This is a genomic window from Pseudomonas sp. G3-39, from assembly GCF_054790485.1.
The window spans coordinates 2927925-2985030 of the sequence record NZ_CP186497.1 but is presented as its reverse complement, the minus strand read 5'-3'; the positions used below and the strand labels follow the sequence as shown (position 1 = coordinate 2985030).

Annotated in this window: 52 protein-coding genes (2 of these 52 only partly in view); 32 read left to right on the top strand and 20 right to left on the bottom strand. The window is 59.5% G+C overall.

Annotated features, from left to right (window positions below):
- Window positions 1-364 carry the beginning of an alkene reductase gene (locus ACOYXG_RS13195; RefSeq protein WP_460358274.1) on the bottom strand. The gene continues 761 nt to the left of window position 1, outside the view, so 364 of the gene's 1125 nt are visible here — the first part of the coding sequence; its start codon is at window positions 362-364; its stop codon lies beyond the left edge, outside the window.
- Between the two features lie 94 nt (window positions 365-458).
- Window positions 459-1136 (bottom strand): type 1 glutamine amidotransferase domain-containing protein, encoded by a 678-nt coding sequence (locus ACOYXG_RS13190; RefSeq protein WP_460358272.1) that lies wholly within the window; start codon window positions 1134-1136, stop codon window positions 459-461.
- A gap of 196 nt (window positions 1137-1332) precedes the next feature.
- Between ACOYXG_RS13190 and ACOYXG_RS13185 the strand changes: the two genes are divergently transcribed.
- The 4 genes from ACOYXG_RS13185 (at window position 1333) to ACOYXG_RS13170 (ending at window position 4832) form a co-directional block, all read left to right on the top strand.
- The gene (locus ACOYXG_RS13185; protein WP_097089858.1) at window positions 1333-1917 is read left to right on the top strand and encodes a TetR/AcrR family transcriptional regulator; all 585 of its coding nucleotides are present in this window, start codon (window positions 1333-1335) and stop codon (window positions 1915-1917) included.
- 67 nt (window positions 1918-1984) lie between these two features.
- The gene (locus ACOYXG_RS13180; RefSeq protein WP_027611791.1) at window positions 1985-2644 is read left to right on the top strand and encodes a carbonic anhydrase; all 660 of its coding nucleotides are present in this window, start codon (window positions 1985-1987) and stop codon (window positions 2642-2644) included.
- A gap of 92 nt (window positions 2645-2736) precedes the next feature.
- The gene (locus ACOYXG_RS13175; protein ID WP_096796019.1) at window positions 2737-3363 is read left to right on the top strand and encodes a TetR/AcrR family transcriptional regulator; all 627 of its coding nucleotides are present in this window, start codon (window positions 2737-2739) and stop codon (window positions 3361-3363) included.
- 197 nt (window positions 3364-3560) lie between these two features.
- Window positions 3561-4832 carry an OmpP1/FadL family transporter gene (locus tag ACOYXG_RS13170; protein ID WP_460358268.1) on the top strand — a complete coding sequence of 424 codons (1272 nt, stop codon included), beginning with the start codon at window positions 3561-3563 and terminating at the stop codon, window positions 4830-4832.
- Between the two features lie 239 nt (window positions 4833-5071).
- Here the strand turns inward: ACOYXG_RS13170 and ACOYXG_RS13165 are convergent, their stop codons facing one another.
- On the bottom strand, window positions 5072-6532 hold the full coding sequence (locus ACOYXG_RS13165; RefSeq protein WP_460358265.1) for an efflux transporter outer membrane subunit: 1461 nt from the start codon (window positions 6530-6532) through the stop codon (window positions 5072-5074).
- A 170-nt stretch (window positions 6533-6702) separates the two neighbouring features.
- Here ACOYXG_RS13165 and ACOYXG_RS13160 point away from each other — a divergent pair, with 170 nt between their 5' ends.
- Together ACOYXG_RS13160 and ACOYXG_RS13155 are read left to right on the top strand one after the other, a co-directional pair.
- Complete coding sequence (locus ACOYXG_RS13160; protein ID WP_460358263.1) at window positions 6703-7812, top strand: efflux RND transporter periplasmic adaptor subunit; 1110 nt, start codon at window positions 6703-6705, stop codon at window positions 7810-7812.
- The gene (locus ACOYXG_RS13155; RefSeq protein WP_460358260.1) at window positions 7809-10865 is read left to right on the top strand and encodes an efflux RND transporter permease subunit; all 3057 of its coding nucleotides are present in this window, start codon (window positions 7809-7811) and stop codon (window positions 10863-10865) included. The genes ACOYXG_RS13160 and ACOYXG_RS13155 overlap by 4 nt, the downstream gene beginning before the upstream one ends.
- Window positions 10866-10988: 123 nt before the next feature.
- Here ACOYXG_RS13155 and ACOYXG_RS13150 read toward each other — a convergent pair whose 3' ends face one another.
- The 8 genes from ACOYXG_RS13150 to oxdA form a co-directional block, all read right to left on the bottom strand.
- Window positions 10989-11666 (bottom strand): energy-coupling factor ABC transporter permease, encoded by a 678-nt coding sequence (locus tag ACOYXG_RS13150; protein WP_103367102.1) that lies wholly within the window; start codon window positions 11664-11666, stop codon window positions 10989-10991.
- A 58-nt stretch (window positions 11667-11724) separates the two neighbouring features.
- Window positions 11725-12165: a nitrile hydratase accessory protein gene (locus ACOYXG_RS13145; protein WP_097089786.1), complete on the bottom strand. Its 441-nt coding sequence runs from the start codon at window positions 12163-12165 to the stop codon at window positions 11725-11727.
- Window positions 12162-12815 carry a nitrile hydratase subunit beta gene (gene nthB / locus ACOYXG_RS13140; RefSeq protein ID WP_096796026.1) on the bottom strand — a complete coding sequence of 218 codons (654 nt, stop codon included), beginning with the start codon at window positions 12813-12815 and terminating at the stop codon, window positions 12162-12164. The genes ACOYXG_RS13145 and nthB overlap by 4 nt, the downstream gene beginning before the upstream one ends.
- Window positions 12816-12834: 19 nt before the next feature.
- Window positions 12835-13467, bottom strand: coding sequence for a nitrile hydratase subunit alpha (gene nthA / locus ACOYXG_RS13135; RefSeq protein WP_027611799.1), 633 nt, complete (start codon window positions 13465-13467; stop codon window positions 12835-12837).
- A 49-nt stretch (window positions 13468-13516) separates the two neighbouring features.
- A complete protein-coding gene (locus ACOYXG_RS13130) occupies window positions 13517-15031 on the bottom strand; it encodes an amidase (protein WP_027611800.1) in 1515 nt (504 codons plus the stop codon).
- A gap of 215 nt (window positions 15032-15246) precedes the next feature.
- Window positions 15247-15771 carry a group I truncated hemoglobin gene (locus ACOYXG_RS13125; protein ID WP_027611801.1) on the bottom strand — a complete coding sequence of 175 codons (525 nt, stop codon included), beginning with the start codon at window positions 15769-15771 and terminating at the stop codon, window positions 15247-15249.
- An 80-nt stretch (window positions 15772-15851) separates the two neighbouring features.
- Complete coding sequence (locus tag ACOYXG_RS13120; RefSeq protein ID WP_460358254.1) at window positions 15852-16718, bottom strand: transporter; 867 nt, start codon at window positions 16716-16718, stop codon at window positions 15852-15854.
- 87 nt (window positions 16719-16805) lie between these two features.
- Window positions 16806-17861, bottom strand: a complete 1056-nt coding sequence (oxdA, locus tag ACOYXG_RS13115; RefSeq protein ID WP_097089776.1) for an aliphatic aldoxime dehydratase — start codon at window positions 17859-17861, stop codon at window positions 16806-16808.
- A 565-nt stretch (window positions 17862-18426) separates the two neighbouring features.
- Between oxdA and ACOYXG_RS13110 the strand changes: the two genes are divergently transcribed.
- Window positions 18427-19362: an AraC-like ligand-binding domain-containing protein gene (locus tag ACOYXG_RS13110; RefSeq protein ID WP_027611804.1), complete on the top strand. Its 936-nt coding sequence runs from the start codon at window positions 18427-18429 to the stop codon at window positions 19360-19362.
- A 37-nt stretch (window positions 19363-19399) separates the two neighbouring features.
- Here the strand turns inward: ACOYXG_RS13110 and ACOYXG_RS13105 are convergent, their stop codons facing one another.
- Window positions 19400-19825: a winged helix-turn-helix transcriptional regulator gene (locus ACOYXG_RS13105; RefSeq protein WP_285374175.1), complete on the bottom strand. Its 426-nt coding sequence runs from the start codon at window positions 19823-19825 to the stop codon at window positions 19400-19402.
- Window positions 19826-19924: 99 nt separating this feature from the next.
- Here ACOYXG_RS13105 and ACOYXG_RS13100 point away from each other — a divergent pair, with 99 nt between their 5' ends.
- The gene (locus ACOYXG_RS13100; protein ID WP_285374174.1) at window positions 19925-20776 is read left to right on the top strand and encodes an SDR family oxidoreductase; all 852 of its coding nucleotides are present in this window, start codon (window positions 19925-19927) and stop codon (window positions 20774-20776) included.
- A 182-nt stretch (window positions 20777-20958) separates the two neighbouring features.
- On the opposite strand, the gene ACOYXG_RS13095 is transcribed toward ACOYXG_RS13100, so the two are convergent.
- Window positions 20959-21837: a LysR family transcriptional regulator gene (locus ACOYXG_RS13095; RefSeq protein WP_139053987.1), complete on the bottom strand. Its 879-nt coding sequence runs from the start codon at window positions 21835-21837 to the stop codon at window positions 20959-20961.
- 154 nt (window positions 21838-21991) lie between these two features.
- Between ACOYXG_RS13095 and ACOYXG_RS13090 the strand changes: the two genes are divergently transcribed.
- The 8 genes from ACOYXG_RS13090 (at window position 21992) to ACOYXG_RS13055 (ending at window position 27985) form a co-directional block, all read left to right on the top strand.
- Window positions 21992-22417, top strand: a complete 426-nt coding sequence (locus ACOYXG_RS13090; protein WP_039762906.1) for a VOC family protein — start codon at window positions 21992-21994, stop codon at window positions 22415-22417.
- Between the two features lie 113 nt (window positions 22418-22530).
- Entirely contained in the window at window positions 22531-23814 is a 1284-nt protein-coding gene (locus ACOYXG_RS13085) for a cation:dicarboxylate symporter family transporter (protein WP_097089773.1), read from the top strand.
- A gap of 119 nt (window positions 23815-23933) precedes the next feature.
- Complete coding sequence (locus tag ACOYXG_RS13080) at window positions 23934-25037, top strand: alkene reductase (protein WP_027611807.1); 1104 nt, start codon at window positions 23934-23936, stop codon at window positions 25035-25037.
- 32 nt (window positions 25038-25069) lie between these two features.
- A complete protein-coding gene (locus tag ACOYXG_RS13075; RefSeq protein ID WP_027611808.1) occupies window positions 25070-25813 on the top strand; it encodes an SDR family oxidoreductase in 744 nt (247 codons plus the stop codon).
- Between the two features lie 69 nt (window positions 25814-25882).
- Complete coding sequence (locus ACOYXG_RS13070; RefSeq protein ID WP_460358246.1) at window positions 25883-26263, top strand: nuclear transport factor 2 family protein; 381 nt, start codon at window positions 25883-25885, stop codon at window positions 26261-26263.
- A gap of 59 nt (window positions 26264-26322) precedes the next feature.
- Entirely contained in the window at window positions 26323-26709 is a 387-nt protein-coding gene (locus tag ACOYXG_RS13065; RefSeq protein WP_460358243.1) for a nuclear transport factor 2 family protein, read from the top strand.
- Window positions 26710-26811: 102 nt separating this feature from the next.
- Window positions 26812-27249 (top strand): SRPBCC family protein, encoded by a 438-nt coding sequence (locus tag ACOYXG_RS13060; RefSeq protein WP_333989838.1) that lies wholly within the window; start codon window positions 26812-26814, stop codon window positions 27247-27249.
- 124 nt (window positions 27250-27373) lie between these two features.
- Window positions 27374-27985, top strand: a complete 612-nt coding sequence (locus ACOYXG_RS13055) for a dTMP kinase (RefSeq protein ID WP_460358240.1) — start codon at window positions 27374-27376, stop codon at window positions 27983-27985.
- 183 nt (window positions 27986-28168) lie between these two features.
- Here the strand turns inward: ACOYXG_RS13055 and ACOYXG_RS13050 are convergent, their stop codons facing one another.
- The 5 genes from ACOYXG_RS13050 to ACOYXG_RS13030 form a co-directional block, all read right to left on the bottom strand.
- Window positions 28169-28684: a cupin domain-containing protein gene (locus ACOYXG_RS13050; protein ID WP_027611930.1), complete on the bottom strand. Its 516-nt coding sequence runs from the start codon at window positions 28682-28684 to the stop codon at window positions 28169-28171.
- 133 nt (window positions 28685-28817) lie between these two features.
- Window positions 28818-31220 (bottom strand): TonB-dependent siderophore receptor, encoded by a 2403-nt coding sequence (locus tag ACOYXG_RS13045; protein ID WP_460358236.1) that lies wholly within the window; start codon window positions 31218-31220, stop codon window positions 28818-28820.
- A gap of 67 nt (window positions 31221-31287) precedes the next feature.
- Window positions 31288-32250 (bottom strand): FecR domain-containing protein, encoded by a 963-nt coding sequence (locus ACOYXG_RS13040; protein ID WP_460358233.1) that lies wholly within the window; start codon window positions 32248-32250, stop codon window positions 31288-31290.
- Complete coding sequence (locus ACOYXG_RS13035; protein ID WP_095135832.1) at window positions 32250-32759, bottom strand: sigma-70 family RNA polymerase sigma factor; 510 nt, start codon at window positions 32757-32759, stop codon at window positions 32250-32252. Before ACOYXG_RS13035 ends, ACOYXG_RS13040 begins: the two co-directional genes overlap by 1 nt.
- A 95-nt stretch (window positions 32760-32854) precedes the next feature.
- Entirely contained in the window at window positions 32855-33751 is an 897-nt protein-coding gene (locus tag ACOYXG_RS13030; protein WP_027611934.1) for a helix-turn-helix domain-containing protein, read from the bottom strand.
- A 161-nt stretch (window positions 33752-33912) separates the two neighbouring features.
- Here ACOYXG_RS13030 and ACOYXG_RS13025 point away from each other — a divergent pair, with 161 nt between their 5' ends.
- The 5 genes from ACOYXG_RS13025 to ACOYXG_RS13005 all read left to right on the top strand — a co-directional run bounded on the left by ACOYXG_RS13025 (window position 33913) and on the right by ACOYXG_RS13005 (window position 40180).
- On the top strand, window positions 33913-35271 hold the full coding sequence (locus ACOYXG_RS13025) for a glutamine synthetase family protein (protein WP_095135836.1): 1359 nt from the start codon (window positions 33913-33915) through the stop codon (window positions 35269-35271).
- Between the two features lie 181 nt (window positions 35272-35452).
- A complete protein-coding gene (locus ACOYXG_RS13020; protein ID WP_041063835.1) occupies window positions 35453-36541 on the top strand; it encodes a polyamine ABC transporter substrate-binding protein in 1089 nt (362 codons plus the stop codon).
- Window positions 36538-37839, top strand: coding sequence for an NAD(P)/FAD-dependent oxidoreductase (locus tag ACOYXG_RS13015; protein WP_460358226.1), 1302 nt, complete (start codon window positions 36538-36540; stop codon window positions 37837-37839). Before ACOYXG_RS13020 ends, ACOYXG_RS13015 begins: the two co-directional genes overlap by 4 nt.
- Window positions 37840-37956: 117 nt before the next feature.
- Window positions 37957-39612 (top strand): PqiB family protein, encoded by a 1656-nt coding sequence (locus ACOYXG_RS13010; protein WP_460358223.1) that lies wholly within the window; start codon window positions 37957-37959, stop codon window positions 39610-39612.
- Window positions 39613-39628: 16 nt separating this feature from the next.
- Complete coding sequence (locus ACOYXG_RS13005) at window positions 39629-40180, top strand: PqiC family protein (protein ID WP_460358220.1); 552 nt, start codon at window positions 39629-39631, stop codon at window positions 40178-40180.
- Here the strand turns inward: ACOYXG_RS13005 and ACOYXG_RS13000 are convergent.
- Entirely contained in the window at window positions 40138-41448 is a 1311-nt protein-coding gene (locus ACOYXG_RS13000; RefSeq protein WP_115989806.1) for a sensor histidine kinase, read from the bottom strand. The two genes, ACOYXG_RS13005 and ACOYXG_RS13000, sit on opposite strands and share 43 nt — an antisense overlap.
- 451 nt (window positions 41449-41899) lie before the next feature.
- Between ACOYXG_RS13000 and pmrG the strand changes: the two genes are divergently transcribed.
- The 6 genes from pmrG to ACOYXG_RS12970 all read left to right on the top strand — a co-directional run bounded on the left by pmrG (window position 41900) and on the right by ACOYXG_RS12970 (window position 49826).
- Window positions 41900-42442, top strand: a complete 543-nt coding sequence (gene pmrG / locus ACOYXG_RS12995) for a lipopolysaccharide core heptose(II)-phosphate phosphatase PmrG (RefSeq protein ID WP_256578471.1) — start codon at window positions 41900-41902, stop codon at window positions 42440-42442.
- Window positions 42443-42736: 294 nt separating this feature from the next.
- Window positions 42737-44458 (top strand): lipid IV(A) 4-amino-4-deoxy-L-arabinosyltransferase, encoded by a 1722-nt coding sequence (gene arnT / locus ACOYXG_RS12990; protein WP_460358216.1) that lies wholly within the window; start codon window positions 42737-42739, stop codon window positions 44456-44458.
- The gene (locus tag ACOYXG_RS12985; RefSeq protein WP_460358213.1) at window positions 44455-45996 is read left to right on the top strand and encodes an ArnT family glycosyltransferase; all 1542 of its coding nucleotides are present in this window, start codon (window positions 44455-44457) and stop codon (window positions 45994-45996) included. The genes arnT (ACOYXG_RS12990) and ACOYXG_RS12985 overlap by 4 nt, the downstream gene beginning before the upstream one ends.
- A 162-nt stretch (window positions 45997-46158) precedes the next feature.
- A complete protein-coding gene (locus ACOYXG_RS12980) occupies window positions 46159-47172 on the top strand; it encodes an iron ABC transporter substrate-binding protein (protein WP_098963999.1) in 1014 nt (337 codons plus the stop codon).
- Between the two features lie 3 nt (window positions 47173-47175).
- Window positions 47176-48771 (top strand): ABC transporter permease, encoded by a 1596-nt coding sequence (locus ACOYXG_RS12975; RefSeq protein ID WP_460358209.1) that lies wholly within the window; start codon window positions 47176-47178, stop codon window positions 48769-48771.
- Window positions 48768-49826 (top strand): ABC transporter ATP-binding protein, encoded by a 1059-nt coding sequence (locus ACOYXG_RS12970; protein WP_460358206.1) that lies wholly within the window; start codon window positions 48768-48770, stop codon window positions 49824-49826. The genes ACOYXG_RS12975 and ACOYXG_RS12970 overlap by 4 nt, the downstream gene beginning before the upstream one ends.
- Here ACOYXG_RS12970 and ACOYXG_RS12965 read toward each other — a convergent pair whose 3' ends face one another.
- The gene (locus tag ACOYXG_RS12965) at window positions 49827-50717 is read right to left on the bottom strand and encodes a site-specific integrase (protein ID WP_027611947.1); all 891 of its coding nucleotides are present in this window, start codon (window positions 50715-50717) and stop codon (window positions 49827-49829) included. It lies immediately after the preceding gene.
- A 439-nt stretch (window positions 50718-51156) separates the two neighbouring features.
- Here ACOYXG_RS12965 and arnB point away from each other — a divergent pair, with 439 nt between their 5' ends.
- The 5 genes in view from arnB to arnT (ACOYXG_RS12940) are tightly spaced (each overlapping or abutting the next) and all read left to right on the top strand, a layout consistent with a single transcriptional unit that may run on beyond the window.
- Window positions 51157-52305, top strand: a complete 1149-nt coding sequence (gene arnB, locus ACOYXG_RS12960) for a UDP-4-amino-4-deoxy-L-arabinose aminotransferase (protein ID WP_027611948.1) — start codon at window positions 51157-51159, stop codon at window positions 52303-52305.
- Window positions 52302-53333, top strand: a complete 1032-nt coding sequence (arnC, locus tag ACOYXG_RS12955) for an undecaprenyl-phosphate 4-deoxy-4-formamido-L-arabinose transferase (RefSeq protein WP_096796053.1) — start codon at window positions 52302-52304, stop codon at window positions 53331-53333. The genes arnB and arnC overlap by 4 nt, the downstream gene beginning before the upstream one ends.
- Complete coding sequence (gene arnA, locus ACOYXG_RS12950) at window positions 53330-55321, top strand: bifunctional UDP-4-amino-4-deoxy-L-arabinose formyltransferase/UDP-glucuronic acid oxidase ArnA (protein ID WP_096796054.1); 1992 nt, start codon at window positions 53330-53332, stop codon at window positions 55319-55321. Before arnC ends, arnA begins: the two co-directional genes overlap by 4 nt.
- The gene (arnD, locus tag ACOYXG_RS12945; protein ID WP_096796055.1) at window positions 55321-56205 is read left to right on the top strand and encodes a 4-deoxy-4-formamido-L-arabinose-phosphoundecaprenol deformylase; all 885 of its coding nucleotides are present in this window, start codon (window positions 55321-55323) and stop codon (window positions 56203-56205) included. The genes arnA and arnD overlap by 1 nt, the downstream gene beginning before the upstream one ends.
- Window positions 56202-57106 carry the 5' portion of a lipid IV(A) 4-amino-4-deoxy-L-arabinosyltransferase gene (gene arnT, locus ACOYXG_RS12940; protein WP_460358200.1) on the top strand. 745 nt of this gene lie beyond the right edge of the window, so 905 of the gene's 1650 nt are visible here — the first part of the coding sequence; its start codon is at window positions 56202-56204; the stop codon falls past the right edge of the window. Before arnD ends, arnT (ACOYXG_RS12940) begins: the two co-directional genes overlap by 4 nt.

Sequence of the window (57106 nt, the reverse complement as noted above, 5' to 3'; positions counted from 1 at the left end):
AAACCGGGGCCGCCCCATCGGGTTGCAGCGCGGTGTGGGACACACGTCCGACGTGCCAGAGTTGGGCGAATATCACGCCGCCCTTTGCATGCACCGCTTCGGTGACTGTGCGCCATCCGGCAATTTGCTCAGGGGTGTGAATGCCGGGAGTCCAGGCGTATCCCTGACCGCGAGGCTCGATCTGCGTGCCTTCGGTAACCAGCAGACCGGCGCCGGCGCGTTGCTGGTAATACTCGGCCATCAATGCGTTGGCGACATTGCCCGGTTGTGTGCTGCGCTGGCGGGTGAGGGGCGGCAGGACGATGCGGTTCTTCAGGGTGTGCAGGCCCAGTTTGACGGGGGTGAAGTAAGGGCTGTTTTTCATGTGATTCCTGTTTTGGCCTTATTAGACCAGTCGACTAGTAATGCGGTAAAAAAACACCGTGCGGGATGCGCACGGTGTCTGGACGCTGGAGGGCTCAGGCCAACAGTTTCAGCAGTTTTTCGGCGACGGCTGCCGAGCTGGCAGGGTTTTGACCCGTCACCAGTTGGCCATCGGTCACCACGTGAACCTGCCAGTCAGCGACCTTGGAGTAGCGACCGCCGAGACGCTGGAATTCGTCTTCGATCAAGAACGGCACGACATCGGTCAGGCCTACAGCGGCTTCTTCAGCGTTGGTGAAACCGGTGACGTCCCGGCCTTGAATCAACGGTTTGCCATCGGCAGCCACCACGTGACGCAGAACGCCCGGCGCATGGCAGACGAAACCGTGAGGTTTGTGGCTGCGGTCGAAGGCTTCGATCAAGGCGATCGAGTGCTTGTCTTCGGCCAAATCCCACAGCGGGCCGTGGCCACCCGGGTAGAACACGGCATCGAAATCCTCAGCGCTGACATCCGCCAGGCGCCCGGTATTGGCCAGTGCCAGCTGAGCAGCAGGGTCCTTGCGGAAGCGGTCGGTTTCAGCGGTTTGCGCATCGGGCTCATCGCTTTTCGGATCGAGCGGTGGCTGGCCGCCGGCTGGCGATACCAGAGTGATCTGCGCGCCAGCATCCTTGAAGGCGTAGTAGGGGGCCGCGAACTCTTCGAGCCAGAAGCCGGTTTTCTTGCCGGTGTTGCCAAGCTGATCGTGGGAAGTCAGAACCATCAAGATTTTCATAGAGCGCCCTGTATTGGTCTGGTGTCCTCGACGGGTTCGTCTGCGACACCTCGGAAGGAGTGACGGGCACAGAATAGATTCATATTAGACCGGTCGTCTAGTAAATTTTTACGCCCGTGTTTCCAAGTCATCACTGTGGCAAACTCCTGCTCATCAGAAATATACGACTGGTCTAATGTTTGGTATTTTGCGCCCCATGAAACCGACCTACGACGATACCCGCCAACACCTGCTCGACACCGGCCACCGCATGATGGCCGAAAAGGGCTTCACCAGCGTTGGCCTGAGCGAGATCCTGCAGACCGCCGGTGTGCCCAAGGGCTCGTTCTATCACTACTTCAAATCCAAGGAACTCTACGGCCAGGCGCTGCTGGAGGATTACTTTGTCGGCTACCTGGCAGATATGGAGCGGCGCCTGACCCTGCCTGGCCTCAGTGCCTATGAACGGCTGATGGATTACTGGCAGGGCTGGCAGAACCGCTGCACCCTGGAAGGCCATGGCGATGAATGCCTGGTGGTGAAGTTGAGCGCGGAAGTCGCCGACCTGTCCGAGTCGATGCGCCTGACCTTGCGCGACGGCGCCGAGCGCATCGTTGCGCGCATCACGACGTGCCTGGAAGAAGGGCAGCTGGATAAAAGTTTGCCGCAGACTGACGCTCGGCAACTGGCAGAAACCCTGTACCAACTCTGGTTGGGGGCGAGTCTGTTGAACAAACTGCAGCGCACGGGGCAGTCGTTGCAGACGTCGATGGTGATGACGAAGCGGCTATTGCAGCGCTGAAAACACCCACGACCCTTTCATATCGAGTACTTTTGCAAGCATCCGGCATCAGGATTTGGAGAACTTCATGCGTGACATTATCGACGGCTTTCTGCGCTTTCAGCGTGAGGTGTATCCGCAACGTGTCGAGCTGTTCAAGCAACTCGCGACCTCACAAAATCCGAAGGCGTTATTCGTTACTTGCTCGGACAGTCGTGTGGTGCCTGAGCTTCTTACACAGCGCGAACCCGGTGAACTATTCGTGATCCGCAACGCCGGCAACATTGTGCCGTCGTACGGTCCCGAACCCGGTGGCGTGTCGGCTACCGTCGAATATGCAGTCGCCGTGCTCGGCGTACAGGACATTGTGATCTGCGGGCACTCGGACTGCGGAGCGATGGGCGCGATATCGCGCTGCACCTGTCTGGATCATCTTCCTGCGGTCGCCAATTGGCTGCGTCACGCGGACGCTGCGAAAGCGATCAACGCGGCGCATGAATTCGACACACCGCGCGCGAAGCTCGATGGTCTGGTTCGGGAAAATGTGATCGCGCAACTGGCGAACCTGCGCACGCACCCCTCCGTGGCCCTCGCGCTCGAGCAAGGGCGCATGAATCTGCACGGATGGGTCTACGACATCGAGGCGGGGTGCATCGATGCGCTGGATGGTTCAACCCGACGCTTTGTTCCCCTGGCTGATTCGCCGACTACCGTGGCGATCACTGCGCGTAACGGCAAGCAGATGTAACGGCTGGCCTCATCTGAAATCGCCAGACTTGTGACCTTATTCCTGTGTGGTCACAAGTTGTCAGCCCGCCATAGGATGAGTAAGCTGCTGTCATGAATCAGCTATCAATATCTGCCTCCTCGCCAAACACTCGTGGCCCGGCCGAGCACGACATTCGTGACCAGATTGTCGCCGCGGCCAATGAGCACTTCAGCCAGTATGGCTATGCGAAAACCACGGTTTCCGACCTGGCCAAGGCCATCGGTTTTTCCAAGGCGTACATCTATAAGTTTTTTGACTCGAAACAGGCGATTGGCGAGGCCATTTGCGCCAATTGTCTGGGGCAAATCGTTGCAGCGGTTGAGCAGGCCGTTAACGAAGAATCTCTTTCGGCGACCGAGCGTTTGCGCAGATTGGTAAAAACCGTCATTGCCACGGGTGTGAACCTGTTCTTCAACGACCGCAAGCTTTATGACATCGCGGCGTTTTCCGCTTCGGAGCGTTGGCACAGTGCCCAGGTGTATGAAGCACTGATCAAAGACTTTATTGTCGACATCGTGCGGCAAGGACGAGAAGCGGGGGAGTTCGAGCGCAAGACTCCACTGGACGAGACTGTCGAGGCGATCGATCTGGCGCTGCGACCTTTCGTCAACCCCTTGCTGTTGCAGCACAATCTGGATTTCATCGAGCAAGCGCCCACGCTGACCTCCAACCTCATCCTGCGCAGCCTCATGCCCTGACTGTCGCTGGTCAAATCTGTCAGTCGATTCGAGTCAAAACCACATCCCCCACATGACGTTTTCCGTTCCCGGCCAATGAGTGCCGGGAGGGCGCAACATTTTGCTCTTCGTGACCATTGACTGAATTGGTCACATGGATAATATGGCTTCGCTGTAGTTCGATGTTCTATTCCAGTGATCTCCATAGAGTCCCAACAATGAAAAGAATAATGCTCAAGAGCCCCGTGGGCCTGGCCGTCGTGCTTGCGTCTTCGAATGTGCTGGCCGGTGGCTTTGCACTCAACGAACAAAGCATCAGCGGGATGGGGTCCGGGTTTGCCGGGCGATCTTCATCGGCCGAAGACGCCAGTACGATCTACGGCAACCCGGCGGGCATGGCGCGACTTAAACAAGAGCAGGTCAGCGTGGGGGCGGCGACATTGTTCGCCAAGTCCGATATCAGCCGGACTCGCAGTACGTTCGCTGGCAACGAAGACGGCGACATGGTGCCCACGACCACCGTACCGATGGGCTATTACGTCAAACCCATCGATGAGCACTGGGCATTCGGCGTCGGATTTTATGTACCTTTCGGGTTGATCACCGACTACGGCAGTGGGTTTGCCGGACGCTATTACGCCAACAAGAGCGAAGTCACCACGCTGACTTTCCAACCGACCATCAGCTACGCCTTTAACGAAAAAGTCTCGATCGGTTTCGGTCCGACCATCAACCGTATCGGTGGAGAGATATCGGGCATGGTGCCCAATCCATTAACCCCGGGGCGCAATGACGGCAAGCTCAAAAGCACGGGTGATGACACCGCGCTGGGCTTCAACGCCGGTGTGCTGGTGCAGGCGACAGATCAGACCCGCCTGGGGCTGACTTATCACTCCAAAGTCAGTTACCACCTGGATGCGAAAACCAAGGTCACCGATGGCATCTTCAGCGTGCTGGGCGTCAGCGGCCGCAGTTATGACGCATCGCTGGATGTGGATACGCCGGAGTCGGTGGATTTTTCGGCCACGCATCAATTCAATAACGACTGGACGCTCTATGTCGGTAGCACCTGGACGCGCTGGAGTCGCTTCAAGGAGCTGACGATCGAAAACAGCGGCCTGCCGCCGTTGCTGAGCGGTCAATTGGGGACGATCAGCGAAGAGCAGAACTGGCATGACACGTGGGCACACGCCATCGGTACCGCTTATCAATTGAATAGCCAGTGGGTGTTGCGTAGCGGGTTTTCGGTAGATCAATCACCCGCCAACAATACCAATCGCGGCCCCCGTATTCCTACGGGCGATCGAAAGGTTATCAGCTTCGGTGCGGGCTGGACGCCGGTGGAAAATGTCACCATCGACTTCGCTTATTCCTACCTCTGGGAGGAGAGCGTGAAGGTCAACGACAGCTCGCCATCCAGAGGTGCCTACAGCGCCAGGTACAAGAACAGTGCGAGCGGGCTCGGTACGTCTGTCAGCTACCGTTTTTAGCTGAGGACTGTACTCACAATGTGGGGGCGGGAGTGCGTGCTGCCTCCCGACCCTCACGCGCAAGGGCATGTTGATCGGGCCGATTCTCGCAGAGAGGTTGGCCCTTTTTTGTAGGTCAAACCCCCATGACTTTGGCCATCAGGCTCTGATGAAAACGCCGTGGCGTGGCCCACGTCAAAACCGCGATCGACCTTTTGCTGCGTACTGTCGAGCCAAATTCTTTGCAAAGCTGGCGAGCTTCATCGCGACGCAACAGGCAGGGTTTCGGGAACTTGCCAGCCGCCGCCGAGCGCTTTGAATGCCGCAACCGCAGCCCGCGCCGATTCTGTCCGCGCTTGCGCACGGGCATCGGAAGCCTGGAGCAATGTTTCGTCGGCGTGGAGCACATCAATCAGGCTCGCGGTGCCTTTTCCATAGGCAATAAAAGACGCTTGGCGAGCCTGGGTCAGAGAAGCCTCGCCTCCCGCGAGCGTGGTGGCCTGGAGGTTGCGGTTCACCAGGGCGGAGAAGGCATTCTCGACATCCTCAGTGGCGCGTAACACCGACTGACGATAAGCGGCCAGCGCTTCGGCTTCCTGTCCTTTGGCCTGATCGATCTGCGCGTTTATCCGGCCTACGTCAAAAAGTCTCCAGCGCAACCCAAGGACCGCCGCCGACTGACTGGCGCCGCCAGTGAACAGGTTGCCGCCGGAAACAGCCGTGGCGCTACCGAGCAATGCGCTGAGCGAAAGTTTCGGGTAATACTCGGCAATCGCCACGCCGATGCGTGCATTGGAGGCTGCCAGGCGGCGCTCGGCGACGATCAGATCCGGCCGGCGACGCAGCAGATCGGCCGGCGTTCCCGAAGCGTTTATCGGCGGCACAACAGGAATGCTCGCTGTACCGGCCAGTTGCGTGCGGTGAGTCCCCGGCGGGGTGCCGAGCATCACGTCCAGCGCATTCATGGCGGCATCCAGGCCGGTCTGCAGCACTGGCACGCTCGCCTGGACTTGCGCCAGCGCGCCCTCAGTCTGTTGAACCTGATAGCGGGCAGCGAGGCCCTTGCCGTAGAGCAGGCGGACTTTCTCCAGCAGTCCCTGCTGGGTTTCGACTTGACGGTTGGCAATCTCCAGTCGCGCCTGCAACCCACGGAGGGTGATGTAGATATCGGCCGTCTGCGCTGCAATGGCCAGGCGTGTGGCGGTCGCGCCCGCCTCGGAGGCCTGGTATTCGGCGAGTGCGGCTTCGCGCTCGCGTCTCAACCCGCCAAAGACATCAATCTCCCAGCCGGCATTGAGGTTGAGCTCGTAGGAACTTCCGTAGCGATCATAGCCAGGCGTTGAGTTCAACACCTGGCCGAGCGGCGTTTCGACGGATTGATAGGCGCGTGCGGCCTGGCCATCAATGCTCCCGGAGGGCAACAGAGCGGCATTGGCGGCCCCCAATCCTGCCCGTGCCTGTGTGACCCGCGCCGCTGCTTGTGCCAGATCGAGGTTCTGTTCCAGCGCCTGGGTGACGAAACCGGTCAACACGGGATCGTTAAAACTCTCCCACCAGTTGACCAGCCGGGCCGGCGCCGTTGCCGGCGTCTGTTCGGCTGCTGGCTGACTCAGGTAACGATCGGGAAGCGCGAGGGCAGGCCGTTGATAGTCGGGACCGACCGCACAGCCTGCCATCAAACTGGCGGCCACCAAAAGCGTGATAGGGCGAACAGGAGGCATTGAGGTACCTGCGACGAAGATGATAAGTGACCATATTAAATTACGGTCACGGATTTAAGGTCAATGATATCTTGTTCGAATGCGCCACCCACTGAAAATGTGTGACCGTTGACATTATTGGTCACCTTAATGAAAATGCCGGCATGTCCTATTCTTGAGTAACGGAACCTATGCGCCGGCCTCTAGCTGTACCGATTGCCGTTTGTCTGTTGCCGCTCGTCCTGTCGGCGTGTGGCGACTCATCCGTCGTTGACGATCCCCGTACGCATGCCCCGTTGGTGAGGTCCGCTGCGGTTTCGGCGGCGTCCGAGGCTTCACGTGCTTTCACGGGGGTCGTGATCGCCCGCGTCGAGGCTGACCTTGGTTTTCGGGTCTCGGGCAAAATACTCGAGCGCCTGGTTGACACAGGCCAGACGGTCAAACGAGGTCAGCCACTGATGCGCCTCGACCCGATTGATCTCGGGCTGCAGGCGCGGGCGCAGCAAGAGTCGGTCATGGCCGCCCGGGCGCGAGCCATACAGACGGCGGATGACGAGGCCCGGTATCGTGATCTGGTCGCCGCCGGTGCCATCTCGGCCTCGGCCTACGATCAGATCAAAGCCGCCGCAGATACCGCCAAAGCTCAGTTGAGCGCGGCGCAAGCGCAGGCTGACGTCGCTCGCAATGCGTCCGGTTATACGCTGTTGCTTGCTGATTCCGATGGCGTGGTGGTGGAGACGCTGGCCGAGCCAGGACAAGTGGTGAGCCCCGGGCAAGCCGTGGTTCGACTGGCGCGGGCAGGGCAGCGCGAAGCCATCGTGCACCTGCCCGAGACGCTACGTCCGGCGGCAGGTTCGACCGCGCAGGCCACACTTTATGGCAACACCTCGGGTGCCGTGACAGCCAGGCTGCGGCTGCTGTCTGATTCGGCCGATCGCATGACGCGCACCTTTGAGGCGCGGTATGTGCTGGAGGGCGCGCTGGCCAATGCGCCGTTGGGTTCGACCGTTACGCTGCAGATCGCTGGCAGCCGCGCAAATGCACAGGTGTTGCAAGTGCCGCTGGCGGCGGTTTATGACCCAGGCAAAGGCCCCGGCCTCTGGGTGATTGCTGGCAACCCGGCCAAGGTGAACTGGCGGCCTGTGCGGATGTTGGGCGTGAGCGATGACATTGCGCGTGTCGACGGTGAACTCAAGGTCGGTGAGCAAGTTGTCGCTTTAGGCGCACATCTTCTGCGCGAGGGGGAGGAGGTGAGACTGGCTCAACAGGCTGACGTCCAGGTTGCCGGGAGCCGTCCATGAGCCAGGGGCGTTTCAATCTTTCGGCGCTCGCCGTTCGCGAGCGTTCGATCACGGTGTTCCTGATCTTCCTGATCGGTGTTGCCGGGATCCTCGCGTTTTTCCAGCTCGGGCGCGCGGAGGACCCGCCGTTTACGGTCAAGCAGCTGACGGTCATCACGGCGTGGCCGGGCGCGACCGCGCAGGAAATGCAGGACCAGGTCGCCGAGCCGCTGGAAAAACGCCTGCAAGAGTTGAAATGGTACGACCGCACGGAAACCTACACTCGTCCGGGTCTGGCCTTCACCGTGGTGACACTGCTTGATCGTACACCGCCCTCCCAAGTGCAGGAGGAGTTCTACCAGGCGCGCAAAAAACTCGACGATGAGTCGATCAAGCTACCGGCCGGCGTGATTGGCCCGATGGTCAACGATGAGTTTGCGGATGTGACCTTTGCGTTGTTTGCCTTGAAAGCCAAAGGCGAGCCGCAGCGACTGCTGGTACGTGATGCCGAATCGCTGCGCCAGCGCCTGTTGCATGTGCCAGGCGTGAAGAAGGTCAACATCATAGGTGAGCAGAGCGAGCGCATTTTTGTCTCCTTCTCCCATGAGCGGCTGGCCACGCTGGGGGTGACCCCGCAGGATATTTTTGCCGCGCTGAACAATCAGAACGTGCTGACGCCAGCCGGCTCGATTGAAACCAAGGGGCCAGAAGTCTTCCTGCGCCTCGACGGCGCCTTCGACAAATTGCAGAAGATTCGTGACACACCGCTGGCGATTCAGGGACGTACCTTGAAGCTCTCGGACGTTGCGACGGTCGAGCGGGGTTACGAAGATCCGGCCACCTTCCTTGTGCGTAACAATGGTGAGGAAGCGCTGTTATTGGGTGTGGTGATGCGCGAGGGCTGGAACGGCCTGGACCTGGGCAAGGCACTGGACGTGGAGACCACCCGGATCAACGAAGGCATGCCACTGGGCATGACACTCAGCAAGGTCACCGATCAGTCGGTGAATATCAGTTCAGCCGTCGACGAGTTCATGATCAAGTTCTTCGTCGCCTTGCTGGTGGTGATGCTGGTGTGCTTTCTCAGCATGGGCTGGCACGTCGGTATTGTCGTGGCCGCAGCGGTGCCACTGACGCTCGCCGTGGTGTTTGTGGTGATGGCGGCAACGGGCAAGAACTTTGACCGGATCACCTTGGGGTCGCTGATCCTGGCGCTTGGACTGCTGGTGGACGACGCCATCATTGCGATCGAGATGATGGTGGTGAAAATGGAGGAGGGCTACGACCGCATCAAAGCGTCCGCGTATGCCTGGAGTCACACTGCCGCACCGATGCTTTCCGGCACGCTGGTGACCGCTATCGGCTTTCTGCCTAACGGCTTCGCGCAATCGACCGCTGGCGAGTACACCAGCAACATGTTCTGGATCGTAGGCATTGCCCTGATTGCCTCATGGGTGGTTGCGGTGGCCTTTACCCCCTATCTGGGCGTGAAGCTGTTGCCGGACATCAAACAGGTCGAAGGTGGTCACGCGGCCATTTACAACACGCCCAATTACAACCGCTTCCGCCGGATCTTGACGCGCGTCATTGCCCGCAAATGGCTGGTCGCCGGTACTGTGATCGCGACGTTTGTCCTGGCCGTTGTCGGCATGAGCCTGGTCAAGAAGCAGTTCTTCCCCACCTCGGACCGTCCCGAAGTGTTGATTGAAGTGCAAATGCCCTATGGAACCTCCATCGAGCAGACGAGTATCACCACCGCCAAAGTCGAGGCTTGGCTGCAAAAGCAGCCTGAAGCAAAAATCGTCACGGCCTATATCGGACAGGGTGCGCCGCGTTTCTACCTGGCCATGGCGCCGGAACTGCCTGATCCGTCTTTCGCGAAGATTGTGGTGTTGACGCAGAGTCAGGAGGCACGGGAAGTCCTCAAGCTCCGTCTGCGCGAGGCCGTCGCCGAAGGGCTGGCTCCAGAAGCGCGGGTCAGGGTGACGCAGTTGGTGTTTGGTCCGTATTCACCGTTTCCTGTCGCTTACCGGGTGATGGGGCCCGATCCCTCGACATTGCGTGAGATTGCCGCTCAGGTGCAGACGGTGATGCAGGCGAGCCCCTTGATGCGAACCGTCAATAGTGACTGGGGACCGCTGACACCCGCGCTGCATTTCACCCTGGATCAGGACCGCTTGCAGGCGGTGGGGCTGACCTCCAGTGCGGTCGCGCAGCAGTTGCAGTTTCTGCTTGCCGGGGTACCGATCACGGCCGTTCGTGAGGACATCCGTTCGGTACAAGTGACCGGGCGAGCGGCGGGGGACATCCGGCTCGACCCTGCAAAAATTCAAGGCTTTACGCTGGTAGGCACGGCGGGCCAGCGGATTCCGCTGTCGCAAGTGGGGACAGTGGATGTGCGCATGGAGGATCCCGTCCTGCGGCGTCGTGACCGCACGCCGACCATTACTGTACGGGGCGACATTGCCGAAGGCTTGCAGCCTCCGGACGTTTCAAGTGTTATCACGAAGGCGCTGCAGCCGGTCATCGACACGCTCCCGGAGGGTTATCGTATCGAGCAATCGGGGGCGATCGAGGAGTCGGGCAAGGCCGGCCAAGCGATCTTGCCACTGCTGCCGATCATGATCGCCGTCACACTGCTGATCATCATTCTGCAGGTGCGCTCGGTATCGGCAATGATCATGGTGTTCCTCACCTCGCCACTCGGGCTGATTGGTGTGGTGCCGACACTGCTGCTCTTCCAGCAGCCGTTCGGTATCAACGCCTTGGTCGGGTTGATCGCCCTGTCGGGGATTCTGATGCGCAATACACTGATCCTGATCGGACAAATCCATCACAACGCGCAAGAAGGGCTTGATCCGTTTCACGCCGTGATCGAAGCCACGGTACAGCGTGCTCGCCCGGTACTGCTGACTGCGCTGGCGGCCATCCTCGCGTTCATTCCACTGACGCACTCGGTGTTCTGGGGCACGCTGGCTTACACACTGATCGGCGGCACGTTCGTCGGAACCATCGTGACGCTGGTGTTCCTGCCGGCGATGTACTCCATCTGGTTCAAGATCAGTAAGCCATAGGAAGCCATCTTCAGCGTTCGCGGCTGCTACGGCAGTCGCGGGGCGGCTCCTGCGGTTGATACCCCGAGCATTACGCTCTTCGAATGCTCGGGGGCAGGCTGATGCGGACTGGAGTGCGTCGACTCAGGCGGCCTGGTACAGACGGCGTTCGAGCAGCGAACTACCCCGCAGACGATGGCTGGCCTTGGCCGCGGCCAGTACGGCCAGGTCCAGCAGCGGTTCGAGGGTGATCACGGTCATGTAGGCACTGCCAAAGGTCAGAATCGACAGGGCGTTTTCGGCTGTGAAGCCTTTTCCGTAGAAAGCCCAGAACGCCACCCAGGCGACAATGCCTGCCTGAAAGGCGGTCGACAGCCCCAGCGCTTGTCTGTAGCTCAGTTCCACATACGGCGTGTCGGGCGCAATGATGCGTTTGGCCAGGGCAGCGACTGCGCACAGCGGTACCAGTAGCGTGGTGACGTTCATGCCATATTGCGGCAGGTCGAATGGCGCGAAGAACAGGCCCTGAATCAGCAGCCCCAGGGCGAGACCCGCCGCAGCAGGTGCAGCGCCAAGCAGCAGAAATAGCGTTGACCCCAGGATGAGATGCACCTCGGAAACACCGACCGGATAGTGCGGCAGCAGCTCGAAGAAGCTGAAGACCAGGGCCGTGGCAGTGACAGTCCGAGCCAGCAGCGAAAAGACCCCACGCTCACCGATGGCTTGCGCAGCGAGTTTGACGGTGTAGGCGCCGACACCTGCGGCAGTGACATAGCTCAGCCAGAGTTTTCCGGCTTCCACCAGATCAGGTTCGATATGCATGACGATTGCTCCTTGGCCGCTTCGCGGCCTCGACAGTAAAAAACGGATGACTGCGGTCTCAGTTTGCGGCTCGGCTGATCGCTACCGGCTCGCGCCGTGGCAGGTGTTCGTGCTCGTGTCCGTGGGGCGGTGGGCAACTCGCATTAAGCAGCGTGACCGGTTGTCCATGGGGCGTGTTCACGTAGGCTTGCTGCCATTCCTCGGTGCGCCGGGTGATGTCTTCGAAAGCGGTCAAACCGAGCGCGGTAACCATCCTTTCCATGGCCGCAATCCACTGCCGGTAGTAAGCGTCGTTGATGCTTTCTCCGGGCTGCGCCGGGCTTGCCTTGATCTCATCGCTGAATGTCTGCACCCAGTCCTTCCAGGGAAATAGACCGGTTTGGTGCAGGTGTAGCAGCAGGGAAAAGGCCTGGGCCTGCCAGGGTTGGTCGAACACTGGGCCTTCATTGTCCAGAGATAGCCCGGTGATGGGCGGGATGTGAAGCTTGCTGGCGTTCATACGGCCTCCAGATAGTTGTCCCACAGATCAATGCAGACACTGTCCGGTCGCGCCACGCCCCACAGTTCTGTCGCACTGAAGCGCACGGCATAGACCTGTTGCGGTTGTTCGCCCAGACCGTGGGCCATGGTGTCCGGGGTGGCAAACGCACCGTGCGCAATCTCGATGGTCCCGACCTTGCCGCGCGCGTAGCGTGGCAGTCGGGTGTGGGTGGTTGGATTGAAATTTTTCGTCCGTACTCGGTCACCGACCCGGAAGCGGCCGGCGACGGGCTCTTTCGCCCTGGATGAAGCGCCGCCAAGAGTCACCGCCTCGACGATGTCTGGTGTGAGCACCGTTGGCTGCTGCGTCGGCGAGGTCGGTTTGACCGCGCCCTGCAGTTCGCCAGCGCTGATCACGCCTTTTTCCAGCAGCAAGGTCTCGAAGGCGTGCAGCCAGTGTTCGTAGTAACTCGACTGCAAGTATTCCGCCGGTTGCATGCGTTCGATGCAATGGCGGAATTCGTCGACATTGAAGTAGCCGCCGACGAAGAGCGAGGCAAACAGCGGAAAGATCCTGCGTTCCCAGTCGTGATGGAACACCGGTTCATTGTCTTCGGTGAGCACCGGGCCGAACCCGTGCATACCGCCTAAGTCGTGTACACCGTTCATGGTTTTCTCCTTCACGGGGTCAGGCTGCGTCGCCCGGTGTCTTGGCCAGGCCGGTACCGATCATGGCATCACGCGTCACCAGCTCGACCAGGCGTTCCTCGCTCCAGCCGTCTGTGCCCGCCGGACGTTCCGGCAGTACCAGGTAGCGCAACTCGGCACTGCTGTCCCAGACCCGCACTTCCTTGTCATCGGGAACAAGCAAACCGAATTCGGCCAGTACGCCGCGTGGATCGATGACTATCCGTGAGCGATAGGGCGCGGATTTGTACCAGGCGGGGGGCAGACCCAGGGTTGGCCAGGGGTAACAGGAGCACAGCGTGCAGACCGTCACGTTGTGCACGGCCGCGGTGTTCTCCACCACCACCATGTCTTCGCCCTGCACGCCGGAAAAACCCAATTCGGCAATCGCCGCGGTGGCATCTTCCAGCAGCCGTTTTTTGTAATCGGGATCGAACCAGGCCTTGGCGACCACCTGAGCGCCGTTGCGCGGGCCGACCTTGTGCTGGTAAGTGTCCACCAGTGCATCCATGGCGGTCGGGTCGACCAGACCCTTTTCGATCAGCAGGGATTCGAGCGCCTTGACACGCAGGGCGATGGCCTCGGGGGGCTCGGTGTGATCGTGATCGTGATGATGTTCGTGCGTATGGCTCATGTATTGACCCCTCTGAATTTGCTACTCACGTTCAGTGCGATGCGCCGGTTTACAACGTCCGCCAATCGACAGAGGCCTCGAATGCCGCTGCCGCTTGATAGAGGGTGCCTTCGGCATAATGTTTTCCGACAAGCATCAGCCCCACAGGCAGTCCGTCCACCAGGCCGCAAGGGATCGACATGGCGGGGTGCCCGGTAATGTCCTGAGCGGCGGTATTGCCCAGCATCTCCAACGCACGCGTGACGGTTTCGGTGATGGAAGAGCCCGGTTCAGGGAGTGGCTGGGCGGTGATCGGCACGGTCGGCATGACGAGCAGGTCATAGGTATTCAGCGCCCGGTCATAGGCGGCCCGGGCAAAGCGTGCAATGTTCTGGGCCTTGGCGTAGTAGCGACCGTGGTAGCGCTCCAGACCGAACTGACCCACGAACATGCACAGCTTGAGTGACGGTGACAGTGCTTCGGCCTGATCGCGCCAACCGGCCTGTTTGTCCAGCAGGCCCACGTCGTAAAGCCCTTTCCAGTTAAAGCCCGCGCCGTTGCCGTGCATCATTTGCATGGTCAGGCCTTCACAGCCGATAGGGCTCCACAATGCCCCCGCCAGGTTGTGTTCGGGAACCGAGACTTCCTCGACCCGCGCACCCAACGCCTCGAGCCGGGCGATAGCACTGCGCACCTTTTCTGCGATACGCGGATCCTGGTTAGCGAGTTGGAAACCTTCCTGGAGAATTCCGATCCGCAGTCCGGTCACGCCTCGTTCCAGATAATCGCTATAGGCATCGACCTCGGGAGCGCTCTGGCGCGGGTCGAGTCCGTCCGATCCAGCCATCACTTCAAGCATCAGCGCGTTATCGCGGACGTTACTCGTCATCGGGCCGACATGGTCGAAAGTTGCCTCGATCGCCATGACGCCGGTATAGGGCACCAGACCGAAGGTGGGCTTCATTCCGTAAATGCCGCACCAGGCTGCCGGAATGCGGATGGAGCCGCCCTGGTCGCCACCGACAGCCAGGTCGACTTCACCCGACGCCACCAGCGCTGCGCTGCCGGAAGACGAGCCGCCGGTGGTGAATCCATGGCGATAAGGATTGTGCACAGGGGCTGGGTCTGAGGTATGGCTACCACCGGAGAGGCAGTAATGTTCACAAGTGGCTTTGCCGAGGATGGTGGCGCCAGCGTCGAGCAGACGTGTCACCACAGTGGCATCAAACGACGGTACGAATCCTTCCAGTGGCGCGGCACCGTTCATCATCGGGACACCGGCCAGAGAGATATTGTCCTTGAGCGCAACCGTCTTGCCGGCAAGCTTGCCCGAACTGGCGCCCATTACCTCGGTTCTGTAGTACCAGGCGTTCAGCGGATTGTCCGTACTTGAAGGGCGGTAACCGGCACTGCGCTCGTAGCACACCGGGGGGATGAAGTCTGGCAACTCATCGACGAGATCGTAGGCATCAAAACTGGATTGCATGAGCGCCAGGTATTCGCTGGCTTGCTCGGGAGTCAACTGTATGTGCAGGCGGCTGGCGAGATCCTGCACTTGTTCGAGCGTCGGGCGGATGATGGCCATGGAGTGTCCTGTGTCCTGTGCCAACCTGCTGGGTTGGCAATGTCTGTTCAAACGTCGTCTCGGAGAAGCCCGGTTACGGTGCGCACGATTGGCGATGTCGCGACCGGGCTGGTATCAAGCTATCTGCGCACATTGAGCGGCGCTTGGTTGAGAAGGACATTCGCTTGGTTGAGCGGGACGCCGTATTGCGGTGGCGCCGGTTTTTGCCGAGCGTGTCAGTCTTCGGATTCGGCCGTGGTCGGTTTTCGGAACGAATTCCCGGGTTTCGGCCAGACAACCCCGACGCTCTTCATGCCTTTGGCCGGGTCCATTTCCGGGTGCGCGAGTACCACATCCCGATAGGAGGGGCTGCCGATCACCGCCGGTTTGAACTTGATGAGGAAGTCATTGACCTCCTTGCGCAGGTCCGGGGCCAGGCCGTAGTCGTCGTAGCAGGCCTCCAGACAATCGAGCACCGCTTGCCAGTGCACCTCGGTCAGCCCCATCCCGCGATGCGCGGTGACCATGTCTCGGCCCCTGTATTTGGCGCTGCCACCCCAGTGCTCGGAAAGGAAGTCGACAAAATTGATGTGTTCCTTCTGGAACGTCGATTCCGACATATGGGCCCAGATGTGGCCGATGGCGGGGTGGCCCATGGTTTTTCTCAACACGGCGCCTGCGAACTGATAAATCGCGTCATAACCGCCAAGACGGGTGTAGAGGGAGGGTTGTTGTTCTGCGGTGGGTTGCTGGTCGGTCATTGTCGGGTTACTCCGTTTAAGATCAGGGGCATCTCATGAGCCGGTTGGCACGCTGGATACGGGCTGCGCGGAGGAGGGGGCTAGAAAACCCTGACGTAGCGCAGGTTCATGCGAAAGTCCTCTTTGGGGCCGTTCTCCACCGCAAGGTCGCGTCCAAGTTGCACCTGGAATTGGTCCCTGGCGGTCAGAAACTTTCTCGCCGTGACGCGGACGTTGGTGGTTTCCATCCTGTCGTCCTGGTTGACACCATCGACCTGGTTTTCCCCACCCCAACTGTGGCCGAAGCCGATCGCCAGCGCCGTTGTCTCGTCGGGCATGTAGCGCCCCATCAACTGGGCGCCATAGGAAACGTCCTGCTCGCGACGGGCAGAGCTGGCGCCGTAGTCGTTGTTGTCCCCGTACCAGATGGCGTCACCGACGAGGTCGATGGCCCACTTTTCTGTGAAGTGCTTGACGTAAGCGGCCTGCAGATCGAATTTCCAACGGTTCTCGCCAAGGTTGAGCGCGTCTTCCTTGTCGTAGTTGCCAGTTGGCACGTACAGGTAAGCGGTCGCACCGAGGGTGTCGTTGGCGTCGTTGAGACGGTACTTGAGTGGCGCAGTAAGAATGAGGTCGCCGATGCCGCTGGCGTCGCCCAGCGCAGACGCATCTCCACCGCCCGAGATATGGCCGAAGGGCAACAGGAATTGCGGTTCGATGGTCAGCCGCTCGCTCAACTGGTAGACGTGCAGCAGACGCAAAATGCCGACGTCGGACGTCAGATTGAAATCGGAGCTGGTCTTGTGCCCGTTGGAATAGGCTTTGTCGGTGCTGGCGTGCTGGTAGTAGACCACGCCGATGGTCGCGCCCACGGGGAGCGGCTCGTAGTCGCCAGGATCGACCTCGAGCGCGTGGGAGGAAAGGCTGGGGAGCAGGGCTGCAAGCGCCAGGTAGCGGAACCGTTTCATGATCGAAGATCCTTTTTTCGGGCAAAAAGAGCCCCGCTATCGCCAGTCAGGCAACGCGCAGGGCTAAAAGTGGAGTCAGCGATGGAGTCAGGCGGGCGACACGTGTGCGTCGCGCATCATCCCGGTCTGCGGGTGGCAGTTGATGTACTCGAACAGTTGCTGGCTACCATCCGCCACCGAGACCTCGTGATACAGCCGCAGCTTCGAAAGACCGCCGATCACGCGGAAGAACGTGGTGAAAATGCGCAGGTGAGTGGGGTGGGATTCTGCCCAGCGCTCCAGCTTGTCGAGCGATCGCCAGTGACCGATGTCATAGGCGATGTCGAGGAGATTGCCATCGAGGTCGATATTGCGTACGAAACGGTTGCTATAGCAGCCCAGCGCCTGCCCCTCGTCACGCAGGAAGTTCATGCCGTCTTGCAGGGGCGGCAGCATCTCGTTGAAATAGAGCGCGCGTTCTTCCTCGCCGGCTTCGACCCAGTCTTGTCCGGAGCGGATCAGCGTCAGGTTGTCGTGGCCACGTACGACGACCCTGCCGCCCTTGGCCGGATCGCCTGAAATGACTTGCAGCTCACTGGTCGGCTGCATCCAGTCGGTCTGGGAGATGGCAAAGCGGTCGCGCGCCGAACCCCAGTAGCCGTGCTCTTCAATCTCGCCGCTGATGCCGTCCATGACCGCACCGACGCCTGGCAAATCGTCTTTGAAGGCATACAGCGTTTCGAACTGCTCGGCGCGCGGGGCCATGACCTCGCGGAAATATCCCAGCCCCTCGCTCAGGCGCGCATCGTCGCCCCACCAATTCGCCACCGGCGGTGAAAGCAGCCAACGGTGATAGGCGACGGGATCACGCCAGTAGCCCACGGCGATGAAGTTTCCATACCCCTGATTGTCGAGGTGGTAGGTCAGGTCGTAATGCCCGGGGCCATCGGCGAGGGCGAAGCTGGCGTCAATGTAGCGTATGGCTTGCAGGGCGGCGGCGCGTTGTTCTTCGCGAAATTGCACCCCGAGGTAAGCCATCACGACTTGCTTCACGTTTTCGTCAGCCCGTCCCACAAACATGGGGAAGGGTGGCTGGTATTCGTCGTGGACGCGACGCGACAAAGTCCGCGGACATTTCAGATGTTTATCGATTGCAGATTCCATGGGGGGGGCTCCTTAGTTTCCGTCTCAAACGGACGGTTCGCTGTTCTACAGGCCAGTGGATGTTGTTGTTTTGCGATCAGGACCACGCCATCGGCGTTGCAGCGCCAAGGTCCCGAGTTGCACCAGGTAACTGGCGAACTCTTCGGGTGCCATGTCCCAGCGCTGTAAAAACCAGGACGAATCGGACAGTCGCTGCTGTTCTCGTCGTTGCATGAGGCACCTCGTCATTGGTGTCGGGAGGGACACGGCATGGAGTGAAAATTATCGAGGGGAGATGGGATGTGCTTGGCTCGAATGGACAACCGTTTGGTTAAAAAGGACAGCCGTAAATGGCCAGCTCATCGATGCGCAGTGATGGTGCGGGGCTTGTGAAACAAGGGACGAAATGCTCAGGAAAGTTGCAGGGGAAGTGCTGGGGAGGCACTGTCTGCCAAGTGTGCGGAGGGCGATCTCGCGGCGCGGCTAAGCGCTGGGCGTGAGACTGAGCAGATGGCCTGATAATTGCTGAGCTCGCAAAAAACGTTACCACGCTTTTTTGTTGAACCGCCGCCGCGAGGTCCATGCAATGAGCCAGACATGTCAGTATTCAACGCTTGCCGTCACGGCGCCCCAACGGTTCGATTACTGGAAGGAGGTGGTGTGTCACCATTGCCTGGACGCCGACAGCAAACTGCTGGCGCAGAGCGATTTCGACGGGGCGCTGGAGGTGCATGGCATGGGGGCATTGGACATCTGCACGTTGTCCGCACCCTTGCATTATTGGGAGCGGACCGCCCAGCACCTGCGCAGCGACCCGAATGACGATTTGTGGTTGGGCTTTACCCGCAGCGGTTATGGCGAACTGGAGCAGGCTGACCGGCGGACGAAGCTGGCGGCGGACGATCTGTTCCTTTACGACGCATCCCAGCCCTTCAGATTCAGCTTCGGTGGTACCGATAACCACCTTGTGCGCATTCCGCGACAATTGCTCAGCCAGCGGCTGCCCGGCATAGCGGAGTGCACCGCCATGGTTCTGGATGATCGTCGTCCAGGGGTAATTCCGTTACGCGAAATGTTGCGCCAGGCCGCAAGCATGGCTTCAGGCTTCCAAAAACCAGGCCTGTCCAGTCGTTATTCCAGCACGTTGCTCGACCTCTTGGTGGTCAGCCTGGAGCTTCAGGATTTAAAGCAGACGCATGACGAGCTGGACCTGTATGGCCGGATCATGAATTACATCCACCAGTATTTGACCGAGGCGGATCTTTCACTCGAGCGCATTGCTCAAGCTCACCATGTCTCCACGCGCACAGTGACGCGCGCTTTCGCCCGCCATCAGAAATCGCCGGTCGCGGAAATCTGGAAGGCACGGTTGTTCGCCAGCCGCGACGCGATCGAGCGTGGTCAAGTCCGTAGCATTTCCCAGGCGGCGCTGGATTTCGGCTTCTCGGACTTCTCTCATTTCAGCCACGCTTTTCGCAAGACCTTCGGCATTGCTCCCCATACTCTTCTGCGACGAGAGTGAAATGGACGGGCTTTAACGCTTCTCAAGCGAAAGACATTCAGCTTTTATCCACGGCTGCCATCTCTTGCTGACGCAGCACGGTTGCGTAGTGCGTTTCCACCCAATCGGCCAATTCGCGCACCCGTACTGCGGCTTCCATCCCCATAGGCGTCAGCGTGTATTCGACATGTGGCGGCACGACGTCATAGGCGTGACGCGCCACCATCCCATCGCCTTCCAACAACTGAAGCGTCTGCGCCAGCATTCGTTCGCTGACCCCGCCGATCTTGCGTCGTAACTGGCTGAACCGCAGCGTGCCAGGCAGCAGGGCAATCAGCACCAGCACACCCCAGCGGCTTGTCAGGTGGCTCAGGATTTCACGCGACGGGCACTCTGGCGCGAGCACGTCGCCGCGCCTCAATCGTTCGGACAATGGGACTGCAGACGGCTTTTCTGATGATTTCGAAGGCGCGTTCGTATTCATGCACTTACCTTTTTGTACGTACTTACTTTAAGTAATCTAATTTCTTATATTCGCTCATGGCTGTTTCTTCAACTCTTCCGTTCACCAAGGAGTCACCGCATGAGCATTGCCGTTACCGGAGCCACCGGCCAACTGGGCCGCCTCGTCATTGAGCACCTGAAGCAGCGAGTTGCCGCGAGCAGTATTCTTGCCCTGGCGCGCAAGCCGGAACAGGCAGAAGGGCTGGGCGTTGCGGCAAGGGCGTTCGACTATTCCAAGGCCGAGATGCTGGATGCGGCGTTGTCCGGAGTGGGAACCTTGCTGTTGATCTCCTCCAGCGAAATCGGGCAACGTGCTGCGCAGCACACCAATGTCATCGCGGCGGCGAAGAGGGTGGGCATCCAGCGCATTGTCTACACCAGTGTGTTGCACGCCGATTCGTCCGTGTTGCAACTTGCCGACGAACACCGCGCAACCGAGGCTGCCCTCAAGGCGTCCGGACTTTTCTACACGCTGTTGCGCAATGGTTGGTACACAGAAAACCACACCGGTTTCGCTGGTATGGCACTGGCTAACGGCGCGCTGTTTGGTAGTGCAGGCGAAGGCCGGATTTCGTCAGCGACACGCGAGGATCTGGCTGAAGCCGCCGCCGTGGTGTTGACTGCTGATGGCCATGAAAACGCGACCTATGAACTGGTCGGCGATAACTCATGGACGCTCACCGATCTGGCGGCAGAAATCTCGAAGCAGACCGGCAAGAACATCCCTTATCGCAACCTCCCGGAAGCCGACTACGCCGCCGCACTCGAAGGTGCCGGCTTGCCGAAGGAGCTCGCCGCAGCATTGGCTTCCTATGACGTCAGCGCTTCACAGGGAGCGCTCTACAGCAACGAGCGCGCTTTGGCTGAACTCATCGGGAGACCAACCACGCCGCTTGCTATCAGCGTCGAACGTGCGCTGAAGACGCACTGACGAATGCTGCCAAGCAGCAATGATCATGATCATGATCATGATCAGGCAGACAGGCAGTTCTGATTACCTGAAGCAAGGTCTGAAAAACACAGCGCCGTAGGTGGTTCGCCGTCAGGCGCTGAGTTCTTCAATCATTGCTGGCGTCGTCGCTGCACAGCATTTCGATCCGCGCTTGGCGACTATTATTCTGCAACGGCGGTTACCTGATCACTTATAAGCTGAGCCAAAATTCGCACAGGCTCGGTGAAACTCTGTCGAGATCGATGTACCAGCCCGATATCCCGGTGAAAGGTGTGTTGTCCCAAATCGATCGCTCGTACACCTTCGGGCCATTCCTGATGGGGCTCTGTCTGTGGCACCAGCGCTATGCCTACACCTTTTTCCACCAGTTTGATGATGGCCTCCAGTTCATCCAGTTCGCAAACTTCCTGCAAGGTGAAATGCATCTGTCGCAGGAAACGATCAACCTGCCGGCCGCCGAAAGATGATCGGTCATAGCGAATGAATGGCTGGCTGGACAGCAGTTCCGACCAGTCATTTCCCTCCAGCTCGCGTGGCACGATCAGTCGGTAGGGCTCTCGCGCCAGCGTCGTCCAGCGCAGGTCACTTTGAAGAGAGAAGGGCGGTCGAATGATGACAGCCATGTCGATTTCGCCGGCGTCTACGAGGTTCACCATCTCCATTGAAAGCCCTGGAATGACACGTGTGCGGCATTGCGGACACTGCTGGTGAAACTTCGCCAGCGCATCGGGCAAATAGGAACGTTGCACGGATGCGATCGCACCGATGTTGATGAGTATGTTGGTAGGTTGGCCCAGCGCAGTGGAACCCAGATTGTCGTATAGCCTGAGTAACTCCTGCGCCTGCAGAAGTATCTGGTGACCCATTTTGTTGAGATGGGCCGAACGTCCTTTCCTGTCGAAAATCTCAAAACCGAGTTCGGTTTCCAGGCGCTGAATCTGCGCGCTGACAGCGGCCTGGGTCAGGCCGATCTTGTTCCCGGCAGCGGCGAATGTGCCTTCCCGCGCCACCGCAATGAGTGTTTTCAGTTCTTTGATCATTCACAAATATTAATTGTGTTTCTGAGAAATATATATTGATTTTTATGTTTGGTTTTCCGTCCTAGGATGTTTTCCATCCCCGGCACCGGCTGAACCCAGAGAGCTGATGACGGTGGAAATGTTCGCCAACCAACAAAAAATATTTGGAGTTCTGATGAGCCTCTCGCCATTTCACCTCGCGATCCCTGTTTATGACCTGGCTGCGGCGCGCACCTTCTACGGTGAGGTCTTTGGTCTTGAAGAAGGGCGCTCCAGCACGCAATGGGTCGATTTCGATTTTTATGGTCACCAACTGGTGATCCACGAACATCCGAAAACAGCCTCACAAGAGAGCGTTCACAGCAACCCGGTCGACGGACACGATGTTCCTGTTCCGCACTTCGGCATCATTTTGGGTTGGGAACAATGGGAGGCGCTGGCCGAACGCTTGAAGTCCTTTGGTACCGAGTTTGTGATCGAACCGTACATTCGGTTCAAAGGCCAGGTAGGCGAGCAGGCCACCATGTTTCTCTTTGACCCGTGCGGCAACGCTCTTGAGTTCAAGGCGTTCAAGGATATGAGCCAGCTCTTCGCTAAATAGGAACACGCATGGCACAACCCGTTTGTGCCATTCGATCTCAAGTGAGCTGGAAGCTCATGACTCTAGCAACTGCGAATAGACGCAGACCTTTCATTCCAACAAGAAGGCTAGACATGAAACGTATTCCCTTGGTGTGGCAAATCGTTGCCGGGCTATTGCTTGGCGTGCTTGCAGGTTGGTACTTCAATACGCATCCGCACTATCAGACATGGGTGAGTGCGGAGATCCTCAAACCGCTCGGTGACATCTTTATCAAGATGATGAAGATGGTGGTTGTTCCGATCGTGTTCTGTTGCATGATTTTGGGGATCGCGGGCGGCGGTGACAGCAAATCGTTCGGCCGTATGGGGGTGAAGTCGCTCGGCTACTTCTTTGCGATTACCGCGCTGGCCATCGTCATAGGCCTGTGTTTTGCCAACCTCTTCGAACCAGGACGAGGAACCGATATTTCAGGCCTTTCGCATGGCGCTGCATCGATCACGCTTGAGCCGTCCAAAGGGGCGCTGGTGATTTTGCAGAACATCGTTCCAGACAACGTGATAGTGGCAATGTCAGAAGCGAAGTTGCTGTCGGTACTGTTCTTCGCTGTGCTGTTGGGGCTGGCGTTGAATGCTTTGCCCAAAGACCAAAGCGCGCCATTTATTGCGGTCGTGCAGAGCCTTTCCGATGCTATGTTCAAGGTGGTTTCCATTGTGATGGCCTACGCGCCGATAGGGGTGTTTGGCATGATCGGCGCGACCGTCGCGACGTTTGGTTTTGCCTCGCTGCTGCCGCTGCTCAAGTTGATTGGGGTGGTGTATCTGGCGCTGATGGTGTTCGCTTTAGTGGTACTGGGTGGCATTTGTTATTTGATTGGCGAAAACATCTTCAAGTTGATCCGCTACTTCCGTAATGAGTTGATTCTGGCGTTTTCCAGTGCCGCCTCAGCCGCCGTTATGCCGCAACTGATGACCAAACTGGAAAGCTACGGTGTACCGCGTCGGATCGTCAGTTTTGTGGTGCCGGTGGGGTATGCGTTCAATCTCGATGGCGCATCGATTTTTCTCGGTGTGGCGACCATTTTTGTGGCGCAACTCTATGGGATAGACCTGTCTCTGTCACAGCAGATTCTGTTGGTCGTGACGATGGTACTGACCTCGAAGGGCGCCGCAGGTGTGCCTGGGTTTGCAATCGTGATCTTGTCAGCCACCTTGGCCTCTGCCGGTCTTCCGTTGGAAGGTGTGGCATTGATCGCCGGCATTTTCAGGATTATCGACAGCGGCACCACCACGCTCAATGTACTGGGCAATGCGATTGCGCCGCTGGTTATCAGCAAGTGGGAGAAAGTCGCGCTAGAGCCCTCACGAACGGGTCATACAGACGACCACCTGTGTGACCAGGTGCAACGCTGCCGGTAACAGTCGTGAACACGATGGCAGCTTTTGAAACAGCACTATCACCAGCAAACGCCTGCTGACAGAGGGGCGTATTTTTTTAACCTTCCACTAGACGACCGGTCTATTCAGTCGAGGATTTTATGACGGCTAACACGTTTGATACCGACCTTTTTTCGCCCATGCAAATGGGCGCACTCCAATTGGCTAACCGAATTGTCATGGCACCTGTGACACGCAGCCGAATGGCCGAAGACGGCGTACCGAATGAAATGCACGCGACTTACTACGCCCAGCGCGCCAGTGCAGGCTTGATCATCGCCGAAGCGACCAATATTTCTCCCCAGGGGCGGGGTTACGCCATGACCCCGGGTATCTGGTCGGAGGCACAGGTAGCTGGCTGGAAAAAAGTCACTGACGCGGTGCACGCGGCGGGCGGCAAAATCGTCAGTCAGTTGTGGCACGTAGGGCGCTTTTCGAGTGTCGAGCTACAACCCAACGGAGAAGCGCCAGTAGCGCCTTCGGCGATCAAGGCCGAAGGCAGCACTTATACCGAGAAAGGCTTTGTCGAGGTGTCGATGCCTCGCGCACTGGAAACCTCGGAGATCCCTGGAATCATCGAGCAGTACAAGCTGGCCGCAGAAAATGCCCGGCGAGCCGGTTTCGATGGTGTGGAAGTGCATTCCGCCAACAGTTATCTGCTTGACCAGTTCCTGCGCGACTCCACCAATCAACGCACTGACCCATATGGCGGCTCCATCGAGAACCGGGCTCGACTGACGCTGGAAGTCACCGCAGCCGTGATTTCGATCTGGGGTAGCGATCGGGTCGGTATTCGCCTCTCGCCAGTTACACCCGATGCCGGAAATACACCTCCCGACAGCAATGTCATGGCGACTTACGGTTACCTGATTCAGCAGCTCAATCAATTCAATCTGGCTTATCTGCATTTTGTCGAAGGCGCCACGGCGACCTCCCGCACGGTCCCGGAAGGCGTGGATCTGGACGCGCTGAGTGCGCAGTTCGAAGGGCCATTCATTGGCAATAACAACTACGACCTGCCGATGGCGCTAGAGCGTCGTGCGCAGGGGCGGATCGATGCGGTGGCGTTTGGTCGTTTGTTCATTGCCAACCCCGACCTCGTGGAGCGTTTGCGTCGCGGGATCGAGCTCACCATCGCGCCACGCGAGAGTTACTACGGCGGCGGTGCCAAGGGTTACATCGACTGGCCAACCGCGAACGCCTGAACGACGGCATTTATCGATAAGAGGTAATGAGCATGAATTATCTGCATAACAAAGTAGCGATCGTTACCGGCGCGTCTTCCGGCATCGGCGCCGCCACCACCCGCGCGCTTGTCGCCCAAGGCGTGCGCGTAGTGGCCGCTGCACTGGATGAACAGGGTCTGGAAAGCTTTGTCGCCGAGTTGCGGGCGGGCGGTAACGAAGTGGTCGCTTTTACCACCGACGTGACTCAGGCGCATCAGACCCAAGCGCTCGCGCAATTTGCGCATGAGACCTACGGCGCCGTAGACATTCTGGTGAACAACGCCGGGCTGATGCTTTTTTCCAACTGGGTCGACCTGGCGGTACAGGACTGGGAAAAGATGATCGACGTGAATATCAAAGGCTACCTCAACACTACGGCGGCGGTGCTGCCTTTCATGCTGGAGCGCAAGTCCGGGCAGATTCTCAATATGGACTCTGTTGCCGGTCATCAGGTCGGACCGGCGGCCGGTGTTTACAGCGCAACAAAATTTTTCGTTCAGGCCATGACCGAGTCCATGCGCAAGGAGCTCGGTGTGCAGCACGGCATCCGCGTCAACACGGTCAGCCCGGGTGTCATCAATACCGGCTGGGCCGACAAGGTCAGTGATCCTGAAGGGCGCAAGGCTGCCCAAGCGCTCAACCGAATTGCCATCGCCCCCGACGATATCGCGGGTGCGGTGATTTACGCGCTCAACCAACCGGAAAACGTCACTGTCAACGACTTGATCATCTCGCCGACCCGCCAGGATTGGTGACTGTTTACCGAGCCTTGTCCGTAAACCTTCCTTGCTTTCTTCAGCCATTTACTAACTCAGGAATACCTCATGTCCACGCCAACTTATGTTCAGGAATACAACGCAATCGTCGACGTGCTCAGCCAGTACAACGAAGGTGGTGCCAAAGCTGACAGCGCCTTGATGAAGCCCGCATTCAACCAGCAGGCCACCATGTTCGGGGTCGACGAAGGCAGGCTCGTCGGCGGTGCGATCCAGAACCTCTACGACGTCATCGATAACGCGTTCCGCCCGTCTCCCGAAGCGCAAGCAGCGATCGTTCGTATCGACATCGTAGGCACGGCAGCCAGTGCCCGGGTCGATACGGACAATGTTTCAGGATTCCGTTTCACCGACTTCTTCAACCTGCTGAAGGTTGAAGGTCAGTGGACGATTGTCAGCAAGATCTACCACACCCACCCAAGCGCCTAAGCCGTTGAATGCAATTGGCGAGGTGCGTCGCGCCTCGCCCTTACTGGAAGGAGAGACACATGTCGAAGAACATCAAGGCAGTACCCACCGCTGAGTACAACGCTGTCATCGCCATTGCCAATCAGTATGTTGAAGGGCTGCGTGTGGGCAGTGCACAGAGCGTTGCGCAGGCGTTCCATAAAGACGCTGTGATGTACGGATTCACCAATGGTGAACTGCTGGGCGGCCCGATCAGGAATCTGTTTGATTTCGTAGAGAAGAACGGCGATGCCCCGAACATCATCACCCGACTCGACGTACTGGCGATCACGCCAACCACCGCCGTGGTTCGTGTCGATATGGAACAGGATGCAATCGGCGCTGATTACAACGATTACCTGACCCTGATCAAAATCGACGGGGCCTGGAAGGTCATTGCCAAGGTTTATCACCAATTCACAGGTTGAGCGTCTTCCGGTCCTGTTGATCCATACCGGGACCGGATTTCATCCACCTCTGACGTGCGCAGAGGTCAGGTTCGAAAACAGTTGATTTTGAGGGTGTACACGATGTCGATGGTTGAGTTCTCCGCTGTCCTGGACAGCGACATAGCGCACGCCTGGAGCGTGTTGAAGAGGTTCGGTGAGATTGGTAAATGGCATCCCTCCATTTTGGAAAGCAGCATTGAGGGAAACCAGCCCGATGGATTGGTTGGCTGTATTCGCAAACTCATATTGATCGATGGTGCTGTGGTCAGAGAGCGTCTTTTGTCGGTCGATGATCGCAATACGACGCTGTCTTATCGCTTGGAGGAGGCGCCGTTACCGCTGGACAACTATGTAGCTACTGTTCAATTAGCCTCGCTGACTGGGCAGTCAAAGACGTTCATCCGCTGGTCTGCAAGCTTCGATCTGCAAGATCTCAATACTGCCGAACACTATGAGGCGCTCGTTAGAGGACTGATCGTGGACGGCCACAACAGTCTCCAGTCATTTCTCCAGCAATAAGCTGAGGAGGGCGGTGAAGTAGGGTGAGGGCAGGGCTATGCCATTGGAAATGACAATTCAGCCACTGTGGAATGCCGGGAATGCGGTTAGAGTGAACCTCCATAAATCCATCGTTATGTGAACAATGAATCGTCCGCTGTTTGTTTCTCTGGATGGGCCCAAAGGCACCGGCAAAACCACGCTGCTGGAGGCCGTTACGAAGGTACTGAGGGCCGGCAACAAGAAAGTCATCCGGCTGTGCGAGAGAAAAAGCGATCCTTTCCGGGGTGAAACCATGGCCCTGATCAACGCACTTGCCAGAAATCCTTCCGAGGATCTGGAATGGGCTGTGTGCCAGCGCCTGGCTGATAGTCGGCGCTGGATTTCCCGACACGTACTGACGCAGCAGCCGCTGGACAGCATCATCCTGATCGATCGCTGGTATCCGTCAGATGCCGCGTTTCGCCGATCTATCCCGTTTGCCGAGATTCTCCAGTTGAACCTGGATCGAGACGTGCGCGTGCCGGATCTGCATTTCGGCGTCGTCACCGATCCGGATATTTCATGGGCAAGAGCTGCGACAAGATCGCGAGGATTGGGCGGCACTGTGATCCAGAAGTACGCAGAGCATATGGCGTGTACGGAGATGTTCGAGCAAGCAGTCAAGGAGCACGGTTGGGTTCTGTGCCGTAATGAGGGAACAATCGAAGACGCTACGATGCAGGTGGTTTCTGAGATTTATAGGGTGCTGGGGTGATTGTTGGAGTGGAGACAGATGTTGGTGCAGGAAGGCGCGTAGCGTAATACGTGGTTTAACATAATATACATTACACGTAACAAGATGTTTCAGGGTTAGCCCGGTTGCACGCCAGATTTCAATCCAGAGTTTTACCCTGAGTCCTCTTTTCAAAACCTCGGCCTTGCCTGCAATTGGCGACCTTCAATCAGCATCCCGCGTCAGTTTTTCAATCAGCATCCGGTGCTGTGGAAATTGCGCAATCAGTTTGCGTCGATCACCCATTTCCATATCCGCAAAATCAAATCCCGGCGACACGGCCTCGCTGATCAAGCCAAATCCATGTTCTCCCTCGAGCAGTCGCGAAGCTTTCCAGATTCCGCCAGGCACGTGCATTTGCAGATGCTGTCCCGCCAGAATGTCGTTGCCCATTACCAGCGTCTCCAGCGAGCCGTCAGCATGGATCATGCTGTACTCGATGGGATCGCCCAGATGGAAAAAATGCACAATGTCGGAATGATTGAAATGAAACTGGCCCACTGGTGATTGCTCGGTCAGCAGGTAGTAAATCGATGTCATCAGGTACCGTGGGCCACCGACGGTATCGAGCATCTCTCTATGATCGGCCTGATAGGTTCTGCGAAAGTAACCGCCTTCCACGTGAGATTGCAGATCCAGCGCCTGAATCAAGGCCTGTGCGTTTACTGTGCGTTGAGACATGGTCTGCTCCGGTGAATGGCGGCTTATTTTACGATAGCTCTACTAAACGGCTATTTAGTGTAGTTAACAGAAGATCACTGAATTTCGAAGATTTTACCCTCCTTTTAAGCGCGCACTTGTTTAACAAAGCAAATCAGAAATCCACCGTTGCTGATAGCAGATAAGTCCTCGGCGTCGAAAGCGTCAAACCGGGTTCGCTGTCATCTGATGCGCCCGCCGAACTCCAGTAGCGTTTATCCAATACGTTTTCGACATTGGCGCGTACGGTGATGGTCTTGTCGTCCAGTTTAAAGGCGTAGCGCGTCCCCACGTCGAATCGCTCCCATGAGTCGATTTCCTTCTGGTTGGACTGATCCAGATACTGCGAACTCGAATAGATTCCACGGCCTGTCAGCGTCAGCCCCTGCATATTTGGTACATCCCACTCTGCGCCGAGATTGACGTTGTATTTGGGTGTCGCGGGCGCGCGGTTGCCGTCAAAGGTTCCATGGGTGGTCTGGGTCAGTTCGCTGTCGATGTACATCACGCCGCCGAGCAATCGAAACCCTTTGAACGGCTCGCCGAACACACTCAATTCCACACCATCGTTCTGTCGTTTGCCGTTCGGGCCGAAGACTCGTGTCGAGGCGTTGGTTTCATAAGCAGGCTGTTTGATCCGGAACACAGACGCTGTAAGCGCATACGAACCCGCGTCATATTTGGCCCCGACTTCGACTTGTCGGCTGATAAAAGGCGGGAAGATTTCATCCTCGTTGATCGACGTCGATGGCGCAATTTTCCCTTGGCTGAGGCCTTCCATGTAGTTGGCGTAGAGCGAGAGCTTGTCCGTCGCCTTGAACAGAATGCCGCCCGATGGCGAGAGTTTTTCTTCGTCATAGGCTGTGTCACCCTTCACATCATCGCTCCAGTCGTCGACTTGAACCCTTTGCCAGCGAGCGCCAAGGGTCAGCAACAGGCGATCATCGAAGAACCCCAGCGTATCGGACAGTGCGACGCCGCTGAAGCGGTTTTCCGTGTAGACCTTGGCGTCGTAGCGTGTTGGCGTGCGAGGCTTCGTGGTTTCCACCGGGTCATACAGATTGCTGCGCCCTGCTGCATACCGCGCGCCGCCATTTTCGAAATCCATGTAGAAGTAGCTGGCCGCCAGATTGACCTCGTGGCTGACTGAACCGGTATGGAACCAGTTGCGCACACCCGCCGTGGCAGTCCGGACATTTTCGTCACGAGTGAAGTCCCGCGGTTGAACGCTGAAGTCGCCGGCGTCGTTGGTCACCGACACCGCATGCCGAAGGAAATCGTGGTTACTGTTACGGGCGCCGACGCCGCCATACAACATGACCGAATCGCTGACGTCGAACTCGCCATTGAGCGTGCCAAACGTATCTTTGGTTCGCGCCTGGCTCCAGGGTTGCGCGTAGTTGTCGCGCACATCATCAGCATCCGGAACTTTCGCGTTTGCACCGACCTGCACACGTTCTTGCGGTGCATCGGTATCGCGCTCGGTGTGACCGATATCGGTGGAAAGCCGCAGGCGCTCACCGCGAAAATCCAGGCCCAGCACTGCCATGTCGCGATCGACGCTCTGGTGATCCCATTCAGTGTCACCCGATTGTTTGACGCCGTTGAAACGCAGGCCGAACTGGTTGTCCTCACCAAAGCGACGGCCGATGTCGACGGCGCCGCCGAGCTGATTGTTCGAGGCGTAACTGGCCGTCAGCGATGTATTCGGCTGATCGCCGGCGCGCTTGGGCACCACGTTGATCCCCCCTCCTACACTGCCCCGCGGCGAAATCCCGTTGATCAGTTGGCTCGGGCCCTTGAGGATGTCGACGCGATCGGCCATTTCCATGTCGATCGTGTAAGTGGGCAGAACCCCGTAAAGCCCGTTGTAGGAAACATCACTGTTGAACAGGCTGAAACCGCGGATGGTGAATTGTTCATAACGGCCGCCTGCCGGGTTCGTCGCACGCACCGAGGGATCGCTGGCGATCACGTCGCCCAGAGTGCGGGCCTGCTGGTTTTTCACCGTTTCGCTGGTGTAGGTGGTCATGCTGAACGGGGTCTCCATGAAATCCCTGGAACCCAGCAGTCCTTGCGAGCCTCGGCGCGCCACTTGGCCACCGGCAAAAACCTCGGTATCCGTGCTACCCGTCGATCCAAGAATCGAAGTGGGTGCCAGTTCCAGACTGCCGCCGTCCGGCGCAGGAATGACTGTGTAAGCGCGGTCGCCCGCCGGTTGCAACTGTAGACCGGACCCCAGCAACAACCGGGTAAAGCCCTCCTCCACGCCAAACTCACCCGACAAACCATTGCTGTTACGCCCGCTGACCAAGGCCGGATCTACCGACAGATTGACCCCTGCCAGTCCGGCAAAACGGGTCAGCGCAGCACCCAGGCTGCCGGCCGGTACCTGATAACCGCGGCGGTCGGCGCTTTCCGCCCAACTGCAGGGGATCAACACAGGGCTGGCACTCAGGCTCAGCAGAAGGCTCAACTGCAACAACGGGCGTAAACGACCTGGAAATACTGCAGGCATAGGAAAAAGCTCTCGATTTGGTTCACTTGCCTGGAATGACCAGCGAGGCGAAAAAAAGGGACAGGTCTCAGACTGTTTTTTTGGACTGGGACAATTTTCGCGGAACGAGAGAGACCCAAAAGCGCGTGCGTTTCTGCACGTCGATCGGCAGGCTGGCCGCCAACAGTGAGAGCACTTGATCGGTGTTATCCAGGCGAAAACTGCCGGTGATGCGCAGCGCCTCCAGCTCCGGATCCCAGCGCAGCACGCCTGGGCGGTAACGGCTCAATTCACGCAGAAAATCCCCCAGCGGCTGATTCTGCGCCATCAGTACACCGTCGCGCCAGCTCGGCATCGAGTTGTCAAACGCTCGGACAGACCCCGCGCCAGAAGCCTGCAGCCTGATCTGCTGGCCCTGATCGAGGATCAGCGCCGGCCCGCTTGACGGTTGCAACTGCACCGAGCCACGGACCACCGACACATTGCAGTCACGCTCATTGAGATGCACGCAAATCTCGCTGTGACTGACGATGATCCGCCCGTACGGCACATTGATGATCAGGGCTGAGTCGCCTGGCACGTCAAGCGCCATCTCGCCACGCACCAGTGTCAACTGACCGGCAGCAAGATCCACATTGACGGCACTGTCGGTATTGAGCTGCAACGAACTGCCATCGGCGAGCGGCAATTTTTTGCGTTCACCGGTGCCCGTCTGCAAATCCGCGCGCCAGACATCCAGCGGCAGTTGCCGACTGAGCAGCCAGGCCGCCGGCACCAGTGCCGCGATGCCGAGCGCGCGTTTCAGCGCGGCCCGACGCGCTGCGTCCGGACGATCCAGCGTAGCCATGGCCAGCGCAGAAGGCAGTGCGGAAAACCGTTCGCGCAAGCGCTGGATTTTCTGCCACGCGTGTTCATGTCGGCTATCGCTGTTACGCCAGGCCTGCAATTGCGCATGATCGTCAGCGCCCGCTTCGCCGGACTCAATCAACGCCAGCCATTGCGCGGCGGCGCGGGCGACCTCGCGGGCTTCATCACTGGGGGCAACGCGCATCAAAGCTCCACCAGCAGACAATGCTCGTAGGCCTGCGCCATGTAACGTTTGACGGTGCGTTCGGACACTTGCAGGCGTTCGGCGATTTCACGGTAACCCAGGCCTTCAAGCTGACTCCACAAAAACGCCCGGCGCACTGCTCGGGGCAAACCATCGAGTAACTCATCCAGTGCTTGCAGGGTTTCCAGCAGCAGCCAGCGCTGCTCGGGCGACGGCACGCACTCCTCCGGGAGTTGCGCGAGGGCTTCGAGGTAGGCTTTTTCCAGACTGCGGCGGCTGTAGAAGTTGCTCAACAGGCGTTTGCCCACGGTCAGCAGATACGCGCGTGGCTCGCGCATGTCGGCAATGGGTTGAGCGCTGCACAGCACGCGCAAGAAGGTGTCCTGACTCAGATCCGCCGCATCCCACGCATTGCCCATGCGCCGACGCAGCCAGGTTTCCAGCCAGCCCCGGTGATCGCGGTACAGCGCGTGCAGGCTCTGCTCCGATGGCGTGGCGGCTTCAATCATCTCGGGAGACCCTGCGCGAAGTTAGATTCAAATGAGACTGATTCTATTTAACTTCGCTTGGGACACAAAGATCTTTTTGCCCGTGACGGCAATCTCTAGCGTTTCAGCGTCTCGCTCGGCAGCTCTTTGAACAGCGCCCGATAACTGCTGGAAAACCGCCCCAGATGCCAGAACGACCAGCGCATCGCCACCTCAGCCACGGTGGTTTCCGTGGGCCGGCGCTTGAGCAATTCGCGGTGTGCACTGTTCAGCCGGCGCAGGCGCAACCAGTGACTCGGAGTCATCCCGGTATAGGCCTTGAATGCCTGCTGCAATTGTCGCAACGGCACCCCTGCGACCTTCGACAGTTCGAGCAGATTGACGGTGTCTTCCGGCGAATCCGCCGCCCACTCCCCTACTCGCTTCATGATCATCCGTTCTTCGCTACGCCGCTGTAATCCGCCGCGATCAAGACGGGTGTGTGCGTTGTCGAGGATGAACAGGCAGTCTTCGAGTAACTGCTGAGTCAGTGAGTCTTTATCAAACGGATCAACAGCTTGCGACAACTTCGTGAGAGTTGAGCTTAACCAGCGACTGAACAAGGCGTTCTGCCCGCAGTTAAGCGGCGCCATGAACAATCCTTCGAGTCTCGCCACATCCAGACCGTGCTGACGGACGAATTCCGGGCCGAACACCACGGCGATTTCCTGGTAGTTCTCCGGGGTGATCCAGATGTTGCGGCTGTCTTCGTTGAGCAGATACAGCGCGTTATCGCTGCGATCGAAACAGAACGCCAAGGCACCCGACGGCGCGCTGAATGTCTGCTCGACGCGGGTGTTCATCTGTTCTTCGTAGACCTGCACACCCTCCAGGTCCAGATAGCGGATCTGCCCGGCGAAATGTCCGGGAGACATCTGCTGGTAATGCTGGACCCAACCCGGCGTGGCGCGGATCTGTTCGCTGACATCAGCGGTATTGAAAGCCTGAACCTGAAGCGGATTACACGTTGTCATGGGAGACCTTGCGCACTCTTTTGGTGCGCTTCGGTGCTGCTTAAAGTGGATAGATGGAACGGCAAGGCACGCCCAAGATAGTCGTCAACGCGCCACAGGGGAAGGGGCGGAAGATGAAACCCGCCCTCCCCGGCGTCTATAAAACCAATAACGAGGTCTTTATGAATGCCCCTTTCGATCAGCTGTTCACGTGGCTGAAAGATCACAAGATTACCGAAGTTGAATGTGTGGTCAGCGACCTGACCGGCATCGCCCGCGGCAAGATCGCACCGACCAACAAGTTCCTGCATGAGCGAGGCATGCGCCTGCCGGAAAGTGTGCTGCTGCAAACGGTAACCGGGGATTTTGTCGACGACGACATCTACTACGACCTGCTCGACCCGGCCGACATCGACATGGTCTGCAAACCGGTGAGCGACGCCGTGTATGTGATTCCATGGGCGATCGAGCCGACCGCCATCGTCATCCACGACACCTTCGACAAGTTCGGCAACCCGATCGAACTGTCGCCGCGCAACGTGCTGAAAAAAGTCCTGCAGCTGTACACCGACAAGGGCTGGAAGCCGATCGTGGCGCCGGAAATGGAGTTCTACCTGACCCAGCGCTGCGAAGACCCGGACCTGCCACTCAAGGCGCCGCTGGGGCGTTCGGGCCGTGCCGAAAGCGGTCGGCAATCGTTCTCGATCGATGCCGCCAACGAATTCGATCCGCTGTTCGAAGACGTCTACGACTGGTGCGAGCTGCAAGGCCTGGATCTGGACACGCTGATCCATGAAGACGGCCCGGCGCAGATGGAAATCAACTTCCGTCACGGCGACGCACTGGATCTGGCCGACCAGATCACCGTGTTCAAACGCACCCTGCGCGAAGCGGCGCTCAAGCACAACGTCACTGCCACGTTCATGGCCAAGCCGATTGGTGACGAACCCGGCAGCGCCATGCACCTGCACCAGAGCGTCGTGGAGATCGCCACCGGCAAGCCGATCTTCGCCAATGCCGACGGCACAATGAGCGAGCTGTTCCGCCATCACATCGGCGGCCTGCAGAAGTACATCCCGAAAGTGCTGCCGATGTTCGCGCCGAACGTGAACTCGTTCCGCCGCTTCCTGCCGGACACTTCGGCGCCGGTCAACGTCGAGTGGGGCGAAGAAAACCGCACCGTCGGCCTGCGTGTGCCGACCTCCGGGCCGGAAGCCATGCGCGTGGAAAACCGCCTGCCGGGCGCCGATGCCAACCCGTATCTGGCGATCGCCGCGAGCCTGCTGTGTGGCTACATCGGCATGGTCGAAGGCATCGAACCGAGTGCCGCCGTCGAAGGCCGTGCCTACGAACGCCGCAACCTGCGCCTGCCGATCACCATCGAAGACGCGCTGACGCAAATGGAAGAGTGCGACACCGTTGCCCGATACCTGGGCAACAAGTTCGTGCGCGGCTACGTCGCGGTCAAACGCGCCGAGCATGAAAACTTCAAGCGCGTGATCAGCTCCTGGGAGCGCGAGTTCCTGCTGCTTAGCGTCTGATCCATCCCACAAAGCCCCTTCACCTCTGTGGGATGGGCTTTTGTGGGAGGGGGCTTGCTCCCGAAAGCGGTCTGTCAGTCACAGAAAATGTTGAATGTGCCGGCCTCTTCGGGAGCAAGCCCCCTCCCACAGGAATTAGCGAACCACCTGAAAAATCCAAAAAATTCGAAGAGGTGTCGATATGCGTCTATTGAAATCCATGGTTCCCGCCGCACTGGCGCTGCTGTGCAGCACCGCAGCCCTGGCCCAGCCACAGGTCAGCGTCTACAACTGGACCGACTACATTGGTGAAACCACCCTCGCCGACTTCCAGGCCAAGACCGGGATCAAGGTGATCTACGACGTTTTCGACTCCAATGAAACCCTGGAAGGCAAGCTGCTCGCCGGCCGTACCGGCTATGACGTGGTGGTGCCCTCCAACCACTTCCTCGCGCGTCAGGTGAAGGCCGGGGCGTTCCTCAAACTCGATCGCGAGCAGCTACCAAACTGGAAGAATCTCGATCCCAAGCTGCTTGAACTACTCGAGAAGAACGACCCGGGCAACCAGCACTCGGTGCCGTACCTGTGGGGCACCAACGGCATCGGCTACAACGTCGACAAGGTCAAGGCTGTGCTCGGCATCGATCACATCGACTCCTGGGCCGTGCTGTTCGAGCCGGAAAACCTGAAGAAACTCACCCAGTGTGGCGTGTCGATGATGGACTCGGCGGACGAAGTGTTCCCGGCGATCCTCAACTACATGGGCATGGACCCACGCAGCGAGAACCCGGAAGACTATAAAAAGGCCGAAGCGAAACTGCTGAGCATTCGCCCGTACATCACCTATTTCCACTCCTCGAAATACGTTTCCGACCTGGCCAATGGCGACATCTGCGTGGCCTTCGGTTACTCCGGCGATGTGTTCCAGGCGGCCAACCGCGCCAAGGAAGCCAAGAACGGGGTGAACATCGCTTACGCGATTCCGAAGGAAGGCGCCAACCTGTGGTTCGACCTGCTGGCAATCCCGGCCGACGCCAGCAACACCAAGGAAGCCCACGCCTTCATCAATTACCTGCTCGATCCGCAAGTGATTGCCAAGGTCAGCGCTTCGGTCGGTTACGCCAACCCGAACCCGGCCGCCAAGCAGTACATGGATCAGGCGCTGGTGAACAATCCCGAGGTCTACCCGTCGCAGGCGGTGCTGGACAAGCTCTACATCTCCTCTACCCCGCCCCAGTCGATCATGCGTCTGATGACCCGGTCCTGGAGCAAAGTGAAGTCGAACAAATGAATCAGTACAGCAAAGAACACGCCCGCTCCTATTACGCGGCTTCGGCCCGGGCCAGTACGCCCTGGCCGGCACTCGACGGTGACCTCACCGCCGATGTCTGCGTGATCGGCGGCGGCTTCACCGGGGTAAACACCGCGATTGAACTGGCGCAGCGCGGGCTGTCGGTGGTGTTGATTGAAGCCCGACGCATTGGCTGGGGCGCCAGCGGGCGCAACGGCGGTCAGTTGATCCGCGGCATCGGTCACGAGGTCGAAGGCTTTGCCCGCTATGTCGGCAATGACGGCGTGCGTTACTTGCAGCGCGCCGGGATCGACTCGGTGGAACTGGTGCGCCAGCGCATCACCGAGAACGCCATCGAGTGCGACCTGCGTTGGGGCTTCTGCGAGCTGGCCAACACTCCGGCGCAATTCGCAGCGTTCAAGGACGAACAGGTCAGCCTCGACGAACTCGGTTATCAACACCAGACCCGTCTGGTCGGCCCGGAGCTGATCCGTCAGCAAGTGGTGAACGCCGACGGCTACGCGGGTGGTCTGATCGACATGGGCTCCGGCCATCTGCACCCGCTGGATCTGGTGCAAGGCGAAGCGCGTCTGGCGGAGTCCCTCGGTGTGCGGATCTTCGAGCAAAGCCCGGTGCTGCAGATCATTCATGGCGAAACCGTTGAGGTGCGTTGCGCCAGCGGCAGCGTCCGCGCCGGCAGTCTGGTACTCGGTTGCAACGCGCATCTGGATGAACTCGAACAGCAACTCAGCGGCAAGGTACTGCCGGCCGGCAGTTACATCATCGCCACCGAGCCGCTGTCCGAGGAACGTGCCGCGCAATTGATCCCGCACAACCTCGCGTTGTGCGACCAGAAAGTCGGCCTCGATTACTACCGGCTCTCGGCGGATCGACGCCTGCTGTTTGGCGGCGCCTGTCATTATTCCGGGCGCGATCCGGCGGACATCGCCGCCTACATGCGCCCGAAGATGCTCAAGGTCTTCCCGCAACTGGCGGACGTGCGCATCGACTATCAATGGGGTGGCAAGATCGGCATCACCGCCAACCGTTTCCCGCAAGTTGGCCGGCTGAAGCAGCAGCCAAACGTGTTCTACGCTCAGGGTTACTCCGGGCACGGCGTCAACGTCACGCACTGGTGCGCCAAGCTGCTGGGCGAGGCAATCCATGCCGGGCACAGTCAGGGCATGGACGTGTTCAGCGCGGTGCCGCACATGACCTTCCCCGGCGGGCCTGCCCTGCGTTCGCCGCTGCTGGCACTGGGCATGCTCTGGTATCGCCTGCGTGAAATCCTCGGCTGAGGCATCCACCACGTAACCATCTCCTTGCTTATTTGCTCTATCGCCAAGCACTTCTATATTGATGAAGTGCTTTTGCGTTCCTGACGCTCAGCATCCACAAAACCGAGGAGGACATGGATGAAGTCGTCAGCCGCCGATGAGCCACGAGCACCGGGCCAAGCGCCGATCAAGACGCGTCGCTTCGGTATTTCACTGGTGTGGATCGTGCCGATCGTCGCGGTGCTGGTCGGTATTTCGCTGGTGGTGCACAACCTGATGCAGGAAGGCCCGACCATCGTCGTCAACTTCAAGACCGGCAGCGGCCTGACCGCCAACAAGACCGAAGTCAAATACCGCAATGTGGTGATCGGTCAGGTGACTGACGTCGAGTTGAGCGGCGATCAGAAGAGCGTCGACGCCACGATCAAACTGGCCAAGCAGGCCGAAACCTTTACCCGCGAAGACTCACACTTCTGGGTCGTGCGCCCGCGCATCGGCGCCGGTGGCGTATCGGGCATCGACACCCTGCTCTCCGGCGACTACATCGGCGCCGACATCGGCCAGTCCGACAGCCGCGCCAAACACTTCAAGGGCCTGGAGAACCCGCCGCCGATCACTTACGGCGAACCGGGCAAGCGCTTCATGCTGCATGCGCCGGATCTCGGCTCGCTGGACATTGGTTCGCCGGTTTACTACCGCAAGATTCCGGTCGGTCAGGTGGTGACCTACACCCTCAATCCCGAGGGCAAAGGCGTGGACATCGAGGTGTTCATCCATTCGCCGAACGACGCGTTCGTTACCGAAAACACCCGGTTCTGGAACGCCAGCGGCATCGACATCAATGTCGGCGCCAACGGCTTTGCGGTGAAGACCGAATCGCTGTCGACCATGCTGGTCGGCGGCATTGCCTTCCGCGCCCCGGATTACAGCCCCAACGACGTTGCCGCCGCCGACGACAAGGATTTCGAACTGTTCGCCGATCAGCAGACCGCCCTCGCCCCGCCCAATGGCAAAGCGCAATACATGGTGCTGCGTTTCGAGCAGTCCTTGCGCGGGCTCAAGGTCGATGCGCCGGTGGAATTTCTCGGCATGGAAATTGGCCGGGTGGTCGGCATCAATCTCGATTTCGACGCGAAGAAACGCAGCTTCCCGCTGAACGTCGGCATCGTCATTTACCCGCAGCGCCTCGGTCAGGCCTACAAAAAAATGCTCACCGAATTCAAGCATGATCCCAACGACGAAGCGGCCGGCATTCGTCTGCTCGGTACCTTCGTCGACAACGGTCTGCGCGCCCAGGCCCGCAGCGGCAACCTGCTGACCGGGCAGTTGTACATCGCGCTGGATTTCTTCCCGAAAGCCGAGAAAGTTGCGTTCGACGCGACGGCCCGGCCGGTGGTCTTGCCAACCGTGCCCGGCAGCCTCGAACAGTTGCAGGAAAAACTCGAAGCCGTGGTCGACAAGCTCAACAAACTGCCGGTCGAACGGATTGCCGGCAACCTCGACAGCAACCTCGTCGAGCTGCGCAAAGGCCTGACCCAGTTCAATGCGAAAACCCTGCCGAGCGTGCAGACCACCCTGGCCGACGTCAGCAAGACCTTGCAGTCCGCCAGCTCGACCCTGGCCGAAGATTCGCCACAGCGCGAGAAACTCACCGAGACCCTCGACGAACTCGGGCGCATGTCGCGTTCGCTGCGTGAGCTGTCGGATTATCTCGGTCGCCATCCGGAATCGCTGATTCGCGGTCGTCCCGACAACGCGGCGCCGCTGGATCTGAAAGGACCGCCGCGCAATTGAGCACAGGAGCTATCCCATGGCTTTACCGCTGAAGATCACCGTGCTCGCTGCGTTCATGCTGCTTGGTGCCTGCCGCAGCGAGCCGATCAACTTTCACACCCTGACCCCGGTGCAACTGCCGCCGTCCCGTGCCGGCGCGCAGGTTCCGATCGAGGGGATCAGCGTGCCGCCGCAAGTTGACCGCCCGCAAATCGTCATCCGTCAGGGCAACAATGGCCTGGCGATTCTGGAAACCCAGTGGTGGGGGGCGAGTCTGGCGGATGAGCTGCGCAGTGCCTTGAACGATCAACTGAGCAATACCGGCAGTGGCGGCAACGTCTCGGTGCGCATCGATGTGCAGCGTTTCGACTCGATCCCCGGCCAGTACGGACTGATCGACGTCAAATGGCGCCTGCGTCCCAGCGGTGCGGCGGACAATGCTCTGCTGACCTGCCATTCAACCTTGCAAACTCCGTCCGGCCCGAGCATCGACGAACTGGTGGCCGCGCAACAGAACAACGTCAAACGCCTGGCTGCATTGATCAATCAAGCGGCGGGTAATTCTCGCGTCTGCCCGTCGGCCTCCTGAGCCGCCGACAGCGTGACGGTGAAACGGCAGCCGTTCGGTTCTCGAGTCACCAACTGAACCTGCCAGCGCTGATGGCTGCAGATCCGCTGCACCAGTGACAATCCCAGCCCAAGGCCTTCACCGCGCTGCTCGTCACCGCGCACGAATGGCTGGAACATCGCGTGGCGTTTCTCTTCCGGAATACCGATGCCGCTGTCCTCGACCACGAAGCTGTCCCTGAGCAGGGTCAAGCGGACAAAGCCCTGATCGGTGTAGTGCCAGGCGTTGCGCAGCAGATTGCCCATGACCGACTGCAAGAACGTCAGGTCATAACGCGTGGCGCCCGCCAGTTGTGGCTCGTAGATGAATTCCAGACCCTTTTCACGAATCAGTCGCCCCCAGATTTCCACCTGGGCATCGGCGATCGATTTGAGTGTGCAGGTGGATTCGGTACCAAGCTCTTCCGGCTTGCGCGCCAGCATCAAGAAAGTTTCGACCAGTTGGCGCATTTCAGCGCTGGCCCGGGCAATGCGTTTGACCTGCTGAGTGGAACGCTGATCCAGCGAGGGGTTGGCCAGCAACAGCTCGCAGGAGCTGGCCAGAATCATCAACGGTGTGCGCAGTTCATGACTGACATCACTGGTGAAGAGTTTTTCGCGGTTCAGGGTTTCGCGTAACCGGCCGAGTGTCTGGTCAAAAGACAGGGCCAACTCCCCTACTTCATCATCGGCGTAATCCGGATGCAGGGCCGGCGCCAGCGCGATCAATTGATCACGATGCCGCACCTGCCCCGCCAGGCGAATCACCGGCGCCATGACCTGCCGCGCCAGCAGCCTGCCGAGCGCGACGGCCAGCATGACGCTGAGGATGAACCCGACAATCACCACCACGAACAGCAAGTGCTCGCGCTGCTCGAAGCTTTCCTGATTGCGCAGCAGCACATACTTGCGTCCGCCGACCGCCTCGACCATCGCGTAGAAATCGTCACCGTTGAAGGTGATCTCCTGAAACCCCTGGGGCAGTGCTGCCAATTGCGGCGTCAGTGCCATGGGCCCCGGGCCGTTCTCGAAAAAAAACAGTTCGCTCTTTTCCGGCTCGTGGCGCCATTGATTGATGTCGTCCATCGCCAACAAGCGGCGCAGTCCACCGCTGAGGGCGGTCATGGTCAACTTGTGCTCGACGACATGCACCGTGGCCACAATGCCCATCGCGAAGACACCGGCCACCACCGCGCTCATCAAGGCGAACACAATCACAATCCGATTGGCGAGGCTTTGCTTGAGGTCCATCCGGTTCAATGACTCCAGTGCTGATGTCAGGGCTGCAAGGGGCGGCGCGACGACGTTGACCAATATTCGCAGCTTCGCCTTGCCCGGCGTTGTTGTTAAGTGTTTAAAACAAACAAAACGGGTATTTGAGTTTGTTTATCAAATAGCCGTTTTAGTTAACACACGCCGGACCTCGCAAATTTTTCACATGTTCTTCACTGCTCCGCCACGACTCTGAACGTAGTGTTCAGCAGCCATTCAAGTAGACCACCGTAAAGTAACTAACCTCCTGGAGCTTACGTTGCACTGCGCGTGTACTGAGTGGAACTCGGGAATGACAAGGGGCAACGTCGTGGTTGAATTAGTACACGTACAATCAGCGTCCAGGCGATGGGATCTGTCTCGTCCGCGCACCTGGGCAATCATTGCTGTCGGTTTGCTGTTGATTACACTGATTTGTGGCTTCGTCTGGATGCAACGTTCGCCCGCCAACCTGCGCTATGCGAGTGCGTCGGCTACCCAGGGATGGGTGAAGGCCTGGCAGGCCGGTGAGGTCGTCGCACTGGTGCGACATACCGAACGTTGCGACCGCTCGACCAATCCCTGTCTGGGGCCGGCAGACGGTATCACCCAGGCTGGCAGCATTGCTGCAGCCCAGGTAGGCCGTGGCTTTACGCAACTGGGCCTGGAAAAGACCCAGTTCTTCAGCAGCCCGTTGACGCGCACCCTGCAGACTGCGCATTACATGCTCGGCCACGATGCCGTGGCGGCGGAATGGCTGGAAACCTGTGGCCCGACGATGCGCAATGAATTGGTGGCGCACAAGACCCCGGGACAGAACATGATTCTGGTAACCCACAGCGGCTGCATCGCCGATTTCGAACGGCAGACCGGTTACCCGCGCGCGGTCGCCGCCGAATATGGCAGCACTGTTTTAGCCCGGATAGATGCGCAAGGAAAACTTGAAGTAATTGGCATCATGAATCCCGAAGGCTGGCAACGACTGGCCAAGTAATCATCAAACTTAGTCGAGAACAAACGGCTCGGCCAATGCTCTGGCACAGGGTATCGGCGTGTATGAAATTTGTAATAAGAAATGTTTTTTACTTTCCCGAACTGGAAAAAATTAATTTTAAAGCTTGTCTTCTCGAGGAGAACTTAACGCTGGAAGCAGACCCGTTCTCTGAATGCAGGACACGCCCATCGGCCGTGCTCGCCTCTGCATTCATTCAACCCAGTGCCGCACCTGCAACGGAAATTGCCGGGCCGTCACTGGAACGCACACTTTGTACTGCACCAAGGTCCAGTCATGACGTCTGAGAACAAACCGCTGCACCATGCGGCGTTGAATTTGCCGCGCCTCCACCAGTGCACGCTGATCGAACGCTTTGCGATACCCGGTCTGGTGCTGGCATTCGTGGTGTTTTATCTGCTGCCGCTGATGACTCACGGTCTGTGGATTCCCGATGAAACCCGTTATGGGCAGATCAGCCAGGAAATGCTGCAGAGCGGCAACTGGGTGGCGCCGCACTTCATGGGCATTCGCTACTTTGAAAAACCGATCGCCGGCTACTGGATGATCGCCATCGGCCAGGCGATTTTCGGTGAAAACCTCTTCGGCGTGCGCATCGCCTCGGCACTCAGCTCCGGGGTTAGTGTGTGGCTGGCCTACCTGCTGGCCCGGCGCCTGTGGAACAACCCGCGAATCAGCGCCGCGTGCGCCCTCCTTTATATGAGCTTCGGCCTGATCGCAGGACAAGCCGGCTATGCCAACCTCGATCCGCAGTTCACCTTGTGGGTCAACCTGAGTCTGGTGGCGATCTGGTTTGCCATCGACAGCAACACCCCGCGCGCGCGTCTGGGCGGCTGGGCTTTGTTGGGATTCGCTTGTGGCATGGGCCTGATGACCAAAGGTTTCCTCGCCCTGATGCTGCCGGTGCTGATCGCCCTGCCCTACATGATCTGGCAGCGGCGTTTCGGCGAACTGGTGCGTTATGGACTGATTGCCGTGGCCGTGGCCGCGCTGGTCAGCGTGCCATGGGCACTGGCCGTGCACGCGCGTGAACCGGATTTCTGGCGGTTCTTCTTCTGGCACGAACACATCCGCCGCTTCGCCGCCGGCGAAGACGCACAGCACGCACGACCATGGTGGTTCTACCTGCCGCTGCTGTTTGCGTCCACCTTGCCGTGGGCACTGCTGTTGCCTTCGACGCTGCTGCGTACCTGGCGCGAAAAGCGTGATCCGAAAATCGCCTTCCTCGCCTTGTGGTTCCTGCTGCCGCTGGCTTTTTTCAGCGCGAGCAGCGGCAAACTGCCGACTTACATCATGCCGTGCCTGCTGCCATTGGCTCTGTTGATGGGCTACACCGTGATGAACTGGATAGCTGACCAGAACGGCCGCGTCTTACGCATCAACGGTGTGGTCAACGTAGTGCTGGCCATCGCCGCACTGGTCGCGCTGATCTATCTGCAAGCGACCCGTGAAGTTTACGAACACACCGAAATGTTCAGCCTGTCGCTGGGCTATATCGTGCTGCTCGGCTGGCTGATTGCCGGATCGCTGCAAGCCTTGCGCCCTCTGGCGCTGTGGGCGATGCCGGCGTTGGGCATCGGCCTGCTCGTCGCATTGCTGCCGGCCGCGATGCCGGCGACCATCGTCAACAGCAAGATGCCGGATCAGTTCATTGCCGAACATCAGCAGCAACTGAGCGAAACCAGCTCGTTGCTGAGTAACGACCTGGGAGCCGCTTCCGCATTGTCATGGCGTTTGCGCCGCCCGCAAGTCGACCTGTTCAACACCGTTGGCGAGCTCAAGTACGGCCTCGATGACCCGGCCATGGCGTCACGCAAGGTCAGCCTCGACGGCGTAGGCGAATGGATGACCGCAGCGCGCAAGAAAGGCTCGGTGGGCGTGGTAATGCGCGTCAACAGCACCTCTGACGAGCAGCAACTGGAGCTGTTGCCGATCGATGGTCAGCACTTCCGGCGCGGCAACCTGGAAATCTTCATCTTTGCCCAGAGCAAACCATGACCGCAGACAAAAAAGATCGGGGCGCGTTGCTGCTTCTGCTGGCCGCAACTGCCCTGCTGTTACTGCTCGGCCTGTGCAGTCGCGAGCTGTGGGGGCCGGAAACCCGCTGGGCCAATATCGCCTTGCAGATGCTGCAAAGCGGCGATTATTTCGACCCCTATCTCAAGGGCAGTCCTTATTACGACAAACCGCTGCTGTCGTACTGGCTGATCACCGCGACCTCCTGGTTCACCGGCGGACTGGGACATTGGTCGTTGCGCCTGTCTTCGGTGATTTCCGCGTGGTTCAGCGTGTGGCTGGTGTACCTGATCGGCGAGCAACTGTTCCGCAAAGGCACCGGGCTGATCGCCGGCTGGATGCTGGCGACCACCTTCTATTTCGTGTTCTGGGCGCGAGTCGCCACCGCCGACATTCTCACCGTCTGCGGCGTGCTGGCGGCCGTCTGGTGGTACTGGCGCGGCCCGGATGACACCCGCTTCTGGCGCTATGTGGTGTTTTTCGGCTTGCTGTCGCTGACCTCGCTGTTCAAAGGCCTGATCGGTTTCATCCTGCCGGGGCTGGTGCTGCTGCCGCACCTGCTCAGCGAACACCGCTGGAAACGTCACCTGAACCTGCGACTGTTCGGCGCGCTCTTGATCGCCGGCGCGTTTTACATGACGCCGTTCCTGTTGTCTCACCTCTACGGTGCGCCCAACTACGAACAGAGCGGCCTCGGCCTGGTGCTGCGTGAAAACGTCGTGCGGTTTTTCCAGCCGTTCGATCAGTTCGGGCCGATTTACACCTACTTGATCTATCTGCCGGTTTACACCCTGCCCTGGGCACCGTGCTGGTTGATCGCCTTGTGGGTGGCCGCGCGCAACTGGAAGCACATCGAACCGGATACCCGCTGGCTGATTCAAGGGCTCGCGCTGCTGATGCTGTTCTTCACCGCCAGTGGCAGTCGCCGCAGCTATTACGTCTTGCCGCTGGTGCCCTTCGCGCAATTGCTGGGTGCCTGGTGGGTGACCCGGCGCATGGCCGCCCGCAACAGCGAAGGCCGTGGGCTGAAGATCGGCTTCGCTGTCACTACTGTGTTGCTCGCTGCGGTACTGGGTGTGCTTTACCCATGGACCAACAGCGGTGGCGGTGTCATCCGCTTCGGCGAGCAGGTACGCGAGCAGGCCAGTCAGCAGGCACCGTTGAATCAATGGCGCATGGTCATGATCGAGGTCGACAACAAAGTACCGATGTACCTGCAAACCGGTGGTGCACCGTTCTACTACGTGCCGGAAACGATCGAGGACTTCCCGCACAATGGCGACACAGCGACGCTGATCGCCTGGCTGCAACGCACCAGCGGCGAACATTGGGATCCGCAACGCACGATCTTCGTGGCGCAATACCGTTCCGGTGACGCCGTGCCACTCGATGCGCTGAAGGCTGATCATCAGGTCATCACCACCACCCCGACCCGTGGCGAGCAGCTATTCCACGGGCGCGCAGACCAGAGCGTGGCTTACATCCCCCACTCCCGAGCAATGACGTTAAGACAAAAGTAGCAAGTCGCGGTAAATTCGAATGGCAATGACAAGTATTAACGGCTTCTTTGACGTTTTTTTCTCATTTGCCACCCTACATTGCCGCGACTCGACACTTGCAAATCGTTCGCATTGTTTCCTGCGAGGGTTTGCTCATAACGTCTGAAAACAGGAGCTGCCCGAATGAATCCACGCTTTCCATCCTTCTTCAAGCGCGCATTGCTGGCCACCGCGTTGCTCGGCACCGGCCAGGCATTTGCCGCCGACTCGGTGGGTCTGGTGGTTTACAACGCACAGCACGAAACCCTGACCAAGGCCTGGGTGGCCGGCTTTACCGAGGAAACCGGCATTCCGGTGACCATTCGCAACGGCGATGACACCGAGATGGGCAACCAACTGGTGCAAGAAGGCGCGGCCTCGCCGGCAGACGTATTCCTCACCGAAAACTCGCCGGCGATGGTGCTGGTGGACAACGCCAAACTGTTCGCCCCGTTGGCGCCGACAACCCTTGAGCAAGTCGATTCCGCCTACCGTCCGGCCCACGGCAATTGGGTCGGCATCGCCGCCCGTTCCACCGTGTTCGTCTACAACCCAAGCAAACTGACTGAAAAGGACTTGCCCAAATCCCTGCTCGACCTCGCCACCCCGGCCTGGAAAGGCCGTTGGGCCGCCTCCCCGGCCGGCGCGGATTTCCAGGCGATCGTCGCCGCCGTCCTGCAACAGAAAGGTGAAGCCGCCACGCTGGAATGGCTCAAGGGCATGAAGACCAACGCCACGATCTATCGCGGCAACAGCGCGGTACTGAAAGCGGTGAACGCCGGGCAGATCGACAGCGGCGTGATCTATCACTATTACAGCTTCGTTGATCAGTCCAAGACCGGCGAAAACAGCAAAAACACCAAGCTGTACTACTTCAAACATCAGGATCCGGGCGCGTTCGTCAGCACCTCCGGCGCTGGCGTGCTGGCCTCGAGCAAGCATCAGGATGAAGCGCAGAAGTTCGTCAAATACATCACCAGCAAGGAAGGTCAGGAAGTTCTCGAAACCGGCACCTCCTTCGAATACGCCGTGGGTAAAGACGCGCCGTCCAATCCGAAGCTGACCCCGCTGAAAACCCTCGACGCGCCGAAAGTCGATGCGTCGACCCTCGACAGCAAAAAAGCCGTCGAGTTGATGACCCAGGCCGGATTGCTCTAAGTGATGCCCGAAACCTTGCCTGCACCGGCCGTTGCGACGGCCGCCGCCAGCCTCCTTCACCCGCCCCGTACGCTGGCCGGGCGTGGCAGTTCGTGGGTGGTGAGCTCGGCGGTGCTGGTGTCGTTGTTGTCACTGCTGCCGATTGCGTTCGTGATCGGCGTGGCGTGGTACACCGGCTGGGCGACCATCGAAGCCCTGATCTTTCGCCCTCGGGTCGGCGAATTGCTGATCAACACCGTGCTGCTGGTGCTGATCACCCTGCCGCTGTGCATCCTGCTCGGAACCGCCCTGGCCTGGCTGACCGAGCGCAGCAATCTGCCCGGCCGCCGCTTGTGGTCAGTGCTGGCGGTCGCACCGCTGGCCGTGCCGGCGTTCGTCCACAGTTATGCGTGGGTCAGCCTGATTCCGTCGATCCACGGTCTGCCGGCCGGTGTGCTGGTGTCGGTGATCGCCTATTTCCCGTTTCTGTATTTGCCGATTGCCGCGACCTTGCGCCGTCTCGATCCGGCGATTGAAGACGTCGCGCAATCCTTGGGACTCAAGCCGTGGGCGGTGTTCTTTCGGGTGGTGTTGCCGCAATTGCGCCTGGCAATCTGCGGTGGCGCGTTGTTGGTCGGTCTGCATTTGCTGGCCGAGTACGGCTTGTACGCGATGATCCGTTTCGACACCTTCACCACGGCGATCTTCGATCAGTTCAAATCGACGTTTAACGGCCCGGCGGCCAACATGCTCGCCGGGGTCCTGGCGCTGTGCTGTCTGGCGATGCTCACCGCCGAATCTGCCGCCCGTGGCAACGCCCGCTATGCGCGAGTCGGTTCCGGCAGCGCCCGGGATCAGCGCAGCGTGCAACTGGGCCGAGGCGTGACAACCCTGGCTTTATTGCTGCAAACCTTGACCTGCCTGCTCGCGCTCGGTGTGCCGTTGCTCACACTGGGCCGCTGGCTGCTGGCCGGTGGCGTACAGGTCTGGCAAGGTGACGAGTTGCTGCCGGCGCTGCTGCAGACCTTGTCTTACGGAGTGGCCGGCGCATTGCTGACCAGTGTCGCGGCGATTCCCATCGCGTGGCTGTCGATCCGCTCGCCGGGCAAACTGCAGCGCTTGCTGGAAGGCTGCAACTACATCACCAGCTCCCTGCCCGGCATTGTCGTTGCGCTGGCGTTGGTCACCGTGACCATCCATTTCGCCCGGCCGATCTACCAGACCACCATCACCGTGCTGCTGGCTTACCTGCTGATGTTCTTGCCCCGGGCGCTGGTCAGCCTGCGCGCCGGTTTCGCACAGGCCCCGGTCGAGCTGGAAAACATCGCGCAAAGCCTTGGCCGCTCGCCGATACGCGCATTGTGGCTGATCACCGTACGCCTGGCAGCTCCCGGCGCGGCGGCAGGTGCGGCACTGGTGTTCCTGGCAATCACCAATGAACTGACCGCGACCCTGCTGCTGGCACCCAACGGCACACGCACCCTCGCCACCGGTTTCTGGGCGATGACCAGCGAAATCGATTACGCCGCCGCCGCGCCCTACGCGTTCTTGATGATCCTGCTTTCACTGCCGCTGACGGCCATTCTCTATCACCAATCCAGGCGTACCGCTGGCCGATGAACGCTCTCGAACTGCTCAACCTCAGTAAAACCTTCGGCGCGCAGAAGGCGCTCGACGACGTCAGCCTCAACGTGCCGACCGGCAGCCGCACGGTGATCGTCGGCCCCTCCGGTTCCGGCAAGACCACGCTGTTGCGGATGATCGCCGGCTTCGAGTTTCCCGACAGCGGCAGCATTACGCTAAACGGCCAGACGCTGGTCGACCGCAGCCACGCAGTGCCGGCCTATCAACGGCAGATCGGCTACGTCCCGCAGGACGGCGCGTTGTTCCCGCACATGACGGTGGCGGCGAACATCGGTTTCGGCCTGGCCCTGACCGGTGCGGCCCGCACCCAGCGCATCCTTGAGTTGATGGACAGCGTCGCCCTCGACGCCAACATGGCCAACCGTTGGCCCCACGAATTGTCCGGTGGCCAGCAACAGCGGGTCTCGCTGGCCCGCGCTCTGGCGCAGCAACCACGGCTGATGCTGCTGGACGAGCCGTTCTCCGCCCTCGACACCGGTTTGCGCAGTGCCATGCGCAAAATGGTCGCGCGCCTGCTCGAAGACGCCGGCGTCACCACCATTCTGGTGACCCACGACCAGAGCGAAGCGTTGTCGTTTGCCGATCAATTGGCGGTGATGCGCAGCGGCCGGCTGGTGCAGTCCGGGCATCCGATGGATCTCTACCGCTATCCGGAGGATGAACAGACCGCGCACTTTCTCGGCGAAGCGGTGGTCCTGCCCGCGCGAATCGAGGCGGGTTGGGCGCATTGCGATCTGGGTCAGGTGGCGGTGAACAGCAACGGCTTCAGCGGCGCCGCGCAGATCATGCTGCGCCCCGAGCAATTGCAGATCGCCGAAGGGGCATCTGACAGTCAAGGCTGCCATGCGCTGGTCACCGACCGTGACTTTGCCGGCAACACCTGCACCCTGACGGTTGAACTGAGCTCATCCGCGACTCAGGATCCGGCCCGTTCGATTCTGGTGCGCAGCTCCGGCATGCACGCGCCGCCCGCCGGCAGCGCGGTGCAGCTGTCGGTACTCGGTGCGGCGCATGTGTTTGGCCTGAACTGATCAGAGATCGAAGCGATCCACCGCCCGCCGCCGCTCGTTGTCATCGCGCACATCGTAGTTGGCGGTGGTCTGGATGTTGCTGTGATGCGCCAGTTTCTGCGCGATCGACAGGTCGTGCTCCTCGATCACCCGAGTGATGAACGAGCGACGGAAATCGTGGGGCATGATCTTCACCCCGACCTGCGTGCCGCGCTGGCGGGCGATGTAGTAGATCGCGTGTTTGGTGATGCGCTCGCGGGTGATGTGGCTGCCACGGCGAATGCGGTTGAACAGGAAGGCATCGTCGCTCTCGCCTTCCTTGAGCTGTGAACGGCGCAGTTCGAGCCACGCGTCGAGCTTGCTGAACGCCCATGCCGGTGCGTATTTGATCAACTGCTTGTTGCCCTTGGCAGTAACGCACAGGCTGCGTTCGCTGAAGTCGACCTGATTCAGATCCAGGTCCACCGATTCCGACTTGCGCATGCCGGTGCCGTACAGCAACGCGATGATTGCCGCATCACGCAGGCCCTGCGGGCGTGGGTCGGCGGCGCAGACTTCCATCAATTCGTGAATCAGCGTGCGCTTGAGATTGCGCCCCTGAGACAGCCGCGTGCCGGCGATGCCCTTGACCGAACGCATCTTCAACAGATGTTCCTGGCTGATCAGACTCATGCGCCAGGCCTCATTCATCACCCCGCGCACCGCATTCACATACAACGAAGAAGTGTTGGGCGCGTAGTTGTCTGCGCGTAATGCAGCGACCAGCGCTACAACATCTTCCGGTTGCAAGGCATGCCAGGGAATCTCTTCGACATTCATGTCTTCAAAGCCCAGGCGATCGGCCGCATCTTGCAGCACGTAACGCATGGTCAATTGGCTGGAAGGCGCCAAACGCGCGAGGTACAGGCTCATCGGGTTGGTTTTTGGAGCGTCGGGGGTTGCAGCAACTAAATCAATCAAACGTTAAACCTTGAGTAAAAAATGTACAGCACTACAACAACTAACAAATGCAATGTACTTGAAGTAAAGAAGGTACTTGAGCGGCACTGTCCGACAAAAAACTGCGATGGACGGCAGAAGCCTGAACAGCGGCTGTATAAGTGACAGATAAACGATTCGCCAACCGGTTTTTCATGTTCCTTTCACAAAAACCGGCATAACCTTAATTCCCATAGGTTCGGTAGTGGCTATGCCCCAACCTGCCGGGCAAATCGTGAAAAGTCAATCAATCCCCGACGTCATGCTTTTTTTGCCAAGTTATTGATGCAGGAGCGCTTTTCTGTGTCTACGCTGAGGCTGGATCCAATAACCGCGTGAATCCATCCTTTATTTTTTTTGTAATGAGGTGCCCATGAGTCAGGCGTTTCTCCCCTTCTCCCGCCCAAGTATTGGCGATGAGGAAATTGCCGCTGTCGAGCAGGTGTTGCGCTCGGGCTGGATCACCACGGGGCCGAAAAACCAGGCACTCGAAGAGCAATTTGCGCAGTACGTGGGTTGCAAGCACGCGGTGGCCTTGTCTTCGGCCACCGGCGGCATGCACATCACGCTGCTGGCCCTGGGCATCGGCCCGGGCGACGAAGTCATCACCCCGTCGCAGACCTGGGTTTCGACCGCGAACATGATCTCCCTGCTAGGCGCCAAACCGGTGTTTGTCGATGTCGACCGCGACACGCTGATGACCGACGCCGCGCGCATCGAAGCGGCCATCACCCCGCGAACCAAGGCAATCATTCCGGTGCACTACGCCGGCGCGGCGTTCGATCTCGATCCGCTGTATGCCCTGGCTGACAAGCACGGCATCCCGGTCATCGAAGACGCCGCCCACGCCGCCGGCACCCGCTACAAGGGGCGCCACGTCGGTTCGCAAGGCACGGCGATCTTCTCGTTCCATGCGATCAAGAACATGACCTGTGCCGAAGGGGCGATGTTCGTCACCGACGACGAAGCGCTCGCCAGCCGCGTGCGCATGCTCAAATTCCACGGCCTGGGCGTTGACGCCTATGACCGTCTGACCGGTGGCCGCAAGCCGCAGGCGCAAGTGATGGAACCGGGTTTCAAGTACAACCTGGCCGACATCAACGCCGCGATTGCCCTGGTGCAGTTGCAACGTCTGGACGAAATCAACGCCCGGCGCACCGAACTGGCCACCAGCTACCTGCAAAAATTCGAAGGCCTGCCGGTGCAACCGCTGGCCCTGCCCGCCTATGCCCAGCAACACGCCTGGCACCTGTTCATTCTGCGCATCGACAGCGAGCGTTGCGGCATGGATCGCGAAGCCTTCATGAAGGCGTTGCAGGATCAGGGCATCGGCACCGGTATCCATTTCATCGCCACCCACCTGCACACCTGGTATCGCCAGCGTGACCCCGACCTCTACCTGCCCAACACCGAATGGAACTCGGCGCGGCTGTGCTCGATTCCGCTGTTCCCCGACATGACTGGTCAAGACCTTGACCGGGTGGTCGGTGCCATCGCACACATCATGGAAAAACGCCTGTGAAACCTTATCCAATCCGTAGCGTGTCGATCGTCATCCCGGTCTACAACGAACAGGAAAGTCTGCCCGAACTGCTGCGTCGTACCGAGGCGGCCTGCCGCCAACTGAATCACGATTTCGAAATCGTGCTGGTCGACGACGGCAGCCGCGACGAATCGGCGAACATGCTCGAAGAAGCCGCCGGGCGTGAAAACAGCCCGTTCGTGGCGGTCATTCTCAACCGCAACTATGGTCAGCACGCCGCGATCATGGCCGGTTTCGAACAGTGCAAGGGCGACGTGGTGATCACCCTCGACGCCGACCTGCAGAACCCGCCGGAAGAAATCCCGCGGCTTGTGGCCGAGGCCGAAAAAGGTTACGACGTGGTCGGCACCGTGCGCGGCAATCGTCAGGATTCGGCGCTGCGCCGCTACCCGTCGAAGCTGATCAACCTCGCCGTGCAGCGCTCCACCGGCGTCGCCATGAGCGACTACGGCTGCATGCTGCGCGCCTACCGCCGCACCATCATCGACGCGATGCTCGCCTGCCGCGAACGCAGCACGTTCATCCCGATCCTGGCCAACAGCTTCGCCCGTCACACCACCGAAATCGTCGTGGCCCACGCCGAGCGTGAACACGGCGACTCGAAATACAGCCCGATGCGCCTGATCAACCTGATGTTCGATCTGGTCACCTGCATGACCACCACCCCGCTGCGTCTGCTGAGCATCGTCGGCTTCGCCATGGCCGGCTTGGGCGTGCTGTTCGCGATTGGGTTGATTGTCTTGCGTCTGGCCTTCGGTGCCGGTTGGGCCGGTGACGGCATGTTCGTGCTGTTCGCCGTGCTGTTCGTGTTCACCGGTGGCCAATTCATCGGCATGGGCCTGCTGGGTGAATACCTCGGCCGCATGTACAGCGATGTGCGCGCCCGTCCACGTTTCTTCATCGAAAAGGTGTTGCGCAGCCAGCCGGCCGCTCCGGCCCCTGCCGTCACCGTTGATGGTCTTTCTTCTACCGCTACTTCTTCCACTTCCGATCAGGTTCTCTCATGAGTGCAAAAACTGTTGTCTTCGCTTACCACGATATTGGCTGCGCCGGCATTGAAGCCCTGCTCAACAGCGGCTATGACATTGCAGCAGTGTTCACTCACGCCGATGATCCGAAAGAAAACGCGTTCTATGCCTCGGTTGCACAGCTGTGCGCCAACAAAGGCATCCCGGTGCACGCCCCGGAAGACGCCAACCACCCGCTGTGGATCGAGCGCATCGCCAAGCTGGACCCGGAGTACATTTTCTCCTTCTACTACCGCAATCTGCTGAGCGAACCACTGCTGGCCCTGGCCAAAAAAGGCGCGTTCAACCTGCACGGTTCGCTGCTGCCACGCTATCGCGGCCGCGCTCCGGCGAACTGGGTGCTGGTCAACGGCGAAACCGAAACCGGCGTTACACTGCACCGCATGGTCAAGCGCGCTGATGCCGGCGCCATCGTTGCCCAGCAGCGCGTTGCCATCGACCGCAGCGACACCGGCCTGACCCTGCACGCCAAACTGCGCACCGCCGCGAGCGATCTGCTGCGCGACACCCTGCCGAACATGCTGCAAGGCAAGATCACTGAAACCCCACAGGACGAATCGAAAGCCACCGTGTTCGGTCGTCGCACCCCGGCGGACGGCAAACTGGTCTGGGCCAAACCGGCGGAAGAACTGTTCAACCTGGTGCGCGCCGTCACCCGTCCTTACCCGGGCGCGTTCTGCGCCGTGGGCGAACACAAACTGATCGTCTGGAGCGCTGAAGTCGTCAAGGGCAACGAAGGCCAGGCGCCAGGCCGCGTGATCAGCGTCGATCCGCTGCGCATTGCCTGCGGTCAGGACTCGCTGGTGATCAACGCCGGTCAGCGCAACGACAACGGCCTGTACCTCAGCGGCCCGCAACTGGCCAATGAACTGGGTCTGGTCGATGGCTCGCTGCTGCGCGGCGCCGAATCCGGTCGTGCGCCACGTCGCACTCGTGTGCTGATCCTCGGTGTCAACGGCTTCATCGGTAACCACCTGTCCGAGCGCCTGCTGCGTGACGACCGCTACGAAGTCTACGGTCTGGACATTGGCTCCGACGCCATCGACCGTCTGCGCAGCCACCCGAACTTCCACTTCGTCGAAGGCGACATCAGCATTCACTCCGAGTGGATCGAGTACCACATCAAGAAGTGCGACGTGGTCCTGCCGCTGGTGGCCATCGCCACCCCGATCGAATACACCCGCAACCCGCTGCGCGTATTCGAGCTGGACTTCGAAGAGAACCTGAAACTGGTTCGCTACTGCGTGAAGTACAACAAGCGCGTGATCTTCCCGTCGACCTCGGAAGTCTATGGCATGTGCCAGGACAAGAACTTCGACGAAGACAGCTCGAACCTGATCGTCGGTCCGATCAACAAGCAGCGCTGGATCTACTCGGTCTCCAAGCAACTGCTGGATCGCGTGATCTGGGCTTACGGCGCCAAGGGCCTGAATTTCACCCTGTTCCGTCCATTCAACTGGATGGGCCCGCGTCTGGACCGTCTGGATTCGGCCCGTATCGGCAGCTCCCGCGCCATCACCCAACTGATCCTCAACCTGGTGGAAGGCACGCCGATCCGTCTGTTCGACGGTGGCGAGCAGAAGCGTTGCTTCACTGACATCGCTGACGGCGTCGAGGCACTGGCGCGCATCATCGACAACGACAACGACGTGTGCAACGGCCAGATCATCAACATCGGCAACCCGGACAACGAAGCCAGCATCCGTCAACTGGGCGAAGAGCTGCTGCGTCAGTTCGAAGCGCACCCGCTGCGCCACAACTTCCCGCCGTTCGCCGGTTTCCGCGACGTGGAAAGCAAGGCGTTCTACGGTGCCGGCTACCAGGACGTGGAACACCGCAAGCCAAGCATTGCCAACGCCAAGCGCCTGTTGAACTGGGAGCCGACCGTGGAAATGCGCGAGACCATCGGCAACACCCTGGACTTCTTCCTGCGTGAAGCCATGCTCGAAATCGCGGACAAGAAGTAATGCAGGCAGGTCTTCGTATCGATGTCGACACCTACCGCGGCACCCGTGAAGGTGTGCCGCGACTGTTGGAGATGCTCGACGAGGCGCAGGTCAAGGCAACGTTTTTCTTCAGTGTCGGCCCGGACAACATGGGCCGGCATCTGTGGCGCCTGATCCGCCCGCAGTTCCTCTGGAAAATGCTGCGTTCCAACGCGGCCGGCCTCTACGGCTGGGACATTTTGCTGGCCGGCACCGCCTGGCCCGGCAAACCGATTGGCCGTGATCTCGGGCACCTGATGCGTCAGGCCCGGGACGCCGGTCACGAAGTCGGCCTGCACGCCTGGGATCACCATGGCTGGCAGGCCAATGCCGGACGCTGGAGCGACGCGCAACTGATCGAACAGATCCGGCGCGGCGTCGACACCTTGAGCGATATCCTCGGCGAAAAGATCCAGTGTTCGGCCGCCGCCGGTTGGCGTGCGGACGAGCGCGTGATCGAGGCCAAGCAGACCTTCGGCTTTCGCTATAACAGCGATTGTCGCGGGCAGAGCCTGTTCCGTCCGCTGCTGGCGGACGGTTCGCTGGGCACTCCGCAGATTCCGGTGGACCTGCCGACCTTCGACGAAGTCGTCGGCCCGCACGTGGCGGCCAAGGACTTCAACGCCTTCATCCTCGACCGGTTCCAGTCGCAAGCACTCAACGTCTACACCATTCATGCCGAAGTAGAAGGGATTCTGATGGCTCAGGATTTTCGTCAATTGCTGGCCGATGCACGCCAGCGCCACATTGACTTCAAACCCTTGGGCGACTTGTTGCCCGAGTTTTTCAACACCCTGCCCGTGGGCCGCGTGCAACGCGGTGTGCTCGAAGGCCGTGAAGGCTGGCTGGGAGTGCAAGGCGCATGACCAGACGCTGGGCACTGCCGCTGTTGGTCGGCCTCTGTCTGCTGGCCTATCTGTTGCCGTTGAGCACCCATGGCCTGTGGATCCCCGACGAAACCCGCTACGCACAGATCAGCCAGGACATGCTGCTCAGTGGCAACTGGGTGTCGCCGCATTTCATGGGGCTGCGGTATTTCGAGAAACCGATTGCCGGCTACTGGATGATCGCCATCGGCCAGGAATTGTTCGGACAGAACCTGTTCGGCGTGCGCTTCGCGTCGGCACTCAGCACGGCGTTGAGTGTGCTGCTGGCCTACCTGGTCGCGCGCAGGTTATGGAACGATCCGCGCAAGAGCTTCGTCTGCGCCCTGCTCTATATGAGCTTCACCGTCGTCGCCGGTCAGGCCGGGTACGCCAACCTCGATCCGCAATTCACCTTCTGGGTCAACCTGAGTCTGGTGGCGCTGTGGTTTGCGCTCGACAGCCGCAGCACCGGGCACCGTCTGGGCGCCTGGGCGCTGCTGGGGCTGGCCTGCGGCATGGGTTTCATGACCAAGGGCTTTCTCGCCTGGTTGCTGCCGGTGCTGATCGCGTTGCCGTGGATGCTTTGGCAAAAACGCTGGCGCGAACTGCTGGTGTTCGGTCCGGTGGCGATCGCCATCGCGATCATCGTCAGCTTGCCGTGGGCGCTGGCGGTGCACGCACAGGAACCGGATTACTGGCGGTTCTTCTTCTGGCACGAACACATCCGCCGCTTTGCCGGTGACGATGCGCAGCACGATGCACCGTGGTGGTTCTACCTGCCGCTGCTGGTGGCGTTCAGTCTGCCGTGGGTTGGCCTGTTGCCGACCGCGTTCAAGCAAGCCTGGCAAACCCGGGCCCAGCCGAACATGGTTTTCCTGCTGTTGTGGCTGTGGTTGCCGCT

Coding starts and splice junctions, on each gene's coding strand:
- ACOYXG_RS13005 (WP_460358220.1), top strand. CDS start 39,629: ATGGCTTTACCGCTGAAGATCACCGTGCTCGCTGCGTTCATGCTGCTT.
- ACOYXG_RS13065 (WP_460358243.1), top strand. CDS start 26,323: ATGTCGAAGAACATCAAGGCAGTACCCACCGCTGAGTACAACGCTGTC.
- ACOYXG_RS13130 (WP_027611800.1), bottom strand. CDS start 15,031: ATGGCCATCATCCGCCCGACGCTCGAACAAGTGCAGGATCTCGCCAGC.
- ACOYXG_RS13045 (WP_460358236.1), bottom strand. CDS start 31,220: ATGCCTGCAGTATTTCCAGGTCGTTTACGCCCGTTGTTGCAGTTGAGC.
- ACOYXG_RS13180 (WP_027611791.1), top strand. CDS start 1,985: ATGCGTGACATTATCGACGGCTTTCTGCGCTTTCAGCGTGAGGTGTAT.
- ACOYXG_RS12985 (WP_460358213.1), top strand. CDS start 44,455: ATGACCGCAGACAAAAAAGATCGGGGCGCGTTGCTGCTTCTGCTGGCC.
- ACOYXG_RS13060 (WP_333989838.1), top strand. CDS start 26,812: ATGTCGATGGTTGAGTTCTCCGCTGTCCTGGACAGCGACATAGCGCAC.
- ACOYXG_RS13020 (WP_041063835.1), top strand. CDS start 35,453: ATGCGTCTATTGAAATCCATGGTTCCCGCCGCACTGGCGCTGCTGTGC.
- ACOYXG_RS13145 (WP_097089786.1), bottom strand. CDS start 12,165: ATGAACGCCAGCAAGCTTCACATCCCGCCCATCACCGGGCTATCTCTG.
- ACOYXG_RS13110 (WP_027611804.1), top strand. CDS start 18,427: ATGAGCCAGACATGTCAGTATTCAACGCTTGCCGTCACGGCGCCCCAA.
- arnD (WP_096796055.1), top strand. CDS start 55,321: ATGCAGGCAGGTCTTCGTATCGATGTCGACACCTACCGCGGCACCCGT.
- ACOYXG_RS13035 (WP_095135832.1), bottom strand. CDS start 32,759: ATGATTGAAGCCGCCACGCCATCGGAGCAGAGCCTGCACGCGCTGTAC.
- ACOYXG_RS13085 (WP_097089773.1), top strand. CDS start 22,531: ATGAAACGTATTCCCTTGGTGTGGCAAATCGTTGCCGGGCTATTGCTT.
- ACOYXG_RS13165 (WP_460358265.1), bottom strand. CDS start 6,532: ATGCCTCCTGTTCGCCCTATCACGCTTTTGGTGGCCGCCAGTTTGATG.
- arnA (WP_096796054.1), top strand. CDS start 53,330: ATGAGTGCAAAAACTGTTGTCTTCGCTTACCACGATATTGGCTGCGCC.
- arnT (WP_460358216.1), top strand. CDS start 42,737: ATGACGTCTGAGAACAAACCGCTGCACCATGCGGCGTTGAATTTGCCG.
- ACOYXG_RS13190 (WP_460358272.1), bottom strand. CDS start 1,136: ATGAAAATCTTGATGGTTCTGACTTCCCACGATCAGCTTGGCAACACC.
- ACOYXG_RS13070 (WP_460358246.1), top strand. CDS start 25,883: ATGTCCACGCCAACTTATGTTCAGGAATACAACGCAATCGTCGACGTG.
- ACOYXG_RS13075 (WP_027611808.1), top strand. CDS start 25,070: ATGAATTATCTGCATAACAAAGTAGCGATCGTTACCGGCGCGTCTTCC.
- ACOYXG_RS13025 (WP_095135836.1), top strand. CDS start 33,913: ATGAATGCCCCTTTCGATCAGCTGTTCACGTGGCTGAAAGATCACAAG.
- pmrG (WP_256578471.1), top strand. CDS start 41,900: ATGCAACGTTCGCCCGCCAACCTGCGCTATGCGAGTGCGTCGGCTACC.
- ACOYXG_RS12980 (WP_098963999.1), top strand. CDS start 46,159: ATGAATCCACGCTTTCCATCCTTCTTCAAGCGCGCATTGCTGGCCACC.
- ACOYXG_RS13050 (WP_027611930.1), bottom strand. CDS start 28,684: ATGTCTCAACGCACAGTAAACGCACAGGCCTTGATTCAGGCGCTGGAT.
- ACOYXG_RS12965 (WP_027611947.1), bottom strand. CDS start 50,717: ATGAGCCTGTACCTCGCGCGTTTGGCGCCTTCCAGCCAATTGACCATG.
- ACOYXG_RS13080 (WP_027611807.1), top strand. CDS start 23,934: ATGACGGCTAACACGTTTGATACCGACCTTTTTTCGCCCATGCAAATG.
- nthA (WP_027611799.1), bottom strand. CDS start 13,467: ATGAGCCATACGCACGAACATCATCACGATCACGATCACACCGAGCCC.
- ACOYXG_RS13175 (WP_096796019.1), top strand. CDS start 2,737: ATGAATCAGCTATCAATATCTGCCTCCTCGCCAAACACTCGTGGCCCG.
- ACOYXG_RS13000 (WP_115989806.1), bottom strand. CDS start 41,448: ATGGACCTCAAGCAAAGCCTCGCCAATCGGATTGTGATTGTGTTCGCC.
- ACOYXG_RS13095 (WP_139053987.1), bottom strand. CDS start 21,837: ATGATCAAAGAACTGAAAACACTCATTGCGGTGGCGCGGGAAGGCACA.
- ACOYXG_RS13125 (WP_027611801.1), bottom strand. CDS start 15,771: ATGACCGACCAGCAACCCACCGCAGAACAACAACCCTCCCTCTACACC.
- ACOYXG_RS13170 (WP_460358268.1), top strand. CDS start 3,561: ATGAAAAGAATAATGCTCAAGAGCCCCGTGGGCCTGGCCGTCGTGCTT.
- ACOYXG_RS13030 (WP_027611934.1), bottom strand. CDS start 33,751: ATGACAACGTGTAATCCGCTTCAGGTTCAGGCTTTCAATACCGCTGAT.
- ACOYXG_RS12970 (WP_460358206.1), top strand. CDS start 48,768: ATGAACGCTCTCGAACTGCTCAACCTCAGTAAAACCTTCGGCGCGCAG.
- ACOYXG_RS13150 (WP_103367102.1), bottom strand. CDS start 11,666: ATGCATATCGAACCTGATCTGGTGGAAGCCGGAAAACTCTGGCTGAGC.
- ACOYXG_RS13105 (WP_285374175.1), bottom strand. CDS start 19,825: ATGAATACGAACGCGCCTTCGAAATCATCAGAAAAGCCGTCTGCAGTC.
- ACOYXG_RS13015 (WP_460358226.1), top strand. CDS start 36,538: ATGAATCAGTACAGCAAAGAACACGCCCGCTCCTATTACGCGGCTTCG.
- ACOYXG_RS12975 (WP_460358209.1), top strand. CDS start 47,176: ATGCCCGAAACCTTGCCTGCACCGGCCGTTGCGACGGCCGCCGCCAGC.
- ACOYXG_RS13160 (WP_460358263.1), top strand. CDS start 6,703: ATGCGCCGGCCTCTAGCTGTACCGATTGCCGTTTGTCTGTTGCCGCTC.
- nthB (WP_096796026.1), bottom strand. CDS start 12,815: ATGAACGGTGTACACGACTTAGGCGGTATGCACGGGTTCGGCCCGGTG.
- ACOYXG_RS13055 (WP_460358240.1), top strand. CDS start 27,374: ATGAATCGTCCGCTGTTTGTTTCTCTGGATGGGCCCAAAGGCACCGGC.
- ACOYXG_RS13090 (WP_039762906.1), top strand. CDS start 21,992: ATGAGCCTCTCGCCATTTCACCTCGCGATCCCTGTTTATGACCTGGCT.
- arnB (WP_027611948.1), top strand. CDS start 51,157: ATGAGTCAGGCGTTTCTCCCCTTCTCCCGCCCAAGTATTGGCGATGAG.
- ACOYXG_RS13120 (WP_460358254.1), bottom strand. CDS start 16,718: ATGAAACGGTTCCGCTACCTGGCGCTTGCAGCCCTGCTCCCCAGCCTT.
- ACOYXG_RS13185 (WP_097089858.1), top strand. CDS start 1,333: ATGAAACCGACCTACGACGATACCCGCCAACACCTGCTCGACACCGGC.
- ACOYXG_RS13155 (WP_460358260.1), top strand. CDS start 7,809: ATGAGCCAGGGGCGTTTCAATCTTTCGGCGCTCGCCGTTCGCGAGCGT.
- ACOYXG_RS13100 (WP_285374174.1), top strand. CDS start 19,925: ATGAGCATTGCCGTTACCGGAGCCACCGGCCAACTGGGCCGCCTCGTC.
- oxdA (WP_097089776.1), bottom strand. CDS start 17,861: ATGGAATCTGCAATCGATAAACATCTGAAATGTCCGCGGACTTTGTCG.
- ACOYXG_RS13010 (WP_460358223.1), top strand. CDS start 37,957: ATGAAGTCGTCAGCCGCCGATGAGCCACGAGCACCGGGCCAAGCGCCG.
- ACOYXG_RS13040 (WP_460358233.1), bottom strand. CDS start 32,250: ATGCGCGTTGCCCCCAGTGATGAAGCCCGCGAGGTCGCCCGCGCCGCC.